The following is a 57,525-nucleotide window of genomic DNA, read 5'->3' as shown; positions in this document are numbered from 1 at the left end:
GCGGTTTTGTGAGCCAAAGTTTGTGCGCATGGGTATCTACTGGCACAAACTTTGGCTCAGATGTGAGCACATAGTCTGTATTTATGTTTAAAATCAAATACGTAGAGTGGCATCGCCTAGGCCGGCGCGAGCCGAAAGGGGACCAAAGTTTGTGCAGCGCGTCCGCGGCCCGCCCGTCCGTCAGTCGTAACTCAAGCCGAGCGCACAACTCGCTTCGGTGGCCTTCCATCCTCCGAGGACCTCGACAAGCAGGCCAGCCGCAGTAACGGCGGCGAGATCCTCTGTCGGGACTATCGGATTTCCCAACCGCTCCGCCGCCCTGTCGGCAAAAAGGCGAAGAGCTCTCTTTGCACTATCGGTTAGCTGGTGAGTAATCATGCGTCAAATCCTCATCCAGACGGTTGAATAGATGGCTGTCACAGCGACGCGGATCTACTTCGGGCGCGTTGTTCGCCGTCCGTCCAACCACGCCACAGCCTCGCGCACCTCTTGCTCGACACGCGGCGGGATTTCAGAGCGCGGAGAACCCGTGTCCGGACAGACTCCCGTTACTTCGCGACTAATGCAGCCGTTACGCATGATGCGTGCGCGCCAGCTCACACCATCTGGGATATCAGTGATGGAAACAAGGCAATCCGCACCATCAAACGTGACTCGGAACTGCGACATGACGACGTCCCCTTTTGCGTGCCAACATTCCACGTCGGCGGAGAGCTTCGCGCGGAGGCGTAGGCCAGTCAAGGCGTCACCGAAGGGCTCACACAAACCTGAGATAGCTGGGGGAATGGCCATCTCTCGAAACGTACAGCCCGCCGGTCGAGGTCTTTGTGGAAGGGTTGCCGACGGAGCAGGATTGCCGGCGAAACGCCGGGATGACTGCATGTCAGTCACCATTGTGTTTTGGCTATAGGGTTGCCTCCCGGACCGAGTGACCAGTGAGGAGTTAGTGGCGTCAGCTCCCGGCTTAGAGGAGACATTCCTGCACCACTGCAGCAAAGTCCGATGCATGGAAGCTTCACGCCGGCTTGGGCATCGTGGGCCATAACGATTAGGCATCGGCGAAGACGTGGGAAGATGGATGCGGTGGCGCATTTGCACCGGTTATCTGCGTGCTGACGGTGCCCAACTCCACCAATGATCGCGGGACCAGTGAACTTATGCGGCATGGTGCGTTTGGGCATGGCCTGGGGCAGATGTTCAAGCAACGAAATCCGCCTGCGCTCCTTTCCAGCGTCGCGGGTGGTCCGGTTCTGGCTGCGACCGAAGTATGGTTCGACGGCCCCGGCTACGAAAAAGCTCGCGCGGATGATCTCCACGCGAGCCTTTCTAATAGAAAGCAAACCGGAGGCTATGCCAGGACTATCCTTCCCCAAGCCCCACGTTCACTTCAACGCGGCGGTTCTTAGCTTGGTTTGCAGGGGTGTCGTTGGGCACGAGTGGGTTGTTGGGCCCGTACCAGAACAGCACCATTCTGCTATCGCCGATGCTGTGCTTTTCCTTCAGGTAGCGCGCGACCATCTCGGCGCGGCCGCGAGACAGGCCCTCGTTGTGATCCCTGGTCCCAACATTGTCGGTATACCCGGCGATCACGACGTATGACTTGGGCCTGTCGTTCATGAACTGCGCCAGCTTATCCAGCTCAGCCTTGTCCTTGGCCGCAAGCTCGGTTTCATTAAAGGCGAAATTGATGTTGTCGACCTTGGCACCGACGATCTTGGTATCGGTGGTCGTGACGACATGTTCGGTAGCCTTCACATCGAACAGTGCTCCGCTCATGAAGTTGGGCTGGTTGAAGAAGCTGGCCAGCGGGATGACCCGCGAGCAGGCGTTGAGGCTGGCGACATCCTGCGTGAGAGTGGCTTCCCTTGACGGCCTAGCGCTGCTTATCACGTAGAAGCAGACGTCGTATTCCTTGGCCAGCCTCCTGGCGGTGTCGGCGGGGTTATCGCCGGTGTAGTCACCATCCCAGAATACAAACACTGCGGTTCTGCCCTTTAATGGCTTGAGGACACCCTCGAGTTTCTTCAGGCCTGTGTTGAGGGGCGTGATGCCACGGCCGCGATCCGGAATTTTGTTCAACGCCGCATCAACCTTCTCGCGGTTGTACAGCTGCACGGGATAAAGCTCCTGCCAGTCGGTATAGATGTAGATGCCCATCTCGTAGCCAAGATCAGGAAGGTAGGCATTCCTGCTCTTGAGCTCGTTTTTCATGACCTGGACCACCGGCTTGTCCGTATCGCCGAAGTCGCTGTTAGTTGATGACGATGTGTCGAGCAAGAAAATCGCGTTGTCGGCAACCTTAACCAGTTGGTTCGTCTTGACCACGTTATTGATGATGTCCTGCTTGGTGATGATTTCGACGGCCCCTAGGGGCCACACCATGACGCTGATTACAAGCCCCATTATCAGGCCATTCCAGATTCTCGATTGGTGCTTCATGTCCGCTCCCAACATGCGGGCCCACGCCCGCTTAGCCCCGAATCTTGAGCGTAAGCTCCTTGTCCTGATGTGAAGCCGGGACCTTGGCGTGCGCGAAAATCTCGATGCGATCCGGTGCGTACGCATTCGAAGCCGCGGCGGTGTCAGCAGAAATACGCAGGCGACGCTAGGTAGATTTCCAAACGTACGCTTCGTTCCTTGAGTGGCGTGTTCGGCCCCTGCACTTACGAAGGCTGCTATACATCAACTCGTATTTCGCGGTGCCGCGCCCACCAATCTGGCGAGGCGAGAGATTCAGAGGGCAAGGTGGCCACGAATTGCTGGAGGCCTCGCACATTGGAATCTTGGATTGCGGACTTCGATCAGGTTGAAATAGGCTCCGGCAAGGCTGAACACCTCGTCGCCGCTCAACAGAGGACAAACACCACGAAGGAGCGCTAGATCATTAGGTAGTCTTAAAACAACTTCTGCGGGACAAACCGGGGCCGCTACTGCTAAGCGCAATCGGCAGCGGATCGAAAGGGCCCCCCGGCACCTTCGTGGTCACCGGTTGAAGTCACGGGCGATAGCGGACCTTCACTGCTTTGGCGAGAGTAAGGGTGCAATGCGACTCTGCACCAAGGCATGGATGAACGCGCTATCGAGGACTTCAACGTGCGAGGCCTCTAGTAGTTCGCCGCCAATTTCCCCCTGAAATTTCCCGTCTCGCCATAGCACTGCGCGCCATACTGCAGAAGTTTTGGTTGTGGTGTACGAGCCTTCGTAGGTGTAGGGGCCGAACACGCCACGTAGAATCGTCATTGGTGACCTCTTCAGACTGAGCTGAGGGATTGATTCTTCGTCAACGGCGTGACCTGTCACGCTATCTCAAACTAACAACCACCCTGATCCTCCGCCGTGGCAAATGACGTGTCTATACGTCAATCAGTCCGTCTTTCGGTGTAGGTGCGCACACGACTTACACTCCCGGCGACCTGTCGTCGCCGCTCGCACGGCGTCCGCGAGCTGCTTAGGTTAACGTGCTATGGGTATCGACGATTGCCGCTTCGGATCCACTGCCGACACTACCGATAGTACAAACCTCCTCCTGGGAAGTCAGCGCAGCTTCCGATCAGTTTCTGGAGTCCCTGGTGCTGACCGATAAATAGACACCGTACTTTTACCCAAGCCAGCGACCACAGATCGTGGTTTGATAATGGGACAGACGATGACGCCCCAAACGCACTTCACCCCAGCGAGAGCGTCGTCCGATGGGGAACGGGCGGTGCAGAGGCGCCGCCCTGTTCTTTAGCCCTCTTGCGACCGAAAGGTTATGTGAGGAGCCGCATGATGGCGTTGGAGCAAACTGGTCAGAATGGCGGACTTGTCAGACAGGCATTAATGTAGGCGGCGCCGGATTTCGCTCGCAATTTCATTGTGGCTAACTACGTATTTACCCTTAAGCAATTGCTGGATATATAGTGTTGTATTGCGCATTCACGCTCGTTGAACGTGAATAGTTCTATTTACGCAGAACGACATCAACGCAAAGATTTATGGCGTGACGGTGCTTGGGGATATTGCGTTTTCGGTCGTTATCTCGAGCGAATCGCGGCGCCTGTCCTTGCCGTTGGGACTCCTTGATCCGGAAAGGCCCACATCATGTTTGGCAGGACCGCCATGACTTCTAACGTCGTGCAACGAGTCGCGCTGGTGGCGATGATGGTGCCGAGCGTCTTCCTCATCCCCAACCACCGCCCAGAAGTCAAGGGTAGCTTCTGATTAGGAAACGCCGGTTGTGCCGGCAGAGGCGGCATTCTTTCTTTGGACCGATACCACATGTCCCTGCTTTCCTGTGGATATGGGCTTGAGGTCGATCCAAAAGAGCAATCCAACTTCATGCTTAAACACGCACGCGAGTGGACAACCTAGCGAGCATGGTCCGAGTTCAGCGTTGAAGTCGCAGTCCCGCAGGGATAGCTAAAACTCCGTCGAAGCAGGTGTCAACTCATGTACCTCAAGTCAATGTACGAGAGGGCCCTGTCCCGCGGGGCGCTCGATGTCTTGATCCGCGCTGGGCTGATCGCTGTGCTCCTGATCTTTTGCTTTGAGATCTTCAGCCCCTTCCTCCATCTCATGCTCTGGTCGCTGATCCTTGCCATCACCCTCTATCCGCTGCAGCGCAGGCTGAGGACTCGACTAGGCAATCGTGATGGCCGCACCGCGACTCTGATCATCTTTGTGGCGATCGTCATCCTGATGGTGCCGGTCTATTTATTAGGGACGTCGATGACCGAGTCGGTCGAAAAGGCGCTTGATGTGGTCAAGGAAGGCAAGGTCCGGGTCCCCTCGCCGTCCGAGTCAGTGGCTAGCTGGCCGCTAATTGGGAAGCGGCTGTATGGCTTTTGGCTACAAGCCGCCACCGACTTGACTGGCTTGGCACAGAAGCTTGCGCCGCAGCTCAAGGAGTTCAGCCTTGGTTTGTTGGGCAAGCTTGCGAATGCCGGCTTGGGCTTTCTGATGTTCATTGCTGCACTGATCATCGCGGGCATACTCATGGCTTACGGTGAAGGCGGACATCGCAGCGCTGTGAAAATAGCCTCACGTATCTTTAGCCCGGGGCGCGGGCCGCAGATCACCCGCTTGTGCACCGCAACCATTCGGGCGGTGGCACAGGGTGTGATCGGCATTGCCTTCATTCAAATGCTGCTGGTCGGCGTTGGCTTTGTGCTCATCGGTCTTCCTGGCGCCGGCCTCCTGGCCCTCGCTGTCCTATTGCTAGGCATCATGCAGCTCCCGGCCACCCTGATCACAGTACCGGCCATCGCTTACGTGTTCGCGACTGAAGGTGCCAGCGTGGGTACCATCATCTTCGCGGTCTATGTGTTCGTCGCCGGCTTGGCCGACAACGTGCTCAAGCCCCTGTTGCTTGGTCGCGGTGTGGATGTGCCGATGCCGGTCGTGCTGATTGGTGCGCTGGGCGGCATGGTCACGGGCGGCATCATCGGCCTGTTTATCGGTCCCGTGGCGCTTGCCGTTGGTTACCAGTTGTTCTGGCAGTGGGTAGAGGATCAGCCGCAGGGTGACGAATCAGAGGTGCCGAAGCAGGTCTGACCCAGCCGGGCATGCCTCGTACCATCGTCTGTCACTGTCGTCACACGGAGGATGTCGCCTGTGTTGCTCAATCTTCTGGTCGGCCTACCGGTAATGTTGATTTGCCTGCTGCTGCAGGCATTCTTCCTCAACATAAGCCTGCGTAAGTATGCCCGGTTCAAGCATGCCCATCGGGATCACCAAGCGGCAAGCGTCAATGTATTGCTGCTTTACACGGTCTTGCTGTTGCTGACGCTTGCCTATTTCACTCAGATGAGCATCTGGGCTGGGCTGTTCATGCTACTTGGCGAATTCGCTGATTTCCCCACTGCGCTGTACCACTCGGGAGTCAACTACGTCACGTTGGGTTATGGCGATATCGTCATGACCAAGGGCTGGCGCCTGCTCGGCCCAATTGAGGCGGCCAACGGCATCCTGATGTTTGGCTTATCCACGGCCGTGATGACCGCTGCGGTGCTCGATATCATTAAGAAAAGCACGGCTGCTTCCGATCCATAGCGGAGCTGAGAAAAGAGGGCTGATGGAGTTGCAAGAATGAGCGAACAAGGGATCATCTTCTTCATCTTTCTCGTGCTGTTCATCGGCATGCTTCAGGGGCTCAAGTCCGGCAGCGTAGTTCTTCTGGTGCACACCTATAGGAGGTCAGAAGACCCCGGGTTTTATTGGGTGGGCATTGCGGTGGCGGGCGCGAGCTCCGTAGCGCTACTCACAGTGTTGATTTTTGGCTAGTTCTGCTTGCGTCGTGTATGCACGCTGTTACTAGTAGGGGATGTGTCTGGTTCCGACCCAGGATGGACCTGCGCGTTATGGCTTTTTGTACGCAATCCAGGATGTGTAGAGGGCGAACCAGGACCTCGCCATAGGGGCACGTACGAGCGCGCGAATGTCAGTCCAACCAACGGATGGAACGAGTGACAGGCCGATAACGTCTGCCTGCAGATCGAGAAATAGACTAACGATCAATCTTCTTGAGGCGCTCCTGCAATATCCGTCCGGCGAGCTCCCGGCGAGCGTCACCATTGACCAAGTCGAAGAGGGCCCCAATCGGCAGCTCGCGCCGTGTTGGAGAATAAAAGGGAGTAGCTCACCTTTTGTCTCGGTGGCGCGAGGTCCGTGGAAACGGGCCCCCATATACAAAATCTGAAGGCGGACGATAGCATCACTGTTACGGGCGAGCGCACTAGCCTTGATTCTGAGAAAGAGGAGCGCACAGCCCTCTCCTTTTTGCCGCAGTGGCTGAAGCGGTTGGAGCTGGGGGCTCACGATGTTCGCGTACGGTGGTTGATAGAACGCGCGGGGATCTGTCCATCATTGTTAGCTGAGCGACCAGACTGTGACATGACGACTTTCCTCTAGTGCGTGACCATCTGCCTTCTCCGGTGAAATTCGCGGGAGAGGAGTAGGCCAGTTAAGATGTCACAGAGCGGCTGCCACGATACTTGCGATGTCTTTTGCCATGCTTACGGCAATGGCTTGGCTGGCCACCAATTCCGTATCGCCGAAACGTATAGGGTCGTCCCAGGGAGAGCGTGGCAGTCTGTAGATGATCCACGCACCTACCCAGCCGTCGCCATCCGGCATCAACATCTGATCGGCATAGATCCGTACCAAGTAATTGCGCACGGTAAATTCCTGGGCCGAGGCGTTGGACATGCGTGAGCGTCCGTCCTGTTGAATGCCAAATGTTTGCGCTGCGCTTCAGGAGCAGCCTGCAACGATGGCGAAGTCAGCTTCACGATGGCCTTGTCCGTTTCAGACGACTCGGTCATATCGGTATCGCCGTAGGGGATTATTCTCTGCGAGGTCTCGCAGGTCTTCCATCAGCTGGTTGCGTTGGGCTTCGAGCCGTCAGCGCTCCTCACCGTTCTCCTTGAGGCAATGGGCGCAGGGGATAGAAATGAAACGCAACGGAGCATGCTGAATAGCCGGTCCAATACTCGCCACAGGCAAGCGTGGTCTTTTGCACTCGCTGGTCATGCCGCCATTTTGAACGGGGCGGTAAGGTCTCCAGTCGATAGGCTAAGAGGCGTCGGTGCATGAAGATGGCTCCTGCATGGCCCTAGATCACGCAGCGCCGCCAACGGCCCGCTCATGCCGGCAGGCCCGGCGCCCATAGCCGCGACATCCAAGGCTCTTTCAGCCATTTGCCGGAATCCCCTAGCGATCAGAAACGCCACGTGTAGCTGAAGCTTGGGCCGCTTAGCTGTACTTTGCGCAGGAATTTCTCATCGGCACTTTCGTGATACTCGACGTCGCGGTAGCTAAGCGCCAGGTCGCCCCAGTGGAAGGCGTAGCCCACGCCGACGTTCAACTGATACGTATTGTCCGAATCGCCCGCGCCTACGTCGACGTAGTAAGGGAAATACCAGCCACTGTTGTCGAAGGGGGTCCAACGACCACGTATGCCGACGATGGCATCGGTCACGTGGGTTTGATTGTCGAGGTGGCCGCTGTTCTGGATGTCCAGCCGATTGCCGTTACCAGTCGCACTGAAATTCCAGTCGAGGTTGCCTTTCAACCACAGATAGCGCCCACCGAACAGCAGATCAGCATAGCCCTGATCACCGTGAGCCAAAGTGTAGAGGCCGGCAAAATTCACCATGCCGCCCTTGATGCCCCAGCGCGTGTCGAGGTTGGCGTTGCCACCGATGCGCTCGTTGCCGATGGATGTGAAACGTCCCTTCTCATCGCTAAACTTCACCCAGTCGATGTCACCGTACATGCCCCAGTCTCCTTTTCGGAGTTCGCCCTCGAGCATGAACGCGCCGCTGAGCGTGCTGAACAGGTCGTTGTCCGATTTGGTACTAACGCTGGGGCCGTTGTTGGGTAGCTGGAAGCGGGTCTCGCCAGACACGCCAGGCAGCCATCCATACGGCGTAATACTGCCGTGCCAGTTCCCGTCCCATGGATCGGGAGTATCGGCGTGTGCCGGCCATGCGAGCAGGGTCGCCGTGATGATTAGCCCGAGTGCGGGAACATGGCGTGCGATGCGGGAAACCAGGGGGCTGATCATAATCCACCTGCGATGGGTGATATTCCCTGACATAGTGAAGCGATTCCTCTGTCACGCCCACTGCATTAATACGTAGGGAGGTCTTAGTAAATCTACGGGACGAGGAGCTACAAATGGCGGCTAAGAGACGTACTGCGGTGATCGTGTTCGTTGTAGTTCTGGTTGCCCCGGCATTGGCTTACTACTTCGCCTGGCGGATGGAGATGCCTCGTTGGTAGCTAACCATGATCGCTTGCGTCGGAGGGCATACAGCTGGCTATCTTCGACGTCGAATATCAAGGCGGCGAGCCAGTGGCGACGTCGAGCTCGATCAAAATATCCGCTCCCGACCCGAAGGTGAACTAAAGACGACGACTAGTACGCCTCGATTCTGCGCCATATTCACAGTCGCTCTCCGTATGTTTTCCATTTAAGCTGCGACGAATGTGGTTATGTGCAGAAAGCGGGCATGAGTGGCACCTAAAATCCTACCGACCACAGTCAACTTTAATATCGCTAAGTTCTGGACCTATCAGTGTCGGAAAAGTGCTTGGACATCATCAGGAATCTGGCCTGCAGCCGCACAAACGCATCCGTGATGTCGGGATCAAAGTCGATAGATCGCCTACCCACAATGAACGCCACAACCTGGTCATGCGGCATGGGGGCTTTGTAGCTGCGCCGCGTGACAAGCGCGTCGTAGACATCGGCAACGGCCATGATGCGAGCTGACAGAGGGATGTCGTCACCCATCCTACCCTCGGGATAGCCGTGACCATCCCATCGTTCGTGATGGCTATAGGTAAGCTCCTTGACCACGCCGAGAAACGGCACGCTGATGCCCAGTTGATCCTCCGCCTTTTGAATGGCGTCACGTCCCAGTGTGGTGTGAGTCTTCATGAGTTCACGCTCGTCCGAGGCGAGCGGACCGGCTTTGAGGAGAACAGCATCGGGTATCCCAATCTTGCCGATGTCGTGCAGTGGGGCCGCGTTGAAGAGAAGTTCACGCTCTTCCAGGCCTAGATCGTTCGCGAACTTTGGGTCAGACGCTAAATCGTCCACTAACGCCATCACATAGTGTTGAGTGCGTCGGGCGTGCTCTTCCGTTTCAAAATCTCGAATCTCCGCGAGAGAGGCCAGGGCGAGAAAAGCGACCTCCTTGAGGAGATTGATCTCTTTTGAATGTCGGTCGACTTCTTCCTCAAGGAAGACCCTTCTGTCTTTGATAAAGGCCGCAGCGGATTTGAGGCGGAGTTGGTGAGCGATGCGAATCAGAAGGGAAGCCGGCTCGATTGGCTTGAAAAAGTAATCATTGATGTCCAGCGCAGCGGTCAAAGGCGCGATTGCCGTTCCTGCTTGTTCGTGTAAGACAATGATCGGAATGTCGCGTGTTTCCGAACGACCCTTCAGCTGTCGGCAGAACTGGGTGGCCGCTTCTTCCGAAGGATTCTCATCAATCAGAATCAGATCCGGTAGATCGCGAGATCCTAAATACATCCACGCCTCTCGTGCCGTGCTTGCAGACACCACCACGTACAGCGGGGTCAGTACCGCGGCCAATGCAGATCGCTCTTGATGTGAGTCGATCACGATGAGCACAGATGGCCGATAGATGGCCTCGGGGATATCCATGAGGACGCTCCAGACTACCTCGTCGAAGTGTATGCCTTGGCGCACTCCCTTTGAATCCCAAGAGGGCGTGCGATGGTTACGCGAAGCCGATATCGCCGGTAGGTCAAGCCGGGAGAGATTTTCGAAGTGAAGAATTACGGCATGACGCTGCGTAGTTCTACGAGCTTCTTATGGCTCCCTGATGAGTTCCATGAGATTAGCTAACGTCTGCATTCGACTCGGAGTGAACCTATCGCAGTCGAGCTAGAGGGTCATTGCGTCAATGATCGTGTAAGCAGTTCGAAAGGCTTCAGGTGCAATGCCGTTTTGCATGAACGCGATGCGGCATTTGGCATGAGCTTAACGAGAGACCAGCTATCCGAGCGGTTTGATCAGCTCGATGCCGAGCTAATCAAGATGAAAGCGGAAGGGCGGCCCGAAGAGGCCTTGTCACGTCGCATGGATTCATCCTGACGTCGACAGCGACTGCCAAAGTGATGGGCTTTTCGAGTACCGACGCCCTGCGCTTTGCGCGCACGGGTGGACGCCTTCCGATCCAGATGTTTCTGGTAGAAGGGCGACGGGGCTGGTTCGCGGCAGCAGAAGACGTGGCCAAATGGCTTGATGAAACGACGGCTGCTAACCGAATTCGGAAAACCAAAACTGAAGCCAAGCCAAAGCCAAAGACGACCAAACAAAGAGCCACCGCTGGTTAAGCGGTGGCTTTGTCATATCTGGACTGAGAGACGTAGGCGTCTCAGGAGGGCTAAAGACACAACGCCATATAACAAGCCGGGAAAATAGAAAGGGCCACAAAAGCTGGCGGCTCTTGTAGCCCTTCAAAGTGCAGACATTGACTCCGTCGGCACCTCTACGATCCTGCGCTCCCCATCAAATGTCAATAGGCCGTTGTGAGGCCTACTAGCAAGCTGCGTCTCAGGGCGGTGCCTTCGGGCCCGCCATGGAGAGGTGCGGCCTGGAGAGATCGCATGGCAAACACAGCACCAAAACTTGAACTTCCTGCCGTTGATCAAGATCGACTGGGCGGGCTAAGCGAGGCCAGACGGAAACAAATCTACGCCAACGGCGGATACACAAAGCATCAGATCGCCCTTTACGAAACGATGATCGCGGCAAGCGGCCAGCGTGACGTCGGCAAAGGGGCTTTGAATAATCTTGTGACCCGTTTCGTATCGCTCAAAAACAACGGCGCGGTGCGGGTATTGGAAAGTCACACGTGCGAGCGGATGTTCGCGTACCTCTGCGAACTGGATCCCACTGTAGAAGGTTACTACGTGCAGGTTCCGTGCCGCGGCATTGTCCGCATGTTGGCGGGCGACAGGAAGCACGTGTCCCATGCCACGCTCGACTTCCTGGTGCTTCGTACCAACGGTGTCGAACTCGTCGAATGCAAACCTGACCGACCGCCTGTGGAATTGGATGTCGCGCCGGGAGTTTGGCCCAATTGAGCTCAAGCTAGGAAGGCCGCGCGCGCCTTACGAGCTCAACGATAAGTGCAGCAAGCTGCGCGCCAAACTTCGCGGACGGGACGCCCCCCCGGCATTGAAGGGCGCCTTCGAGGCATTGGATAAGCTCCTTGGAGTCAATGCCGCTGCCATCGAATGGCGCTATTTGAATTCAGGGGTCCATGACGCTGAGATTAGCCATGAATTTGACCGCTCAGTCGTTCGGACGATAGTGGAGGCCTTGACGCAGTTGGACCAATCACTTGCGGAGCTTCAACCGCGGCGAGATTGAAATCGTTGGGGCTCTGTGCGGTCGTTGGAATAACCACGGTGACACTATCCGGATGGCGAATCGCGAGACCTGACCCTCTTGGGCATTGGTTAGACGCGTAGGCGGGGGGAGTGCGGATGGCACCCAAACTACGGCTGCACTGGCGTAAGAGTTTCATAGGACCCGCCAGCAGCTTTCTTCTAGCAAAAGCCGTCAAAATCATAGGCGCTAAGGCATGAGTCATGCAGATCCTTACGAGGTTTTCCTCCAGACTTGGAGGCCAAGCGAGCTCTTGAAGTTCGCAACCCTGGATTCGAACGTGCAGGACGTGTATTTCAAAAGTCAGGTTTTGGCAGATATGAGCGGAAGCTCTAAGGTCACTGGCGCAACGAATCCTGATGGCCCCAAGTTCATTACGCCGGAGGAACAGGAAGCTAGACACTTCCATTTCTTTCGCGACGGACAACAAGCTTGGTCCGATGAATTTGTCGAGCGCTTGATAGACAGCGGAATCGGCAGGGATCGCGTAGAACAATTCTTCCATCTATTAGCGAACGTATGGGTGGATGGAAAAGGGCGTCGCCAGAATGAATCGGGCATGTTGGCCATCAAGTCAGCAATTCAGGCTCACGATCGCAGGTATCACCGCGATTACGCTGGAAAGTTCGTAATCAACAAAGTCAAGAACGTACTTCCCATGTTCGAGCCCCACGAGATGCGAGCGATCTTTAGGACGAATGAGAACATGCTTGCGAACATGGCGCATGCTTACCTAACTGATTTGCAGGGTGATCGCGAGGGTTCGATCAACAATTTGACTGTCCGCCGAGGTGCGCGCATGTCTGTCACGGAGCTCGTTCGACGCGAGCTCAATTATCTAAGTTCGTACTCGCTGGCGATCACCCCTGCGGAGCAGTTTTCTCAGAACCTGTCATCAGGTGCCGGCGATGACGTAGCAGCGTGCGTGTTTAGTGCGAGGCTGCCAGCGATCCAACAACGGACGGTGGCTTTTGCACCCTTTATTCGTGGAATGTCTATCGAGCAGCTCGAGGTTGTGGTCGCGCCTCCCATTAGGCCCACGCCTCTGCGAGACGATGGAAGGTGGGCCATATTTAGTCATTACTCGTTTGATTAGAGCGTCGGCAAGTTGAATTTGGTTCCATGACGGTGACAGGAGTAATTCATTTAGGTACGGAACCATTGAGACGAATAACCAAGGTTGGGCGTCAGATACAGCCGTTGTTGGCCCAGCAGCGGACAAGGCATCGCTGCGATAGGATGTCTAAGGAAGTGCGCAAGCGTGCCGTTAAGGTCAACAGGGACTAGCCAGGGAGGCCAGCCGGGTGCCCACACAAAAAGATGATGGCCGCTACGAACTCGACCCTGAGGATGGGCTGCGCCGGGCCATCGTCGGGGATTGGGCGCCCGAGAAACATTTGCGCCTTCAAAAGTACGTGGACATCACCCGTGCGGTCAGGCGGAAATTTGGCGGCAACGCCACCTACATTGACCTCTACTGCGGCTCTGGCCGCGCCCGCTTGCGCAAAACAGGCGAAGTGGTGGAAGGAAGTGCGTTGGTGGCCGCTACCGAGGCCATGCGGGGCCGGAACCCCTATCGCGAGGTCATCATCGGTGACCTCGACCCGGTCAACGTCGAGGCTTGCGAAGCCCGTTTAAACCGTCTTAGGGTTGACAACGTTCGCGCCTACGCGGGAACCGCGGAGGACGTGGCTACCAGAATCCTTCCCACCCTTCACCCCACTGGCTTCAACCTGGCCTTCCTGGACCCGTTCAACCTCGAATCGCTTCCTTTCCAGGTGATCCAGACCCTGTCGCAGGCCAAGAGCATGGACCTCCTCATCCACGTCAGCATCATGGACTTGCAGCGGAACGTCCGGACCTTGATGGCCTCGGGCAAGCTCAACAGCTTTGCGCCTGGCTGGGACAAGAAGATCAACAGTGCGGCCACCAATCCCAAGCTGGTCATGGCGGTGTTTGAATACTGGCGAAGCCTGTTGTCGCAGCTCGGCTATCTGGTCAGCGACAACATCGAGCGTGTGACGGGAAACCGAAATCAGCCCCTCTATTGGTTGGTGCTGGCCTCGAAGCACGACTTGGCGGACAAGCTTTGGGGCGAGGTCAGCCAAGTGGAACCCCAGGGCCGGCTGGTGCTCTGACCGGTGGAGGCTGTCCCGCCGCTGGGGACTATGTTAGAAATGTCCGGTTTAGGCCGGGTCGGCCGGATCGTCGCGGTTGGCGAGATCCGCCGCGAGCAGGATGGCCCACAACGGGTGGACCATGACGACAACATCACGCATCGAATGGACTGAGCAGACCTGGAACCCCGTCGTCGGGTGCACGAAGGTGTCCGCGGGCTGCAAACACTGCTACGCGGAAGTGATGGCCCAGCGGCTCAAAGCCATGGGCACGCCTGGCTACGAAAAAGGGTTCGCCCTCCGGTTGATCCCTGAGCGGCTCAACGATCCCGTGCGGCGCAAGAAGCCCACCGTCTATTTCGTGAACTCCATGTCGGACCTGTTCCACGAGCGGGTACCGGTGGACTACATCGACAAGGTCTTCGAGGTCATCACACAGACCCCGCACCACCACTATCAAATCCTGACCAAGCGCGCGGAACGCATGGCCAGTTACTTCACGTCACGCCCTGTCCCCGTGAACGTCTGGCTGGGCGTGTCCGTGGAGAACAAGCGCCACGGGGTGCCCAGAATCGACTTCCTGCGCAAGGTGCCCGCCAAGATTCGGTTCCTTTCCGTTGAACCCCTTCTGGAAGACGTGGGCGCCCTTGACCTGAAAGGCATTCACTGGGTGATCGTGGGAGGGGAGTCGGGACCCAAGGCCCGCCCCATGAAGCCCGAATGGGCCGATGCTGTCCGCATCCAATGCCAAAAGCAGAAAGTGGCCTTTTTCTTCAAGCAATGGGGTGGCTGGGGCGCCGACGGGAAAAAGCGCGCCAAGTCGAAGAATGGCCGTTTGCTAAATGGCCGCACCTGGGATCAAATGCCCGCCGGTGTCCAAATCTAGGCAGGTGCAATGCCACGCAAGCCCTTTGAATGGCCAGCGGATGGGTCTGGGGCAATTCTTCAACAACACAGCGTCGCTAAGCTGGAAGTGCTGCGGGAGTATCTCCTTGCCTACTTTAAGACGCTAGCCACCGCTCCTGGACAGGAAGAGATTCGCGTAACGCTCGTGGACGGATTTGCGGGCGGCGGTGTTTATCGTCACGCGGATACGCAAGAGCGGATTCTGGGTTCTCCGCTGGTGTTCCTGAAAGCGGCCGAGCAGGCACAGGCCATCATCAATGCCGAACGCCAAAAGCCCCTGCATTTCAATATCACTTACATCTTCGTCGAGAAGAATAAAAACGCGATCAAGTCATTGATGATCACGTTGAAGAACGAAGGCTATGAGTCTCGCGTGGGTGGGGACATCCACGTCATTAATAGCATGTTTGAACAGCAGCTCGATGCCATCATCAAGACCGTCAAAGAGCTCACTCCCCGTGTAGGGCGAGCTCTGATCTCTCTGGATCAGTATGGCTACAAAGATGTGCCGGCCCCCCTAATCAAGCGACTGCTGCAAGAACTGCCCCGTGCGGAGATCGTGCTGACGTTTGCGGTCGACGCCTTCATTAACTTTGCCAGCGATAACCTGGCCACCCAGGCAACCCTGGATCACCTCGGCATTCCCGATGTCCTCAAAGGGCGCACCTTGCAGGAGATCAAGGCAAACGAAAGCCATTTCCGGCTCTACATCCAGAGTTGCCTCTACCACGGGCTCACTGAGGCCTGCGGTGCCGGCTACTACACCCTGTTTTTCATTCGGACTGACGGCCACGGCGATTACTGGTTGGTGCACTTGTCACAGCACCCAAAGGCCCGTGATGTCATGACTCAGGTGCATTGGACCAAGAACAACCACTTTATCCACTATGGTGGTGCTGGTCTCGATATGTTCCGCGTCATCGGTTACGACGCCGGCAGCGATGCGCGATACACAGGGCAGAGTTCACTGGCTTTCGGCTTCGACGACCCCGCCAATGAGAGAAGCATTGCCTTACTGACGGAGCAGTTGGTTCGACTCGTCCACGCACGTGATACCGTCCGGTTTGGTGAAATGTATTCGACCACCTGCAATTCCACGCCGGCGGACAGTCAGCGCTATCGAAAAGCGCTCGAAAACCTGGTGACCCACAAAGAGATCACCATCACCAGTGTCAAAGGTAGCCAACGCAGAAAGGCAACGACCATTGAGGATGACGACATCATCCAGATGGCTGCACAACGGACACTCTCCCTGTAACGCTGCCAGTCCTTTCTCTCTTCACTGACAGACCCATTTACTTCGCGCCGCCATGCTCACCATCACCCATCCCGAACGAATGGCCGAAGGCGTAATCCTCGTGGCGATGTACCCGTCGGGACCATAGGTGGGAACGGAAAAGAAGCCAACCTTGTCATCGTCCAAAGAGGCCTTCGAGAGCGTGATCTGCGACGGGGCCAGTTCGGCGGCCTTCCCGTGTGGCACGATCTTGGGCCAGTAGACGGCATAATCCTTTGGCCGAGCTTGGTGTTTCAAGAGGTTTGCGGCTCGTTTTTGCTTCGATACCACCCCGGAATGAGCTCGCAACACAATGATTGAAAGGGCTTTCTGGCAAGAATCCGAACGGCATAGTTTGTTCAAGGGCCGAACGCCATAGTTTGTGCAACCCACACAAACTATGCGCTTAGGAACATTCGACAACCCCATAGATCGGCCCCCGCCCCATGCGGCGTTGCACCAAGCCGGCGCATTGTCCATGATGGTGCAATGAACGATACAGCAGCGCGAGGGTGGGCGGAGCCGTTGGCGACCGGGATGGCGCTGGCGGACGAGCGGCTGCGCCTGTTGTGGGTGAATCCGGCCTTGGCGGAATTGCTCGATATCGGTCCGCGCAGTGCCGTGGGGCAGTCGCTGGTGGTGTTGTTGCATCGACCGGAGTGGATGGCGCTGGCCGAGCGCGCCCTGCAGGAGCCATCGCCGCACCAATTGCGTGGCATCGACATACCGTCGGCGCGCGGCGAGATGGCGCGGGTCGATGTGTCGATGCAGCGGCTTGCCAGTGGCGAGCTGTTGCTCGAAGTGCATGCGCTGGCGCCGCCGGCTCCCTCGGGCACGCCGCTTTCGGCTACGTTGCGCGGGTTCGCCCATGAGGTGAAGAATCCCCTGGCCGGTTTGCGCGGTGCGGCGCAGTTGCTGCAGCGGCGCGTCGAGGACGACCAGCTGCGCAGCCTTGCCGGCCTGGTGATTGCCGAAGCCGATCGGCTGGCCGCCCTGGCCAATCGCCTGTTGCACCATGACGGCGCCGCAGCGCAATTGGGTGACGTCAACATCCACGTGCAACTGGAGCGACTCGGCGACCTGCTGATGGCCGAACCCGCGCCACCGACCGTACGCCACGACTACGACCCGAGCCTGCCTGACATCTACGGCGACGCCGACCGTCTGCTGCAGCTGCTGCTCAACCTGGCGCGCAACGCCGTCGAAGCAGGCGCGAAAACCCTGGTGTTCCGCACCCGTGCCGAACCATCGGTACGGCTGGGCGAACGCATGGCGCGCATGGCGCTGCGCGTGGACGTGGTCGATGACGGCCCGGGCGTACCCGAACATCTGCGCGATACCTTGTTCGAACCGCTGGTATCCGGTCGCGCCGATGGCAGTGGACTGGGACTGGCGCTGGCGCGGGAGATTGCGCGCGAGCACGGTGGCGAGCTGCGCCATGTGGATCGCGCAGGCGAAACCACGTTCTCCCTTTATCTGCCCATGGGGCACGCGCATGACTGAATCAGCCCACGAGATCTGGATTGCCGACGATGATCGCGGCGTGCGCTTCGTGCTCGCCGAAGCGCTGCGCGACGCCGGCCTCGACGTGCGCGAGTTCGGCGACGCCGAGGCGGTACGCGACGCACTGCGCTCCTCGTCGCCCGCCTTGTTGCTCACTGACGTACGCATGCCGGGCGAGGGTGGACTTGCCCTCATCGCCGCGCTGAAGGCACAAGGCCTGGGCCCGGTGATCGTGATGAGCGCTTTTACCGATGTGGCGACCACGGCGGCGGCTTATCGCGCCGGCGCGGTGGACTATCTCGCCAAGCCGTTCGATCTCGATCAGGCGGTGGCCGCCGTGCAGCGCGCGCTGGCCGATCTGCCGACTGCGACGACGACGCCTGAAGCGGCCCCTGCGCCAACCCACGCCTTGCTGGGCGATAGCCCGGCCATGCGCGAAGTGTTTCGCCTGATCGGTCGCGTGGCGGCAAGCGATCTCAACGTGCTGATCACCGGCGAAACCGGTACCGGCAAGGAGCTGGTGGCGCGTGCCCTGCATGACGAAAGCGCGCGCCGCGGCAAACCCTTCGTGGCGCTCAACACGGCGGCGATTCCCAGCGAACTGCTGGAAAGCGAATTGTTCGGCCACGAGGCGGGTGCCTTCACCGGGGCCACGCGCCGCCATGCCGGACGCTTCGAACAGGCCGAAGGCGGCACGCTGTTTCTCGATGAGATCGGCGATATGCCGCTGGCCTTGCAGACGCGCCTGCTGCGCGTGCTGGCGGGCGGCGAGTTCTATCGCGTGGGCGGTCGTGAACTGATCCGCGGCAATGTGCGCATCATCGCCGCCACCCACCAGGACCTGGATGCGCGCGTCGCCGCCGGCCAGTTCCGTGCCGATCTCAAGCATCGCCTCGATGTGGTGCGCATCGAACTGCCGCCGCTGCGCCAGCGACGCTCGGATATCCCGCTGCTGGCACGGCACTTCCTTGCCAGTGCCGCGCAGGAACTGCATCTCGCGCCCAAGCGGTTTTCCAAGGCGGCACTCAAGGTCGTGGGGCAGCGCGACTTCTCGGGCAATGTGCGCGAGCTGGAAAACCTGTGCCGTCGACTGGCGGTGATTGCGCCGGGCAACGAGATTCTTCCCGCGGACCTGGGCGCGGGTGCCGCGAACAGTCCGGCTGGCGGCTGGACCGACGCCTTGCGCGAATGGGTGACGCAGGCCCTGGCCGATGGCGAGCTCGACATCCACACACGTGCCCGGGCAGCGCTCGACCAGACCCTGCTGCAAGTCGCGCTCGAAGCGCACGAAGGCCATCGCCAGCATGCGGCCGCCGCGCTGGGCGTTGGCCGCAACACCTTGACCCGCAAGCTCGGCGCGTCACGAACGCGCGGGCCTGCCAAGCCTTGAGAGATCCCGCATGAGCATCGAGATACGCATCGCCCACCGCGACGATATTGCGCATATTGCGCAATGGAACACCGCCATGGCGTGGGAAACCGAGCAGAAGTCACTGGCGCCCGAGGTGATCGAGCGTGGCGTGACGGCGGTGTTCGACGAACCGCGACGCGGCTTCTATCTGGTGGCCGAACGTGCGGGCGAGCCGGTGGGATGCCTGCTGGTGACCTACGAATGGAGCGACTGGCGTGCGGGAGACTTCTGGTGGATCCAGAGCGTCTACGTGGTGGAGTCGGCGCGTCGGGAAGGCGTGTTTCGCAGCCTGTACGACGATGCGAAGCAGCGCGCGGGTCAGGCTGGAGCCGTTGGCTTGCGTTTGTATGTGGAGACGGAGAATGAGCGGGCGCAGCGCACGTATGCTGGGCTCGGCATGGAGCGGTGTCATTACTTCATGTACGAAGCGGAATTCTGAGGCGTTGGTCGCGCACAGGGTGCGCTCCTACAAGGGGCGCGGTATGGCTCAGGCGGGCAGCAGCTGCTGACTGAACTGTTCGGGCGGTATCGCGGTGCCGAACAGGAAGCCCTGCAGCAGTGAGCAGCCGGCGCGGCGAAGGTGTTCCGCTTGCGCCGCAGTCTCCACGCCTTCGGCCACCACGCTCATGTCCAGGCCGCGAGCCATGGTGATGATGGCGTCGGTGATGGCAGCGTTGTCCGCATCGGTGGCGATATCGCGCACGAAGGTGCGGTCGATCTTCAGCGCGTCGATCGGGAAATACTTCAGGTAGGACAGGCTGCAATAGCCGGTGCCGAAATCGTCCAGCGCGAGGCTGACGCCCAGGTCCTTGATGCCTTGCATCAGCGCCCGGCTCTGGTCGCCCGCGGACATCACCATGCGCTCGGTGAGTTCCAGCTCGATCAGCGATGGCGGCAGCTGCGCTTCTTCCAGCGCACTCTTGAGCGTGGCATGGAAACCCGGGTGCTGGAACTGCGGCGCAGCCACGTTCACCGCCACCACGATGGGCCTGCCGGCGCGATACCACGCACCGGCCTGTCGACAAGCCTGGCGGATGACCCACTCGCCGATGGGTACGATCAGGCCGCTTTCTTCGGCCACCGGAATGAACTGGTCCGGCATGTAGACGTCGCGGCCTTCCACCTGCCAGCGCAAAAGCGCTTCGGCGCCGACGATGACGCCGGTGCGCGCATCGACCTTGGGCTGGTAGTGCAGATGCAGGTCGCCACGTTTGAGCGCCTTGCGCAGATCCTGCTCGATGCGCAGGCGCGCCGCCGGCAGTTCGCTCATCTGCGAGGTGAAGAAGCGGTAGTCGTTGCGACCCTTCATCTTCACTTCGTACATGGCGATGTCGGCGTTGCGCAGCATCGCTTCGGCATCGAGGGCATCGTCGGGATAAACGCTGATGCCCACGCTATAGGTGATGTTGAACTCGCCCATCTTGCTGGCCGGTGAGGCCTGCCACAGCCGCATCAGTTTCTCGCACAGCTGGCTGGCACCCGAACGCCCGTCAACGTGCGAAAGCAGCACCACGAATTCGTCGCCGCCGATGCGGCTGACGGTGTCTTCGTTGCGCAGGTGATGGCGAAGGTGTGCCGCAAACTCACGCAGCAGATCGTCGCCGGCGCTGTGGCCCAACGCGTCGTTGATCAGCTTGAAGTGATCGATGTCGATGTGCAGCAGCGCGGCTTCGTCGTGACGGCGCACCGCGGCGGCCAGCACCTGCTCCAGGCGCGACTGCAGCAGGCTGCGGTTGGGCAGGCCGGTGAGCGTGTCGTGCTGCGCCAGGTGCGCCATCTTCAGCGCCAGCGCGCGCGTCTCGCTCACGTCGTGGAACACCAGCACGCCGCCGATGACGCTGCCGGCATGGTCGTGGATCGATGCGGCGGAATCTTCGATCGGCGTTTCGAAACCGTTGCGATGCAGCAGCACCGCATTGCCTTTCAGTTCCACGATGGCATCGCGCGTGATGGCATCGAGCAGCGGGCTGTGCAACGGTTCGCGCGTGCGGCTGTCGATCAGGCGGAACACCTCGCTCATCGGCTTGCCGACCGCTTCGGCCTGGCTCCATCCGGTCATCGCCTCGGCGATCGGGTTGAGCGAGGTCACGCAATGCCGCAGATCCGTGGTGATCACCGCGTCCCCGATCGAGCGCAAGGTCACTTCGGCCAGCTCGCGTTCGCGGAACAGGGCTTCCTCATAAGACTTGCGCTGGCTGATGTCGAGGATTTGCGCGACGGCGTGATACGGCTCGCCATTGATTGCACGCACCAGCGAAACGCTGAGCAGCACGTACACCACATGACCATCGCGGTGGATGTAGCGCTTCTCCAATTGATACGTCTCGCGCCGGCCCTCCCGTAGTGAGCGCGACAGCTCGCGCGAGGCGGGCAGGTCGTCGACGTGGGTGAGATCGGGCAGGGCGCGCGTCAGCAGTTCCTGTTCGCTATAGCCCAGCATGTCGCACAGTGCTGCGTTGACGCGGAGCATCTGGCCTTCGGTGGTGACCAGCGCCATGCCGATCGGCGCATGCTGGAACGCGCCGAAGAAACGCTGCTCGCTTTCGCGCAGCTGCAATTCCAGCGCATGGCGCGCGGTGATGTCGGTAAACACGGTGAACACGCCGCGCACCTGGCCGTCGTCATCCACGTCCGGCTGGAAATTGCCGTGCACATAGCAGCGCGCGGCGCCGGCAAACAGTTCGCCTTCGTAGACGGCGGGCTCGCCGGCCAGGGCTTGCTCAAGGCAGGCGCCGGCGCGTTCCAGATTCCACATGCCGATGACTTCGTCGACCGTGCGACCCATCATGCGTGCGGGGTCGATGCCCAGCCAGGTGCGATGGGTGGCGTTGACGAAGCGAAAACGCCGGTCGCGATCCACATAGGTGATCAAGGCGGGCGCGCCGTCCAGCACGTGGGCGGGCCAATGCGCCTCGCCTCCTGCTGGGACGAACTCGTGATCGGTTTCGCGCATCTTCGGTTCGGCCCGCTGGCGCACCCCCCGCGCCTTGTCAGCGCATCATGCGCCAACTGAAGCCGGCTGTGCAGGGTCCTTGCTCAACTCCAACGAGCAAGCATTCAGTGCAAGGCCTGGGCGGGCGCACCAAGCTGGCCATCGGCATCGAGCAGGATGCAGCCCAGCGCATGTAAATCGGCAGGCACACCATGGCGTTGCGCCAGCTCGGTCACCAGCGGACCCAGGGCCTTGGGATGCAGCGGATAGCCATGCGCGAGCACGCGGGCACGGCCGCCGTCGCCACGCTGCGCAAGCGTCACCGCCACCACGCCCAGGCCAGGTGCTTCGTGCGCATACAGCGCCGGCGCGTCGTAACCGGCATCAGCGTTGCCGAAGGTTTCGAGCAAGTAGCCCGAGCCGGGCTCGCCATCAGCAAACACCAGCGGCACGTGATGCGCATCGAGCAGTGCGGCGTATTGGCGCAGTTCGAATACCGCACCGGCGACATCGTGGGCGCGCTGATGGAGATCGTTCGGTTGACTGCGCAACCAGTCGGCAGGCGATTGCACTTCGACCTTGCCCTGGTGATAGCGCAGTGCCAGGCCACGCGCGCTGAGCGTGCTCTCATCGCGATAGGGCGTGAGCAGGGCGGCCTCGAGCAGGCTCCATAGCGGCGCGAGGTTGACGTGTTCGTATTGCACGCAGGTGAGCGCGAGCAGGTCGTTGCGGCTCAGGTAGCGCGCGTGTTCCAGCCGCACGCCAAACGTGCGCATCAGCCAGTCCGCCGTACGGGCGCCGGCTTCGCCGCGGCCCACCAGCTCCACTTCGAGCTTTTCCGAGAGGCTCTCGGCCAGCGCTTCGGGCGCCAGCAGCGAGATCGGCAGCAGGCGCATCGGGCCATCGGCAAAGGCGGCTTCGGGTTCCAGCGGCTGGGCAGGCATGTGGCCCTCGTGGGTGCCGAAGGCCACCACGTTCTCCAGATGGCCGCGCGGCACGCGCCGGGCCAGCTCGTCCAGCGTGGTCCACACCGGGAAACCCGGGCGCAGCAGTTCCACCGCGTCGAACAGGGCCCCGGCCAGGGCGAGGCGGGCCTCGTCCACCTGGGGCACCAGCGTGTGCAGGTCGGCGGCGACCAGCGCGGCCAGTTCGGCGGCCTCATCGCGGCTCAGCGTACGGTGCGAGGGCGTGTCACCGGCGGAAAGCTCCAACGCGAGGACCACGGGGAGGGCGACGAGTGTTTGTGCTTCCACGGTTGACGAACCCGAACAGCAAAGAACTGGATTCTAGCATTTGAGGCATTTTGGACTTTCTTGGCATGCCGGGGCGGGTTAGCCTTGACGACTCGGCTCTTCGGACTGCTCCAGCCATGGAAAACACGCTCAAGCGCGTCGGTGTGATCGGCGGTGTACGTATCCCGTTCTGCCGCAACAACACCGCCTACGCCGATGTCGGCAACTTCGGCATGTCGGTGAAAGTGCTTGGGTCCCTGGTGGAACGCTACGGCCTGCACGGCGTGGAGCTGGGCGAAGTGGCCATGGGCGCGGTGATCAAGCACGCCTCCGAGTGGAACCTGGCGCGCGAAGCGGTGCTGTCCTCGGGACTGGCGCCCACCACGCCGGGTATCACCACCGCCCGCGCCTGCGGCACCTCGCTGGACAACGCCATCATCATTGCCAACAAGATCGCCACCGGGCAGATCGAAGCGGGCATTGCGGGCGGCTCGGATACCACCAGCGACGTACCCATCGTGCTGGGCGAGCGCCTGCGCAAGCGTCTGCTGGCGGTCAACCGTGCCAAGACCTGGCAGGAGAAGCTGCGCACCGCCACGCAGGGTTTTTCGCTGAAGGAACTCAAGCCGGCGTTCCCCGGCGTGGCCGAGCCGCGCACCGGCATGTCGATGGGCGACCACTGCGAGAAGATGGCCAAGGAGTGGCATATCGCGCGTCAGGCGCAGGATCAACTCGCGCTGGACAGCCACCGCAAGCTCGCCGCGGCTTATGACGCCGGCTTCTTCGAGGATCTGGTGGTGCCGTTCCGCGGCCTGAAGCGCGACGGTTTCCTGCGTCCCGACAGCACGTTGGAGAAACTCGGCTCACTCAAGCCGGCATTCGACAAGAGCTCCGGCCATGGCACGCTCACCGCAGGCAATTCCACCGGTCTGTCCGATGGCGCTGCCGCCGTGCTGTTGGGCACCGAGGAATGGGCGAGCAAGCGCGGCCTGACCGTGCAGGCCTGGTTCCGCGATGCGGAAGTGGCTGCGGTCGATTTCGTGCATGGCGAAGGCCTGCTGATGGCGCCGACCGTCGCGGTGCCGCGCATGCTGGCGCGCCATGGACTCAGCCTGCAGGATTTCGACTTCTACGAAATCCACGAGGCATTCGCTGCCCAGGTGTTGTGCACGCTGCGTGCATGGGAAAGCGCCGAGTACTGCAAGCACCGTCTCGGCCTCGACCAGCCCCTGGGTGCGATCGATCCGGCCAAGCTCAACGTCAATGGTTCCAGCCTCGCCGCCGGTCACCCGTTCGCGGCCACCGGTGCGCGCGTCGTCGCCACGCTGGCCAAGCTGCTTGAGCAGAAAGGTTCGGGGCGTGGCCTGATTTCCATCTGCACCGCCGGCGGCATGGGCGTCACCGCCATCCTCGAACGCTGAGCGATCCGCTCGGCCCGCTCATCGCGATGTTTCGACTGCGCACCACCGTCTGCCTGAGCCTGCTCGCGCTGGCGATCGGCGTGGCGGGCACGGCATGGCTCAGCACGTTCACCGGCGACTGGCAAGGCCCGGCAGGCGCAGCGTCCGCCAGCAGCGACAAAGTCCGCCGGATCCTGCGCCGTCATACACGCGCACCGGCCGCACGCGAACCTGCAGCTCCGACCACGACTGCACGTACACGCATCGTGGCTGCAGCAGCGCGGACCACCGACGAGCTGCCCACGCTCACGCCCATCGACATGCCGTCACTGGCGACGCCATGGCTGCAGCGCGCTGTCTTCGCCAGCGGGCGCGTGGTGTTGAAGCTCAGCATCGATGGCGAAGGCCGCGTGGGTCAGGCAGCGGTAGCCGAATCCAGCGGCAACGCAGGCCTCGACGACCGCGCATTGCGTACCGCAACGCGCTGGCGCTTCGCCGTCCCCGGCGACCACCCCAACGGTCTGATGGGCCAATTGGTCATGCGCTTCGACGACACCCCGACAGCCGCACCCTTGTAGGAGCGCACTTGTGCGCGACCGCGGCATTGATGGGTACCTCGCCCTGGGGCTGTCGCGCACAAGTGCGCTCCTGCAAAAACAGGTTCCGGGTTACAACACGCCCTGCACGCTGTTTTCGGGCGTGTATCGATCAGCTCCAGGCAACGCCGCCTCCTGTGGGAGCGCACCCTGTGCGCGACTGCGGCCTCGATGTTCGCCGCACCGTGGGGCTGTCGCGCACAGGGTGCTCTTACAACGAGAGATTCCGGGTTACGGCACGCTCTGCACGCTTTCGCGAGAGTATCGATCAGCTCCAGGCAACACCGTCTCCTGTGGGAGCGCACCCTGTGCGCGACTGCGGCATCGATGATTGCCTCGTGGTTGGGTTGTCGCGCACAGGGTGCGCTCCCACAGATGAGGTCTCGCGCTACAGCACGCCCTGCACGCCCGCACCAAACGCCGTAATCAACCGCGTATAGATCAGCTTCGGCGACACATCGACATCGGGGAAATCGCCCACCGGCGTATAGCAGCTGAGAAAGGCCGGATCGCTGGGCCGCATCGGTATGCAACCGGCCTTGAGGTCATAGCTGGTGGCGTAGCGATACGGCCACAGGTCGAAGATCGGCAGGCTGGCGGAGAAATCGCCGATCGCCATGCTCAGGCTGCTCTGCTCTCGCTTTGCGATCACCCATGCATTCTCCGGCTGCGTGTCGCGCAGGATGCTGTCGCGCAACTCGCTGGCGAAACGGGCGTCGTAGACGATCACGCCTGCCTCGGTGTTGTAGTGATCCGAGCGGGGATCGAAATTGTGCGAGCCGACCATGGCGAAATCGTCATCGACTACCAGCGACTTGGCATGCAGGCCGAAGCGGCGGCCGGTCGTGGTCAGCGGGGCCGGGCGGTTGCGGCGCGCGGTGCTGCGACTGCCGAGCAGGCCGCGCTCCGTGCCGACCCGGTGGCGCGCCTGCGTGCCGCCTTGGGCAAGCGGGGGGGGACCTTCATCGGCCGCGGCATCGGCGTTGTCCTCGGCCGGACCGGCCGCATGCGGCTTCATCTCGTAGATCTCGAAACCGTAATCCTTGAGATAACGCTTGCGGTGCTTGTACGAGAGCGCATACACCGCGAACGCATCGGTCGAGGCAAGGGAGTTGGTCGACACCACGATGCGCGGTGGCGAGTCGCCCTGGTGCAGCCGTTCGAAAATCGCCTTGGCCCGGTCGCTCATCACCAGGTACGGCGTCTGCAGCACTACTTCGTGCTGCGCGGAGCCCACCATGCGCATGAGGTGCGTGGTGAATTCGTGGGCGCTGCGCTTGCCGGGCTCGTCGGTCTTGGCCGGGAGATCGCTGAAATAATCGACGCGGCCGGTGCGCAAGGTGTCGGACACCAGCACGTCGTCGATCCAGTCGGTGTCGCCTGCTTCCTCCACCACGCGTGCCACGCGCTGCGGATGCGCATAGCGCGGTTCCGGCAAGGGGCCGGGATGGAAGTCGTCGAGCAGATAGTGGTTGACGTCGCGCAGGTGGGTCAGCGGCGTGGAGCGCTTGTGGTTCCAGAACGTCGCAAAGCTCGAGGCCATCTCTCGTGCGGCCGGTCCGCCCACCATCACGTCACGATCGACGTAGTCGAAGTCGTTGTCCCAGTCGAAATAGCGGTCCTGGTAGTTGCGACCGCCGGTGATGCCGATCGTGTCATCCACCAGCAGCAGCTTGTTGTGCATGCGCTGGTTGAACGTCATGAAGCAGCACACGATGCTCGCGCTGAATTCCACCACCGAGGTCTGCGCCTCATGGAAGGTCGGGTTGTACAGGCGCACCTGGAGGTTCTCGTGCACCGTGGCCAGCCGTTCCAGCAGCACGGGGTCGCCGAAGGAGAACAGCTGGTCGGCAAGGATGCGCACCTTCACGCCGCGTCGCGCCGCCTTGATCAGTTCGTCCAGCACCAGCTGGCCGGCATCGTCCTGGTCCCAGATGTAGGTCTGCACATCGATGCTGTGCTGGGCGGCGCGGATCAGGTTGAGGCGCGCGACCATCGCCGCCTCGCTGTCGTTGAGCAGGGTGACCACGTGCACCGGCTCGTCGGGCGTCGAATCGCTGATCGCCTGATGCGCGGCATCGAGCAGCGGCGAGGCGATGGCGCAGTGGTCGGGATGGCCGCAATTGAGCTGGCGCTCCACGCCCGCGGCGACGGCGTCGTCGGCGCGTCGGATGCGCGAGGGCGAGACGCTGCATCCCGACAGGATCAGGATCGCTACAAGCACAAAGGAGACGGCGATCCAGCGTTGGCGCATGCCGCGATGATACGGGAGACCGCGGCGCACTCAGTCAGTGTTGGCTGAACGCGCGGCGTAATCCAGACTAATCATCATGCCCAGTTGCACCTGGTCCGAAATGGCCGTGCGATGGTTGCTCATGCCGAAATCGCTGCGCTGGATGGTGCCGCGCACCGAGATCACGCATTGCTGCGGCAAGTCGAGCGGGCAGTGCGAGGGCAGTACTTCGAAATGCGCCGGCTTGGTGACGCCGCGCATGGTCAGCTCGCCGTCCAGGTCGCCGCCTTTCTCCAGCATGGCGAGCGAAATCGGTTCGGACACGAAATGGATCGAAGGAAAACGCGACGCATCGAAAAACTCCGGCGCCAACACCCAGCGGCGGATGCGGTCAGAGTTCATGTGGATGCTCTCCACCGTGATATGGGCGTCGACGACGGCGGTGTCGTGCAGGCTGCTGAGCGTGACGTCGCCATCGATCTCCTGGAAGCGGCCGTTGAGCTGGGTCAGCCAGAACAGCTTCACGCCGAAGTCGGCATGCGAGCGGGCCGGATCGATGCGGTAATCCGCTGCTTGTGCCGGCAGCAGGGTGAGCAACAACAGCACAAGACAGCAGCTGACGTACGGCAAACTCATGGGGACCAGAAAGCATCCAGGCGGGCGTTGCCGGGTTCAAGTGCGCCATCGAGATGAAGCACGGCCAGGGCCGCGGGCGGCATGCCGCGGAATTCGTCGGAACGGCCTTCGACCAGCAGCGCCACCAGCCGTTCGATGCCGGGATTGTGGCCGACCAGGACCACCGTGCCGGCATCGCCGTGCTGGTCCAGCAGGGCCAGCAGTTCGCCGGGCGTGGCGTCGTAGATGTCGTCGGCAAACTCGGTGACCGGGACGTAGCTGTACGCGGCCAGGGCCAGCGCCGCCGTGGCGCGCGTACGCTCGGAAGGCGAGCACAGCACGCGGTCGGGCTTCACGCCGTGCGACGCCAGCCACTTGCCGGCGGCCTTGGCTTCCTGCTCCCCGCGTCCGCTCAGGCGCCGGCTGTGGTCGTCGCCGCCGGTGGGAGCCGGCTGAGCTTCGGCGTGACGCAACAGGATGAGTTCGTGCATGGTTGGCTCCTGGTAATACGCTGTACTACGCAGTGACAGGGCCACTGCTTCCGTGGGCCCGCGGGTCGCGATGCTCGACGGGCCCAGGCCAACCGCCTGCGCAACGCCGCGCCTCCCACCTCGCCGACTTGCTGGACATCATGCCACCCTCGCTGAGCAGAACAGAGCACCGTTTGGCCGCACCGGATCACGGTTAGACCATTCAGTGCTGGCGCTTGATCCAGCGGAGCAGATGTTTCCAGTCTTCCTGATGGCTACGCACGTTTTCCGACCCGTAATCAAAGATCCCTTTGCCCAGAGCCGTCAGCAGCACATAGGCCTGGCTGTCACGCAACTGCGCCACCAGCGGAAACGGCGCCTGCTCGGACAGCTGCGACATCGCGTCCTGACTGGCGTTGGTCCACGGCTTGAGGCGGTTGCCGACCAGGCCCACCGGCAACTTGCCTCGTTTGACGCGATTGATCTGCTTGAGTTCCTCGAGAAAGCCGAACGTGGCATCGAGGTCAAAGGTTGACGGCAGCACCGGCACCAGCACGATGTCGGCTTTCTCCAGATAGGGCTCCAGGTCTTTTTCCTGCGAGCCCGCCGGCGTATCGATGAGTACGCGCTGCGTATCGGGAGGGAGTTTTTCCATCGAGCGGCGGCCGCCTTCCACGGCCAGAACGCCGGGGACGTTGTCAGGGCGATTGGCTGCCCAGCGGAAACCAGACTTCTGCCGGTCGGCGTCGACGATGGCGGTGTGCTTGCCATCCTGCGCCCAGTGCGAGGCCAATTGCGTGACCAGCGTGCTCTTGCCGCAACCGCCTTTGCTGCTTGCTACCAGTACCGTCAGCATGATGCCGCCCCAGTGTCCAAGCCGGGCCCCAGCCTACACGATGGCCGGGGCGTCGACGCAAGCATGAGTGTCCTTCTGCAGGGCTGGCGTTGCCTGGATCGGCGTGGCGATCAGCCGGCCTTGGTCGGCTCCCATTCGGACGGCGCATCGACGGGCATGTTGTAGTCGTGCAAGGCGGTGAGCACCAGGCTCATCTGGGTGCCGCCCGAGCGGGCCAGCTTGAGCAGATGCTGGGCCACGGCGGTATCGCCCTTGGCACGCACGGAGAGCTGGGAGAAGCTCTGCACCTGCCACACCAGGTTGCGGCGCAGGCGCTTGGCGTCTTCCTGCTGGGACGCATCGTCGGCCAGTACTTCGCGCAGATGCAGGCCAAGGGAACGGGCCAGCGGGCTCGAGCCCCATTCCAAGAGTTTGCCCAGGGTCAGGCAATCCGCCTTGATCTGGGGTTTGTCGGCGTTCTCTTCGCAAAGGCGGGCGGTGGCCTGGAGGGCAGGCTGCGGCTGGCCTTCGGCCAGACCGAATACCAGGGTCAGCTGCACGTCGGCCCCATTGGTGGCCGAAAGTGGTCCCACCACGTTGGTGGGCGGCGGCAGCACGGTCACCGTGCTCGACAACGCCTTCAGCGTCGCCCCGGTGTAGTCGTCGTAAATCTTTGCGGCGGCCGCCTTGGCGAGATCCTGGCGGGCGTCGTCGTTCTTGCCGTCGCGCAGGTCCTGGCCCAGCTTGAGCAGCCACACGGCCGCGTTGTCCGGCGCCTGCTGCACCAGCTTGGCCACGGCGTCGGCGTTGGGACAGTCCGAGGCCTTGGCGTCGCAGTCGCTCAGGCGGGCCCAGCTGATCTCCGGGCCGGCTCCCTGGGCGGCCGCAGCCCGGTCGATCAGGGTGTGGTAGCTGTTGAAATCCGGCTGGTCCGACAGGGGCCGGGCCAGCAAGGCGGCGCCCATCAGCGGGATCGGATCGGCCTGCGGGGCGGTCACGCTGACCAGATCCTTCTGGTATTGCAGCAGCGCCTGGCGGCGGGCGGGCGAGGTGGCATCCGTGGCAGCGGGCGGCGTTTTTGCGGGGGCCTTGGCCGCCAAAGCCGGGTCACAGGCCGCGGCCAGCAGCAGGGCAAATGTGAAGAAGCGCCGTCCAAGCATCGAGTAGTCCTTACACTGAGCCAACAATCAGGATAACGTCCAAGGATTAAGCTCGCCTGATCCGCTGGACGCGACGGGCGGGAGAATGCGTCCCAGCTTGTTAGCATGGCCGCTTCGCGACGCCCCGGGGTGATACGTCATCCTGCGCAGCACAGGAGAAAACCACGTGAACGACATTTCCTTTTTGGCCGACGGCCGTGCGGCGCCCTGGTTCGTGGGCTGGGGCACGCTGGCGTTGATCAACGCAGGCCTCGCCCAGGGCAAGAACCGCAGCGGCCTGCTGTGGTTTCTGCTGTCGCTGGTGCTCGGGCCGCTGGCCACGCTGGTGCTGGTGTTGATGCCCAAGGCGCGCCAGACGCTGTTCTAAGCGGGTCCAGAAACGAAAAAACCCGGTGCGTTGCCGCACCGGGTTCGGGGAACCGGCAAAACTTACTCGCCCAGTGCTTCGCGCATGAATTCCGGCTGGGCCAGCGCCGCCTTGTGGATATCGGCGTTGTAGTAGCGGGTCGGGAAGTTCTTGCTCAGTGCGCCGCGCTCGCGGAAGCCGGCCAGATCGCCACCCTTGCGGACCATGGTGCAGCTCCACCAGCCGGTGGGGTAGCACGGCTGCGGGAACGGCAGCGTCTTCACCGCGCTGAAGCCGGCGGTACGCATGGCCGAGCGCATCGACTTGATCAGCTCCAGGTGCGCAATCGGCGATTCGGACTGCTGCACCAGGATGCCGCCGTGGCGCAGGGCCTTGTAGCAGCTGCTGTAGAAGGCCGCGTTGAACAGGCCTTCGGCCGGGCCGACCGGGTCGGTGGAGTCCACGATGATCAGGTCGAGCGATTCGGGCTCGGCTTCGGCCATGTACTTGATGCCGTCGATGAACAGCAGCTCGGCGCGCGGATCGTTGTTGGAGTCGCACAGTTCCGGGAAATACTGCTCGGCCAGGCGCGTCACGCGCTCGTCGATTTCCACCTGCACCGCGTGCTCCACTTCCTCGTGCTTGAGCACTTCACGCAGCGTGCCGCAGTCGCCGCCGCCGATGATCACCACGCGCTTGGCGCGCGCATGGGTGAACAGGGCCGGGTGCGTCATCATTTCGTGATAGAGGAAATTGTCGCGGCTGGTCAGCATCACGCAGCCGTCGATCACCATCAGGTTGCCCCAGTCGGTGGTCTGGTAGATCTCGATGGTCTGGAACGGCGTTTTCTCGGCGTGCAGCAGCTTCTCCACGCGGTAGCCGATGGAGGAGCCGGAGGCCTGGTGGGCTTCGGTGAACCAGCTGGGATGCTGCGACATGGGGATGTTCCTGACGAAAAGATGGGTTCAAAGAATCCGTAATTGTAGCCGAACGGGGTCTCTGGGGTGCCCGCAGATGCCCGGATCTTCGGCACATTGTCACAAGAGGCCGTTACAATAGCCGTCCGTACCGCCGCGCTTAGCCGCCCGCGGTACGCCAGGTCAGCCGCGGCCCCGCGGCGTGCGAGGCTTCCGGCCCGGCTGACTTTGTTTCGTCAAGGCTCGCCGCTGCGACGACATGTCCAGGGTGTTACACCCGTAAAACAAGGAGCCCTCCATGTCGAAGCACTGGAACATCGACGCTGCCCGTCATACCTACGCCGTTCCGCACTGGGGCGATGGCTATGTCGACGTCAACGAAGCCGGCCATATCGTGATGCGTCCCAAGGGCGCCACCGGCCCGGCGCTGTCGCTGCCGGTCATCGTCGATCGCGCCCGCGCCGAAGGCCTGCGCCTGCCGCTGCTCGTACGTTTTCCCGACATCCTCGCCGATCGTTTGAAGCGTTTGCAGGACGCCTTCGCCAAAGCCATCGGCGAATGGAACTACACAGGCGGCTATACGGCCGTCTATCCGATCAAGGTGAACCAGCAGCGCGGCGTCGCCGGCGAGCTGGTGGCCGCCGGCGAACACGGCTTTGGTCTGGAAGCCGGCTCCAAGCCCGAGCTGATGGCCGTGCTGGCGATGGCGCGCCCGGGCAGCATCGTGATCTGCAATGGCTACAAGGATCGCGAATACATCCGTCTCGCGCTGATCGGCCTCAAGCTCGGCCTGCGCGTGCACATCGTGATCGAAAAACTTTCCGAACTTGATCACGTGTTCACCGAAGCCAAGGCGCTCAACGTCGAGCCGCTGCTCGGCGTGCGCGTGCGACTGGCCTCCATCGGTGCCGGCAAGTGGCAGAACACCGGCGGCGACAAGGGCAAGTTCGGCCTGTCGCCCAGCCAGGTGCTGACCCTGGTGGAGCGCCTGGACCAGGCCCAGCTCAAGCACACGCTGAAGCTTCAGCACTTCCACATGGGCTCGCAGATTTCCAATGTGCGCGACATCGCCAATGGCATGCGCGAAGCCACGCGTTACTTCGTGGAATTGAAGCGCATGGGCGTGCCACTCGACATCGTCGACGTCGGTGGCGGCCTGGGCGTGGATTACGAAGGCTCGCGTTCGCGCAGCCACAACTCGATCAACTACTCGATCGAGCAGTACGCCTCCACCATCGTGCAGTCGCTGGCCGAAGCAGTGGCGGAAGAAAACCTGCCCGCGCCGCACATCATCACCGAGGCCGGCCGCGCCATGACCGCGCACCACGCCGTGATGGTGGTCAACGTGACCGAAGTGGAGCCGGTGCCCGAGGGCAATATCCCCGACGCGCACGACCACGAACCGGCCGTGCTGCGCCGCTTGCGCGAAACCTGGGCCGAGCTCGACACGCGCCCGGCGCTGGAGCTGTTCCATGAAGCCCAACATCATCTTGCCGAAGGCCAGGCCTTGTACTCGCTGGGTCAGTTGAACCTCGAACACCGCGCGCATCTGGACGATATGTACTACGCCATCGCCAATGCCGTGCGCACGCGCCTGCTGCCGGCCGAGCGCTCGCATCGACAGGCCATGGACGAACTCGACGAGAAACTGGTCGACAAGTACTTCGCCAATTTCTCGGTGTTCGAATCGGTGCCGGACATCTGGGCCATCGACCAGATCTTCCCGATCGCGCCCATCGCGCGACTGGACGAAGAGCCCACGCGTCGCGGCGTGATCGTCGATCTCACCTGCGACTCCGACGGCCGCATCGATGACTATGTCGACGCCGAAGGTGTGGACGTGAGCCTGCCGTTGCATGCCCTGAAAGAAGACGAAAGCTATCGCCTCGGCATCTTCATGGTCGGTGCCTATCAGGAGACGCTGGGCGACATCCACAACCTGTTCGGCGACACCGACGCGGTGAATGTGCGCGTCGACGGCGATTCGTATGTTTTCGCGCACAAGCGCCGAGGCGACACCACCGACCTGATGCTCGACTACGTCGGTTACGACCTGGAAGCCCTGCGTCGCAGCTACCGCGAACGTATCGCGGCGGCGGGTGTCGAAGGTGCCGCAGCGGAGCAGTTGTTTGTCACATTGAATGAAGGTCTCACCGGCTATACCTATCTGTCGGAAGGTGTGCGTTGAGGCGATAGGACCCGCTCGTCATTCCGGCCTACGCCGGAATGACGGAATAAAAGACACGCGGTCCATTCGTCTTATGGATGCACACCCCAGGCTGTGACAGCCTGACAACCGTTTCTGCTTTCCCCGTTCCCCATCGACAGGAGTGGTTATGGCAAGTCTCGACGGCAAGGTGGCACTCATCACTGGCGCGGCCAGTGGGCTGGGCAAGGCCATTGCAGAGCTTTACGCGAAGAACGGTGCGGCGGTCGCCATCGCCGACATCAACCAGCAAGCGGCCGACGCAGCGGCCAACGAGATCAATGCGGCAGGCGGCAAGGCCATCGGCATCGCGATGGACGTGACCAACGAAGACGCCGTCAACGCCGGCACCGACAAGGTGGTCGCGCAGTTTGGTCACCTGGATATCCTCATTTCCAACGCCGGCGTGCAGATCATCAATCCGATCGAGCAGTTCGCCTTCGCCGACTGGAAAAAGATGCTTGCCATCCATCTCGATGGCGGCTTCCTCACCACCAAGGCCGCGCTCAAGCACATGTACAAGGACGACCGCGGCGGCACCGTCATCTACATGGGCTCGGTGCATTCGCACGAAGCCTCCAAGCTCAAGTCCGCCTACGTCACCGCCAAGCACGGCCTGCTGGGTCTGGCGCGCACGCTGGCGAAGGAAGGCGCCGCGCACAACGTGCGCTCGCACGTGATCTGCCCCGGCTTCGTACGCACCCCGCTGGTGGAAAAGCAGATTCCCGAGCAGGCGAAAGAGCTCGGCATCAGCGAAGACGAAGTGATCAAAAACGTGATGCTCAAGGACACCGTCGACGGCGTCTTCACCACCGTGGAAGACATCGCGCAGACCGCGCTGTATCTGGCCAGCTTCCCGTCGGCCGCGCTTACGGGACAATCGATCGTGGTCAGCCACGGCTGGTACATGCAGTAATCGCGGTGATCCGCCCGGTTGTGCCGGGCGGTCGCCATCGGAGTGGGTCGATACCGCGCCACGCGCAGCAATGAGCAGCGCGTGGCCGTCTGTCCGGAGCCTTGCATGAAGATCGCCGACGTAAAAGCCAATGCTTTCGCCATGCCCTTGACCAGTCCCGCGTTTCCCGTGGGCCCCTATCGTTTCGTCAATCGCGAATTCCTGGTCATCACCTATCGCACCGACCTCGATGCCTTGCGCGCGGTGGTGCCCGAGCCGCTCGAAGTCACCGAGCCGCTGGTCAAATACGAATTCATCCGCATGCCCGATTCCACCGGCTTCGGCGACTACACCGAATCAGGCCAGGTGATCCCCGTCAGCTTCCAGGGTCAACATGGCGGCTACGTGCATTCGATGTACTTGAACGATCATCCACCCATTGCCGGCGGGCGCGAGCTATGGGGCTTTCCGAAAAAGCTGGCCAGCCCGCAGCTGGACACCGAGATCGACACCCTGGTCGGCACGCTCGATTACGGCAAGGTGCGCGTGGCCAAGGCCACCATGGGCTTCAAGCACCGCGAAGCCGATCATCAGGCGGTGCTGGCTTCGTTGGCGGCCCCCAACTACCTGCTCAAGATCATTCCGCACGTGGACGGCACGCCGCGCATCTGCGAGCTGGTCCGCTACTTCACCACCAACGTGACGCTCAAGGGCGCATGGACCGGGCCAGGCTCGCTGGAGCTACATCCGCATGCGCTGGCGCCGGTGGCCGACCTGCCGGTGTTGAAGGTGGAGTCGGCCCTGCATTTCATCACGGACCTGACGCTCGACCTGGGCACCGTGGTACACGATTATCTGGCCGAGTGAGTCGAGGCTGATCCGTATGGACGTCCGAAAGAAATCCGCGAGCGACAAGACCGCCGCACTCAACCTGCTGCAAGAGCACCACCAGAAGTACCAGACGATCGCGCTGGTGCTGCAGGGTGGTGGCGCGCTGGGCGCCTATCAGGCCGGTGTCTACGAGGCCCTGGACCAGGCCGGCTTACATCCGAACTGGGTGGCCGGCATTTCCATCGGCGCGTTGAACGCGGCAATCATCGCCGGCAACGCACCGGAGCATCGTGTGGCGCGGCTGCGCGAGTTCTGGGAAAGCATCACCCGGCCGCAGCTGTTCCCTGCCTGGTTCACGCCGCCGATGGACCCAGCTGCATGGGAGCTTCCGTGGCAGAACGGCCTGAGTGGCCTGGCCGCACTGCGCGCATTGACGGAGGGACAGCCCGGCTTCTTCACGCCGCGCCCGTTTCCCTTGATGCCGTGGCGAGCCTCGCCTGCCTCGGCGAGCTGGTACGACACGGCGCCGTTGAAGTCCACGCTCGAACGCCTCGTCGATTTCGACCGCATCAATCACAAGACATCGATGCGCGTCTCGGTGGGCGCCGTCAACATACGAACCGGCAATTTTGCGTATTTCGACAACACCGAAGGCAACCTGCGCGTCGAGCACTTCATGGCATCCGGTGCGCTGCCGCCCGGGTTCCCGGCCATCGAAGTCGATGGCGAGTTCTACTGGGATGGCGGCATGGTCTCCAACACGCCGCTCTACAAGGTCCTGTCCGATCCGGCCTGTCGCGATTCGCTGGTTTTCCAGGTGGATCTGTGGAGCGCCCGCGGCGAGCTGCCGCGCGATCTTGCCGAAGTCACCACGCGTTCGAAGGACATCCAGTATTCCAGCCGCACGCGACTGATCACCGAATACATGGCGCAGCGGCAGCGCCAACAACGCATACTTCATGACCTGATGAAGCTGGTGCCGGAAGAGCAGCGCAACCATCTCGCCTACAAACAGGCCGAGGTCCACGCCAGTGGTGCGCTGATCAACCTGTTCCACCTGATCTACCGAAACAAGCCGTACGAAGGGCATTACAAGGATTACGAGTTCAGCGTCGACAGCATGAGGCTGCATTGGACCAGCGGCATGGACGACATGTTGTGCACGCTCGACGAACCGGAGTGGTTCGAACGACCGACGCCCGAACACCCCTTCATCACCCACGACGTACACTGCGAAGATTGAAAACCCAGGAACACTCATGAGTCTCAAGGCAGCATTCATCGGACTCGGCGCCATGGGCACGCCGATGGCCGGTCATCTCAAAGCCCACGGCCTGCTGCACGCCGTCGCCAGCCGCACGCAGGCCAATGCCGATGCCGTGGCCAAGGACCTTGGCGTGCTCGCGCCGTCGCTGGCGGAGATCGCCGCGCAGTGCGACGTGATCGCGCTATGCGTCACCGCCGATGCCGACGTACTCTCCACCGTCGACGCACTCCTGCCGCATCTGAAGAAGGGCGCCATCGTGGTGGATCACTCCACCGTGGCGCCCGATACCGCCAAGCAGGCCGCTGCCAAGCTGGCCGCCGTCGGCGCGCAATTCCTCGACGCACCGGTATCGGGCGGCGTGGAAGGAGCGAAGAACGGCAAGCTTTCCGTGATGGTCGGCGGCGATGCCGATGTGCTTGAACGCGCTCGCCCGGTACTCGAAGCGTATGCCCTGCGCGTCACCCATTTGGGCGACGTCGGCGCCGGTCAGGCCACCAAGGCCGTCAACCAGGTGCTGGTGGCAGGCATCGCCCAGGGCGTCTGCGAAGGACTCGCCCTCGCCGAGGCACTCGGTCTCGATCCCGAACGTCTGCTGCCCACGCTGGGCGCGGGCGCAGCCGGCAACTGGTTCCTCGAAAAGCGGGGCGCCACCATGCTGCGCAACGAGTTCAGCGTCGGCTTTAAGCTCGGCCTGCTGCACAAGGATCTGGGCATCGTCCGCGGCATCGCTGAAAAAGCCGGCACCAACCGCAGCGTGATCGAACGCTCGCTCGCCGACTACGCCGAGCTGATGGCGCAGGGCCACGGCGATGACGATATTTCCGGTTTGATCAGGCTCAAGCGCAAGGGCTGATCAGGGCGACTGTGGGAGCGCACCCTGTGCGCGACGGCGCTGCGTTGTATCGAGACCGTCGCGCACAGGGTGCGCTCCCACAAACATGCGCACATAAAAAAAGCCGCGCAGTGCGCGGCTTTTTTTGTGGCTGCGTTGCAAGACCGGCCTTATCTGCCTTCCTTCAGCGCAATCGCGTTGATCCCCGCCGAGGTCAGACGCTGCTTGGCCGATTCCAGCTCGGTGGCCGAATGGAACGGGCCCAGGCGCACGCGGTTATAGGTCTGGCCGTTGACGTTCACCGGCGACACGTTGGCGACGAAGCCCTGCATGGCTAGCTTGGCCTTCAGCGTTTCGGCATCGGAGGGGCTGGGGAAGGCGCCGACCTGCAGCAGGTATCCGCTGGCAGCAGGTGCAGCCGCAGCAGCAGTCGGTGCCGGCGCCGGCGCATGCACCGCCGATTCGGGCGCAGGCGTGATGGCTTCAGCCACGGCGGCCGGACCCGGCGCCGGCTTCTGCGCGGCGGCCTGAGCCTGCTGCTGCGCGGCTGCCTGTTGGGCGGCTTGCTGCTTCTGCTGCTGCTCAGCCTTGGCCTGCGCGCTGATCACCGCGTCGGGAATGCGCACTTCCTTCTCCGACAGCACCGAATAGAAGTCGTATTGCGGCTTCTTCGCGGCGGGCGCGGCATCGGTGGCCGAAGTGGATTCCGTGCCGGCCGCGCCGGCATCGCTGCCGCGCTGCGCCGTGGCCTGCGCGTTGGGTTGCGGGCCGTCGCCGGCGCGCGGCGCCATCGGCAGGTGGCCGCGCATGGCGAACATGAGCACGGCACCGATCAGGATGCCGATCACCGCCCAACCCCAGCCCGGCATGCCACCGCTGTTATTGCGGACGGCCTGTCGACCTTTGCCCTTGCGTGCTGCCATTTACATCTTCTCCGGGGCACTGAGTCCCAGCAAATCCAAACCGTTGCGTATGACCTGGCGCGTGGCGAGCACCAGCGTGATGCGCGCATTGCGCAGCTCGGCGTCGTCCACGATCCATTTGTGCTCGTGATAGTAACTGTGAAGCGAGCCGGCGAGCTCGCGCAGGTATTGCGCGATCAGGTGCGGTTCCAGATTGGCCGCCGCCGCCTCCACCACTTCGGCGTAGCGCGACAGCTCGGTGAACAGCGCCTGCTCGTGCTCGGTGTCCAGACGCGACAGCTGGGCAACGCCGGCCTTGGTGTCCACCGGCGGCAGACCGCGCTCGGCCAGCTCCTCCAGCACGCGGCAGACGCGGGCGTGGGCGTACTGGATGTAATAGACCGGATTGTCGTTGCTCTGCGAGCGGGCCAGGTCGATGTCGAACACCAGTTGCGAATCGGCCTTGCGCGCGATCAGGAAGTAGCGGGTCGCGTCGCGGCCGGCTTCTTCGATAAGGTCGCGCAGGGTGAGGTAGCTGCCGGCGCGCTTGGAGAGTTTCACCTCTTCGCCGCCGCGCATCACCGTCACCATCTGGTACAGCACGTAGTTCGGATAACCCTTGGGAATGCCGGTGTCCAGCGCCTGCAGGCCTGCCTTCACGCGCGCCAGCGAGCCGTGGTGATCGGAACCCAGCACGGTCACCGCGTTCACATAGCCGCGCTGCCACTTGGTCATGTGGTAGGCCACGTCCGGCACGAAATAGGTATAGGTGCCGTCGGACTTGCGCATCACGCGGTCCTTGTCGTCACCGTAGTCGGTGGAGCGCAACCACAGCGCGCCGCCGTCCTCGTAGGTATGGCCGTGGGCGACCAGCTCGCGCACGGTCTCCTCGACCTTGCCGTCGTTGTAGAGCGAGGACTCGAGGTAGTAGACGTCAAAGCCGACGCCGAAGGCGGCCAGGTCCAGGTTCTGCTCGCGACGCAGGTAGGCCACGGCAAAGTGACGGATCGCTTCCAGATCGTCCGGGTTCTTGGCACCGGTGACGGCATGGCCTTCCACTTCGACGGTGTCGCCGTTGAGGTAGGACTTCGCCACGTCGGCGATGTAGTCGCCGCGGTAACCGTCTTCCGGCCAGCCGGCGTCGTCTGGCGTCAGGCCGCGCACGCGCGCCTGGGTCGACACGGCCAGGTTGTGGATCTGCACGCCGGCATCGTTGTAGTAGAACTCGCGCTTTACCTTCCAGCCGGTGGCGTCGAGCACGCGCGCGATGCAGTCGCCCAGCACCGCGTTGCGGCCGTGCCCCACGTGCAGCGGGCCGGTCGGGTTGGCGGAGACGAATTCCACACCCGCCGTCACGCCCTTGCCGGTGCTGCTGCGGCCGTAGGCATTGCCCTCGGCGAGCACCTGGCCCACTTCGGCGTGGTAAGCGCCCGGTGCGAGGAAGAAGTTGATGAAGCCCGGGCCGGCAATCTCGACCTTGCCCACCAGCCCATTGGCCGGCAGCGCTGCCACCAGCTTCTCGGCCAGCTCGCGCGGTTTGGCGCGGGCAGGCTTGGCCAGCAGCATCGCCGCGTTGGCGGCAAAGTCACCATGATCGCGGCTGCGCGTACGCTCGATCACGAAGTGGGGCACTTCGAGGTCGGCGGGCAGGGTGGCCTCATTCTGCAGGGTACGAATGGCCTGCAGCAGCAGTTCGCGCAGCTGTTCTTTCACGGTAAGTGTCTGACGGCGATGGAACCCCTAATCCTATCAGACCAGGGCCGGTCGAGCCGGCCCCGGTGTCGCGCGCCGGCGTGCTGCGATGCAGTGGCGAAGTCTGTGGATAACTCTGTGGGGAATGTCTGTCCCCGCAAGAGGCATCGCAGGGTTTTCCCGACGGAAATGTCACCGTCACAAAAAATAGCAATCTAAATCATGCAGTTGCGATGCACTTCTGCGGGACTCAAGAGAATGTGAACGGAAAGTGCCGTCTCAGGCCGAATGTGCATAAGTCGCAGGACCAATCGTTCTTGCCAGCCTTATGCATTTGTCTCGATCCACGTAACGACCCTGTCATGCGGCAGCGCCACACTATCTCTCGTCCCTTAGGCACCTCCCCGCCGACGGGGGCAGGAGCACGCCGTTACTCTCCTTTCTCCCCACAAGACGGCCATACGGCGCGGATCTCCCCCCGCGCCGTTGTTTTTTTTGGGCGACAGGAAAATTCTGATCTAAGTCAGCGTGCTATCAACGCAGCTAGATCAACCCCAGCATCGCCATCGACACCGGCTCGCCGCTGCCGATCACCAGATGGTCGAGCACCCGCACGCCGACCAGCTCGAGGGCGTCCCGCAGTTGCCGCGTGATGGTGCGGTCGGCGGCGCTTGGTTCGGCTACGCCGCTGGGATGGTTGTGGGCAAGGATGACCGCCGACGCGTTGTGGCGCAGGCAGGCGCGCACCACTTCGCGTGGATGCACATTCGCGCTGTCGATGGTGCCGCGGAAGAGTTCTTCGAAGGCCAGCACCCGGTGGCGATTGTCCAGGAACAGGCAGCCGAACACCTCGTAGGGCAGGTGCCGCAGCTTGGCGCTGAGGTAGCTGCCGCTTTCACGCGGGTTGCCCAGCGGCCGGCGATCGGTGAGTTGCTCCGCCAGCGTGCGCCGAGCCAGTTCGAGTGCCGCGACCAGACGGGCGCGTTTGGCCGGGCCGATGCCGCGCAGGCGCATGGTGTCACCCGGATCGGTGAGCAGGGCTGCCAGGCCTCCGCTGACCACCAGCAGTTCACGGGCCAGCGCGATGGCATCTTTGCCGACTACGCCACTGCCCAGCAGTACGGCGATCAGCTCGGCGTCGGAGAGGGCGCCGCAGCCGCGCGCCAGCAGTTTTTCTCGTGGGCGCTCGCCCTCGGGCCATTGATGGATGCTCATCGGAACAGCCTGCCGTCCGATGAAGGGCGCGCCCATCGGCGCGCGGCGAAGCGCATGTGGGTATGCGTGCCGACGATGAGTCAGTTTGTCGGCGGAAACCGGGCCGCGAACTCGCCGCTCAGCCAGTCGATGAAGACCCGCACGCGCGGTGAGAGCTGACGGTTCTGCGGATACAGCACGTAGACCGGCGAGGGCGTGGGTGGGTATCGCGGCAGCACTTCCACCAGCGTGCCGCAGGCGAGGTCGTCCTGGACGCGATAGCAGGGGACCTGGATGAGGCCCAGGCCAAGTCGGGCAGTGGCCACGTACATTTCCGCGCCCGCCACGCTTACCGCATGGGGCAACAGGCGTTCGCGCACACCGCCGTCCACGCAGAATTCCAGCGGCAGCGTGCTGCCGGAAACGGATGACACGAAAGCCACCATCTGGTGCCCGTCCAGATCGTCGGGCGATGTCGGCATGCCGTGCCGTTCCAGATAGGCGGGGCTCGCGTAGGTGCCTTCCACCAGGGTGGCGATCTGGCGGCCGATCATGCTGCTGTCGGTGGGCTTGCCTACGCGCAGGACGCAATCGACGCCCTCGCGGACCAGATCGACGTAGCGGTCGCCCTCGCCGATACGCAACTGGATGTCCGGATAACGCTCGAGAAACCCGGGCAGCCCCGGCAGCATGAAATGACGGGCCAGCACGCTGTGCACGTCCACCCGCAACAGGCCGCTGGGGCGTGCCCCGGTGAAGGCGGCCTCGGCTTCCTCGATCTCGGCCAGGATGCTCAGGCAACGCTGGTAATAGGCCTCGCCGTCCAGCGTGGCCCGCACCTGTCGGGTAGTGCGTTCGAGCAGCCGCACGCCCAGCCGGGCTTCCAGGCGCTTGACCACCTCGGTGACGGTGGAGCGCGGCAGCTCCAGGTCCTGCGCGGCCAAGGTGAAGCTGCGGCGCTCCACGATGCGGGCGAAGAGGCGCATGGCGTCGACCTTGTCCACTGTTCGACTTATCCGAATGATGATGACGGATTGAAGCAGATTATCCGGCCAAAGGAAAAGTCCATCCTTTGCTTGCGCCGACAACGGGTCGGCTCTTTCCGAGGATATTCCCCATGTCTGCACAGGTTTCCAAAGTCGCCATCGTCACCGGCGCTTCGCGTGGTATCGGCGCGGCGGTGGCCGAGCGTCTGGCCCGCGATGGCTTCACGGTGGTCATCAACTACGCCGGCGACGCCGCTTCCGCCGAGGCGCTGGCCCGCAAGATCGAAAGCGCTGGCGGCCATGCGCTGACCGCCCAGGCCGATGTGGCCGACCCGGTGGCGGTGCGCCGGATGTTCGACGCGGCCGAAACCGCGTTCGGTGGCGTGGATGTGCTGGTCAACAACGCCGGCATCATGCAGCTGGCGCCGCTGAGCGATACCGACGATGCGCTGTTCGACCGCACCATCGCGATCAACCTCAAGGGCAGCTTCAACACGCTGCGCGAGGCGGGCAAGCGCCTGCGCCAGGGTGGCCGCATCGTCAACTTCTCCACCAGCGTGGTGGGCCTCAATTTCCCCAATTACGGCGTCTACGTGGCCACCAAGGCCGCGGTGGAAGCGATGACGCACGTGCTGTCCAAAGAGCTGCGCGGCCGGGCCATCACCGTCAATGCGGTGGCGCCGGGCCCGACGGCCACTGACTTGTTCCTCAAGGGCAAGACGCAGGACCAGATCGACCAGCTCGCCAAGGCTGCGCCGCTCGAGCGCCTGGGCACGCCCGATGACATCGCCAGCGTCGTGTCCTTCCTCGCCGGCCCCGACGGCAGCTGGGTCAACGGCCAGGTGCTGCGCGCCAACGGCGGCCTCGTCTGATTCCACTTACCCGCATCGCCACGCGATGCCTTTTTGGGAGAACGCATCATGAAGTACGTCATTGTCATCACCGGCGCTTCGAGCGGCTTCGGCCTGATGAGCGCCCGCGCGCTGGCCCACGCCGGCCACATCGTCTACGCCGGCATGCGCGAAACGGCTGGTCGCAACGCGGATCGCGTGGCCGATATGCAGCGCTATGCACAGGAACAGGGCGTGGACCTGCGCGCCATCGAAATGGACGTGGCCTCGCAATCGTCGGTCGATGCCTCGATTGCGCAGATCGTGGCCGAGCACCAGCGGCTGGACGTGGTGATCCACAATGCCGGGCACATGTCCTACGGTCCGGCCGAAGCCTTCCTGCCGGAACAGTTCGCCCAGCTCTACGACACCAATGTGCTGAGCACGCAGCGCGTCAACCGCGCCGCCCTGCCGCAGTTGCGCAAGCAAGGCCGGGGGCTGGTGGTGTGGGTGTCCTCCAGCAGCGTACGCGGCGGCACGCCACCGTATCTGGCGCCCTACTTCGCCGCGAAGGCGGGCATGGATTCGTTGGCGGTGAGCTATGCCGGCGAGCTGGCGCGCTGGGGCATCGAGACCTCCATCGTGGTACCTGGCGCCTTTACCAAGGGCACCAACCATTTCGCCCATGCCGGCGCGCCGGCGGATGAGGCGGTTGCCAAGATCTACGCCGAAGGCCCCACCGGCGATTTCAGCGAAGTGGCTTTCAAGGGACTCGCCTCGCTGGAACCGGCTGATGCCGACCCGGAGGCCGTCGCACGGGCCATCGTCGAGGTGGTGGACAAGCCCTTCGGCAAGCGTCCGTTCCGCGTGCATATCGATCCCTCCGAGGACGGTGCCGAGATCGTCAACGGCGTGGCCGATCGCGTCCGCGCGGAGCTGCTGCGCCGCATCGGTCTGGATGACATCCTTCATCCGCGCGTGACGGCTTGAGCACAGGGCGGGCGGTGATCAGCCGCCCGCTTCACTTTTACCGAGCAGGACGAATGATTCCGGTAAGCTACCGCCCCAAACGGTAGTCAGGCCCAATCACATGAGTCTTGCCCAACGCCGCATCCTGCTGGGCGTGTCCGGCGGCATCGCTGCCTATAAATCCTGCGAACTGGTCCGTCGCCTGGGCGACCTCGACGCCGAGGTCCGCGTGGTGATGACCGAAAACGCGGCGCACTTCGTCAGTGCCACCACCTTCCAGGCGCTGTCCGGCCAGCCGGTGCGCACCAGCCTGTGGGACGCCGAAGCCGAAGCGGCGATGGGTCACATCGAGCTGGCCCGCTGGGCCGAGCGCATCATCATCGCACCGGCGAGCGCCGACCTGATTGCGCGTCTTGCCCACGGCATGGCGAACGACCTGCTGACCACCGTCTGCCTGGCCAGCGCTGCGCCGCTGTATGTGGCGCCCGCCATGAACCAGCAGATGTGGGCGCATCCGGCGGTGCAGGCCAATGTGGACATCCTCCGCCAGCGTGGCGTGCATATCCTTGGCCCTGCATCGGGCGACCAGGCCTGCGGTGATATCGGCTCGGGCCGCATGCTGGAACCGTTGGAGCTGCGCGAGGCGATCGTCGGCTCCTTCGGCGCGCAAGTCCTGCGTGGGCTCAAGGTCGTCGTGAGTGCCGGGCCCACCTATGAAGACATCGATCCGGTGCGTTTCATCGGCAACCGCAGTTCCGGCCGCATGGGTTTCGCCGTCGCCGAAGCGGCCGCGCAGGCCGGCGCGGAGGTCACTCTGGTGGCCGGCCCGGTGAGCATGGCGACGCCACCGGGGATGACGCGCCGTATCGATGTGCGCAGCGCCGAGCAGATGCGCGATGCGGTGGTGGCTGCCTGCGCCGATGCGAATATCTACATCGCCGCCGCCGCGGTGGGTGACTACCGACCGGCCACCGTTGCCGATCACAAGCTTAAAAAGCACGACGGCGCGCCCCTGGAACTGCGTCTGGCCGAGAACCCGGACATCCTCGCCACGCTGGCTGCGCAAACCGTGCGCCCCTTCTTGGTCGGATTTGCCGCGGAAACGCATGATGTGGAGCGATACGCGCAAGACAAACTCAAGCGCAAAGGATTAGACATGATTGCCGCCAACCAGGTGGGCGGTGGCCTCGGATTCGAAGCCGCCGACAACGCCCTCACGCTTTACGGTCCTGATGGGGCCATCGAACTGCCGCGTGCCTCCAAGACGGAACTGGCGCGACAGCTGGTGGCCAAGGTGGCCGAGCGTTACCGGGCGGTGCGCCAGTGACGGTTGGCAATGCAGTCGACGTCGAGCTGAAGATCCTCGATCCGCGCCTGGGCGATGTCATCCCCCTGCCGCAGGCTGCCACCATCGGCAGCGCCGGCATGGATCTGCGCGCAGCCATCGAGGCGCCGTTGACCCTGCAACCGGGCGACAGCGTGCTGGTGCCCAGCGGCATGGCCATCCATATTGGTGATCCGGGCTGGTGCGCGCTGATCGTGCCGCGCTCGGGTCTGGGCCATAAACACGGTTTGGTGATGGGCAACCTGGTGGGCGTGATCGATGCCGATTACCAGGGCCCCTTGATGATTTCATGCTGGAACCGCGGCACGCAGCCCTACACCATCGAAGTAGGCGATCGCATCGCCCAGCTGTTGCTGGTGCCGGTGGCGCAGGCACGGCTGAAGGTGGTGCAGGCGTTTGCGCCGTCGCAGCGGGGCGAGGGTGGGTTCGGTTCGACCGGGGTCAACTGAGTGCAAAGTGGTGCGGGCGCTCGCGCTCGCATGGGAAGCGACCAGATAGCCTGTGCGGGGACAGGACATGGCCAACATCTTCAACGTCGGTAGCCGAAGTTTTGCCGGATCCATCGACGGACGCCGGCTGCTGCCATTCGCCGCGGGCACCTTGCTGGTGCTCGGTGGCTTGTTCTGCCTCTGGCAGACCTGGCAGATCTTCGACGAAGGCAACGTGGTCGAGCGCGTGCACGCCGCCCAGAAGCAGGCAGCGGACGCCCTGGCGGCGGACATTGCCAGCGAGCGGGGCCGCGTGGAAGCGGCGGTCCATTCGCTGGACCCGGCCATCATCGTGTCCGATCCGGCCCAGGCCGCCACCGAACTGCGCCATCTCCTTCCCCAGGCGCTGGCGGTGGATGTCTACAGCGGCAGCCTCGACGAGGTGCTGCATGCGAACTATCGCGTATTCGGCTACGGCAAGGCGGCCCAGCTGATGGCGGCGCAAACCGCCGATGGCAAGCCTTTGGCCCAGTCCGTGCCCGATGCCCACGGCACGCGCGTGCTTGCGCTGGTGATACCGGTGGGGCCGGCCGCACACCCGCAGGCGTGGGCCTGGGTGGCGTTGCCGTTCGCTCCGCTGCAGGAGCGCTTTGAATCCATCCCCACCGCAGGTGGACGCCTGGAACTGCGTCAGGGCGACGATCGCGGTGACCTGCGTCTGCTCGCTACCGGCAATGGCTCGGCCGAGCGCGAAGCGAACGGCAGAGCGATCGAAGGCAGCACCTTCAGCGTGCTGGCGGCCCTGCCATCGGCTTATATCGTATTGCCGCGCGTCTGGCCGCTGACGGCCCTGCTCGGACTGCTGGGCCTGGGCGCGGGCATCTATCTGATCTGGATGCGCGATCGACTGGGCGTCCGCCGCGTCCGCAACGATGCGGCGGAACCGGTGCTGTCGGAACTGCTTGAAGCCGAGCAGGCGGCGGAAGCGCCTGTGGCGCCCGCCCGCATCGCAGCGCCCAAGCCTGCTGCGCCCGCGCCGGTGACTGTCGACCCGGTGATCTTCCGTGCGTACGACGTGCGCGGCGTGGTCGGCAAGTCGCTGACCAAGGAAGTGGCCCGCCTGCTCGGCCAGGCCATCGGCACGGTCATGCACGAGAAGGGCCTGCCGGAGATCGTGGTGGGGCGCGATGGTCGCCTGTCGGGTCCGGAGCTGGCGAGCGCCTTGTGCGACGGCTTGCGCGAAGCGGGCATCGACGTCATCGAGCTGGGCGCCGTTCCGACCCCGGTCGTTTACTACGCCGCCTACCGCTTCAATACGGGTTGTGGCGTGGCCGTGACCGGCAGCCATAACCCGCCCGACTACAACGGCTTCAAGATTGTGGTGGGCGGCGAGACCTTGTCCGAGGGCGCCATCCAGGATCTCTACCAGCGCATCGTCGGCAACCAGCTGGAGCGCGGCGGCAAGGGCAATCTGCGCCATGTCGATGTGATCCCCGACTACATCGACCGCATCACCTCCGACGTGCAGGCCGAGCGTCGCCTCAAGGTGGTGATCGACAGCGGCAACGGCATTGCCGGTGCGGTGGCGCCGCAGGTGCTGGAGGGCATCGGCTGCGAAGTCATTCCGCTCTACTGCGATGTCGATGGCACGTTCCCCAATCATCATCCCGACCCGTCCGACCCGCACAATCTGGAAGACCTGATCTTCGCGGTGAAGCAGACCGGCGCGGATCTCGGCATCGCATTTGATGGCGACGGCGACCGTCTTGGCGTGGTCACCAGGGATGGCGAGATCATCTTCCCCGACCGCACGCTGATGCTGTTTGCGCGCGACGTGCTGTCCCGCCAGCCCGGCGCCACGGTCATCTACGACGTGAAGTGCACCGGCCATCTCAAGGGCGTGATCCTGGATGCCGGCGGCAGCCCCATGATGTGGCGCAGCGGCCACTCGCTGATCAAGGCCAAGATGCGCGATACGGGTGCGGAGCTGGCCGGCGAAATGAGCGGCCACTTCTTCTTCAAGGAGCGCTGGTACGGCTTTGACGACGGCATTTATGCCGGCGCGCGCCTGATGGAAATCCTTGCCGGCGATCTGGAAGAGCGCACGCCGGAGGAACTGTTCGCCACCTGTCCCAAAGGCGTGTCGACGCCTGAGCTCAAGGTGGAGATGGACGAGGGCGCCCACTATCGCTTCATCGAAGCGTTCCGCCAGCAGGCGACGTTTGGCGACGCGACCCTCACCACCATCGACGGTGTGCGCGCGGACTGGTCCGACGGCTGGGGTCTGGTGCGCGCGTCCAATACCACGCCAACTCTCGTACTGCGTTTCGATGCAGACAACGAGGCCGCACTCGCACGCATCAAGAAAATATTCCGCGCGCAGCTGCTGGCGGTCGATCCCTCACTCAAGCTGCCGTTCTAAATGAAAAGCCCCGGCATGGCCGGGGCTCTCTCGCAAGCCGAAGTGGGCGTTACAGGCCCTTGGCCTCGGCAGCCTTCAGTTCGCGGTAGTGCACGAGATCCTGCGCGTTCTTCTGAACCTGGGCATCGCGGGTCTTCTGCTCACGCTCCAGCGCATCGCGCTGATGCGCCACCACGTCGCGTTGCTTGGTAATGCCCTCGCTCAGGAAGGGAGGGACCGGTTGCTTGGCTCGCTCCAGGTCGCCGGCACGAGTCAGCAGATCGGTCAGCGCCTTTTCCTGGCTGCGCAGATTGGACCGCGTGGTCGCGATCTGCTGGTCCATGCTGTCCAGATATTGCTGCTGCGAAGCCTTGTATTCCGCTTCCGAAGGATAGGCCGCGAGCATCTGCGCGTCGTTGCGCTTGCGCTCTGCGGCGGCGCGATCCACCACGGCCTGCTCTTCGGCAGCCTTTTGGGCGGCGGCGCGCTCCTCCGGGGTGAGCTGGCGGTCGACGTGCTGCACGACGATGCCGCGATCATTCACCAGCTCGTAGCCGAACTTCATGGCATCGGAGGTGAGGCTGTCGCTGTAGTGCGGCAGCCCGGCCGCATCCTTCCATCGATACCGATAGGTGGGCGCCTTGGTTTGTGCATAGACGACGGTGGTCAGCGCGAGCAACGCGATGACGAAAACTGTTTTACGCATGGAATTCCCCCTTGTAGGCGGAAGTATAGCGGGCGACATCGTGACACCATGACGTTCGCACGATGCCGCTGCATGCGGTGTGACCGGCTTCGCCAACCACCCGCCATTCAGGCATTTACGCCGTAGCGCTCGCGATAAGACACCAGGCGGGCGTGCTCCGCCGCCAGGTCCGGGCGGCCGCCCGCATAGGCCAGCACGTCGCCGAGACTGGTGATGGCAATCACCGGGATGCCGTAGTCAGCCGTGACTTCCTGCGCGGCGGAGAGCTCGCCCTGCCCGCGCTCCTGGCGGTCGAGTGCGATCAGCACGCCCGCCGGCGTGGCGCCCTGCGCCCGGATCAGCGCCAAGGATTCGCGCACGGCGGTGCCAGCGGTCATCACGTCGTCCACGATCAGCACGCGTCCCTTCAGCGGTGCGCCGACCAGCACGCCGCCTTCGCCGTGATCCTTGGCTTCCTTGCGGTTGTACGCCCAGGGCAGGTCGCGAGCATGCTGGTCGGCCAGGGCGATCGCCGTGGCGGCGGCCAGCGCAATGCCCTTGTAGGCCGGACCAAACAGCATGTCCACTTCGATGCCGGAATTCACCACGGCGGCGGCGTAGGCGCGGCCCAGCTGGGCCAGCGCCGCGCCCGAATCGATGCGGCCCATATTGAAGAAATACGGACTCTGGCGGCCGGACTTCAGGGTGAAGTCGCCGAAACGCAGCACGTCGCGCTGCAGGGTGAGTTCGATGAATTCGCGCTGGTAGTCGTGCACGGCAGCTTTCTCTCGTTCGGATTTGGTCAGAGGGGCAGGGCGCCCAGCATCACGTGCTGCGGCCCGGAACGCCCGCCATGGTACAGCCCGCCGGTCTCCCGGAAGCCGGCGCGCCGATACAGTGCAAGCGCGGACGTGTTGCGAACGTTGACGGTGAGCACGACGTTGCGCGCACCCGGATGGCGCTGCGCGAGATCGCGCATCACGACGGCAAGCGCGAGCGTGCCCAGGCCCTGGCCCTGCCAGCGGGCGTCGATGAAGAACGAGCGCAGGCCAAGGGTGGGCTCATCGAAATCCATGTCCGCGATGCTGCGGGGCTTGTTCTCGATGCGATAGAAGCCGATCGGCTCGTCGTTGCGCAGGATGGCCATGGCCTCGCTGTCTTCGCACAGCATCGCGTCGGCCAGCGACACCGCCACAGGGCCGACGAAATCGCGCTGCGGCTCGTGCACCTGAAGCAGCAACAACGACGGGTAACGCGTGGCGTCAGCAGGCACGACGCGGATATCGGGGCGATCGGACATGGTTGCTATGATGGCGCATCCCTCGCGAGCCCGGGCACCTTGTATGCGCATCATCAGTCTCAACGCCAACGGCATCCGTTCCGCCGGTACCAAGGGCGTGTTCGAATGGTTACGCCAGCAAAAGGCCGACGTGGTCTGCCTGCAGGAGACCAAGGCGCAGGAAGACCAGCTTTCCGATGCCATGTTCCGTCCCGATGGCCATCATTGCTTCTATCGCGACGCCAGCAGCAAGAAGGGCTATAGCGGCGTGGCCATCTACGCCAAGCGCGAGCCCGATGCGGTGCTCACCGAGCTGGGCTGGGATGCCTTCGACAACGAGGGGCGCTACATCGAAGCCCGCTTCGGCAACCTGAGCGTGGTGTCGCTGTACGTGCCGTCGGGTTCGTCGGGCGATGAGCGCCAGCAGTTCAAATTCAAGGCGATGGAATGGATCGCACCGATCTTCGACAAGTGGATGAAGAGCGGCCGCGACTACGTGCTGTGCGGCGACTGGAACATCGTGCGCAGCGAGCTGGATATCAAGAACTGGAAGTCCAACCAGAAGAATTCCGGCTGCCTGCCCGAAGAGCGCGCATGGCTCAACGACCTGGTCGAAAAGCACGGGTGGGTCGACAGCTATCGCACCCTGCATCCCAAGGGCGAGGACTATACGTGGTGGTCCAACCGCGGCAACGCGCGGGCCAACAATGTGGGATGGCGCATCGACTACCAGCTGGTCACGCCTGGCCTGCGCGATCGCCTGAAGCGCTGCTCGGTCTACCGTGATTCCTGGTTCTCGGACCACGCGCCGTATACCGTCGACTATGCCGACTGAGGCGGCGCCGCCCAAAAAGCAGAAGCTCGCGGTATGGCATGCGTTTACCCAGCCCGCTGCCTGGACGATGTTCCTGCTGGGCTTCTCCTCGGGCCTGCCATTCTTGCTGGTGTCCTACACCGTCGCCATCTGGCTGCGAAAGCATGGCATCGTGCTGAAGGAAATCACCATGATCGCGAGCGCGGGGATGTTCTACGCGCTCAAGTTCCTGTGGGCGCCATTGCTGGACCACGTCAGACTGCCTGGCGCCTTGGGACGGCTGGGTCAGCGGCGCAGCTGGCTGTTGCTGGCCCAGTTCGCCGTGATGGGCGGTCTGCTGGCGATGGCCAGGTTGACGCCGTCGCAATTGCCCCTGTTCGTGGCGGCGACCTTGGTCGTCGCGTTCTTCGGTGCCACGCAGGACATCGCGGTCGACGCCTATCGCATCGAGATCGCACCAACGGCCACCCAGGGTGCGTTGGTGGCTACCTATTCGCTGGGCTACCGCATTGCGCTCATCATCACCGGCGCCGGCGCGCTGATTCTGGCCGACCATCTGGATTGGCCAGTGATCTATGTCGTTTTCGCCCTGGCCATGCTGATCCCCATCTTGGCCACGCTGTTCGCGCGCGAACCCGATGTGGTTCGGACTACGCCGCCCAGCTGGGGTGCAGCGATGCAGCTAAGCGTGATCGATCCATTCGCGGATTTCTTCCGACGCTATGGATGGGCATTGGCGAGCGTCACCTTGCTCTTCATCCTGCTGTTCAAGATTCCTGAGCAGGCGACCGTGGGCGGCGTGATGGGCCCGTTCTATCTGGACATGGGGTTCACCCAGACGCAGATCGGCACGATCACCAAGCTGTGGGGCGTATGGATCGGCATCGTAGGTGTCTTCGTCGGCGGCGCGGCCGTGGCCCGCTGGGGCGCGTGGCGCAGCCTGGGGGTGTCGATGGTGTTGGCCGGAGCCAGCAACCTGGGCTATCTGTGGCTGATCGCACACCCCGGCAATCTGGCGGTGCTGACGGTGGTGATTTCGGTGGAGAACTTTACCCTCGGCGTGCTGGGTCCGCCGATCGTCGCCTATCTTTCCTCGCTGGTGAGCCGTGAACACACGGCGACCCAATATGCCTTGCTCAGCTCCATGGTCAATCTGCCGGGCAAGGTGCTGGGCTTCTTCGCCGGCGGCATCGCCATGACCACGGGCTATGGCGGTTATTTTGTCCTGACCGTGATCTCCATCGTTCCTGCCACGCTGCTGTTCACTTATCTGTGGCCTCGCTACAGCAAGGACCGCCCCGGCGATCCGGCGCCCGCTCCAAAAGAAGGCAGCGTGTGAATCAGCCAAGCGGTCGATAGTCTCGCCCTTGACCCTGTGACAAGATCAAGTCACAGGGGGCTTGTGACTGTCGGAGGAAGCGTCCGTGCCGGACCTCGTCATACGCCATATCGACAACCTTATGGCCGAGCGCATCAAGACGCTCGCCAAGGAAAGGCAGTGGTCGATCAATGACGTGGTGCTGCACGCACTGCGCCATGGCCTTGGCATGGCCTCATCCAATGTGTTCGCCGAAACCATGCTCGATCCCGGCGACCTGACCACCTTGGGCGGTCAGTGGGATGCCAAGGAAAAGGCCGCCTTCCAGGAGGCCGTGCAAGCCCTTTCCCGCGCTCCAACGGCTGCGTTGGCGCAGGCACACGGCGTGTTGGGCGACGAGAGCTTCTGATCAGCGCGGTGCGGAATAGACCGCACCGAGCACGCGCGGTCCCCGTGCCCCGGTGACCGCGGGCAGATTGCCCGGCAAGCCCAGCAGGCGTTGACGCGCGAGCCACGCAAACGCCGTGGCTTCCAGATAATCCGGATCCACGCCATGCGCGGCGGTGCTGGCCAGCGTGCGCGTACCCAGCAGTTGTCCCAGCCGCTCCATCAGTACGGCGTTGTGCACGCCGCCACCGCAGGCCAGCACATCGATAGCGGATGGCGCATGGCGTTCGATCGCCTCGGCGATGCTGCGTGCCGAGAGCTCCAGCAGCGTGGCCTGCACATCGGCAGGCGACAGCGCCGCCATGCCGGCGTGCTGTTCCAGCCAGGCGAGATGGAAGTGTTCGCGTCCCGTGCTCTTGGGCGGCGGCAGCGCGAAATAGGGATCGGCCATCAGCGCACTGAGCAAGGCCTCGTCCATGCGACCCGCGCCCGCGAAGGCGCCATTGGCGTCGTACGCCGCGCCACGATGGCGCAGATGCCAGGCATCCATCAGGCCATTGGCCGGGCCCGTATCGAACCCGAACACCTTGCCGGCCGGATCGAGCACCGTGATGTTGGCAATGCCGCCCAGATTGAGCACCACGCGCACACCGTCCGCACGACCCAGCAGCATGGCGTGGACCGCGGGAAGCAGCGGCGCGCCCTGGCCACCGGCGGCCACGTCGGCGCGGCGGAAATCAGCCACCACATCGATGCCGCAGCGTTCGGCGATCACCGAGGGATCGCCCGCCTGCAGCGTGAAAGGAAATTCGCCGGTGGGGCGATGCCGCAAGGTCTGCCCATGCGAACCGATGGCCCGAACGCGCGGCGCATGCGCCGGATTGCGGTCCAACAGCTGCTGGGCAGCTTCGGCGAAACATTGGCCGATCGCGACATCGAGACGCCCATAGGCATCCAGGTCCAATCGTGTTTCGTCCTGCGCCACGGCCAGCAGGCGCGTGCGCAACTCATCCGGCCACCGGTGGGCCAGTGCATCGACCAGCTGCGGCCTGTCGTTGTCGAAACTCACCAGCGCGGCATCGATGCCATCGGCGCTGGTGCCCGAGATCAGGCCAAGGTAAAGCGCCGTCGCGTCATCCACGGGATCAGTCGTCGTTGCGCTTGGTGCCGCTGGCCTTGGCCAGCTTCATGTTGGCGTCCAGCGTCTTCAGGCGGGCCAGCTGCGGCTGCACCACCTGCGACTTGAACTTGGCCAGCTGTGCGCCAGGCAGCGGTTCGGGCTTGGGCAGCGTCACCTTCTGCGGATCGCGCTGCACGTTGTTGACGCGGAATTCGTAATGCAGATGCGGGCCGGTGGCCAGGCCGGTCATGCCCACATAGCCGATCACTTCGCCCTGGCCCACATGCTGGCCCACCTTTTCATTGGCGAACTTGGACATGTGGCCGTAGGCGGTGCTGATCGAGCCGTTGTGCTGCACGATCACGAAATTGCCGTAGCCGTTCATCCAGCCCTTGAACTTGATCACGCCGTCGCCCGCCGCATGGATCGGCGTGCCAGTGGGTGCGGCGTAATCCACGCCCTGGTGGGCGCGCATCAGGCCAAGGATGGGATGCATGCGTGCCGCGCTGAACTGCGAGGAGATGCGGGTGAAGTCCACCGGAATGCGCAGGAACGACTTCTGGATCGGGCGGCCGTCCTCACTGAACCAGCCGTAGCTGCCGTCTTCTTTCTTGAAGCGGTAGGCGGTGTAGCGCTCACCCTGATTGACGAACTCCGCCGCCACGATGTCGCCTTCGTGCAGATAGGCGCCGTCGCGGTACACGTCGTCGTAGATCACCGTGAAGCTGTCGCCTTCGCGCAGGTCCTGCACGAAGTCGATGTCGTATTTGAACAGCTCGGCCAGCTTGAGCACCATCTGGTTGCTCATGCCTGCCTTGGAGCCGGCGGCAAACAGCGAGCTGTCGATGCTGCCATGGGCGACGTGTTCGCGATGTTCCACTTCGCGCGCTTCCGCCGTAACGGTGGCCTTGTCGGCCTCAAAGCGCATGGTGGTGCGGTTGGATTCGTCCTTGTCGAAGCGGATGCCCTTGAGGCTGCCGTCGCTGTCGAGCAGAAAATCGAATTCCTGGCCGGGGCTGATGTGGTGCAACGCCTTGGCATCGCCCGACTGGTCCACCACATGCTGTACGTCGGTGAGGCTCAGGCCCTGGCTCTGGAACAGGTCCGACAAGGTCTGGCCGGGCTGGACCTGCACGATGTGCCAATCTTCCACGGTCGCGGCCTGGGCGGCCACCGGGACCGCCTTGGGCAGTTCCAGCGGCAGCACGGCGTGCGCGGTCGAAATCGTGTCCGGGCGCATGGCGCTGGCCCAGGCGGGAATCAGGAAGCCGGAAACGGCGGTAATAAGGAGGGCGGTGCCGGCAAGAATCCAGCGCTCGCGATGCCAGCGGATAGGCTCGGCCTCACCGTGACAACCAAAGGACCAATGGGCACACCGCTCGTAAAAATGAGAGTGACGCTGCTGCGCCTTTCGACGCATAGCCTGTTTGCGCGCAGCGCGCGCGTTTTCGTTTCTCTCACCCATGCCCGGTGTTCCCCAGGTACTACATTTCTAATTGCCGCGTACCATAGCGGCCCTGTGTAAAGGGCGTCAACGCCTTTTCCATCAATGGGTTGCGATAACTTTTCGGTTAACGCACACTTAACGGAACCGGCCGGGAAGCTATGCTTTACGGTGCCGCCCAGACAACGAAAATTTGAGGAATACATGAACGAGCTTGAGCAGGCGCTGGCCACCATCGCGCGCGGCGCCGACGAAATCATCAAGCAGGAAGAGCTGGTCGCCCGCCTGAAGCTCGGTCGCCCCCTGCGCATCAAGGCCGGCTTCGATCCGACCGCGCCGGACCTGCACCTGGGCCACACCGTGCTGCTCAACAAGATGCGCCAGTTCCAGGACCTGGGACATCAGGTGATTTTCCTGATCGGCGACTTCACCGGCATGATCGGCGACCCGACCGGCAAAAACGTCACGCGCAAGCCGCTTTCCCGCGAGGACGTGCTGGCCAACGCCCAGACCTACGCCGACCAGGTCTATAAGGTGCTGGACAAGGAGCGCACCGAACTGCGCTTCAATTCGGAGTGGTTCGGCCAGATGACCGCAGCCGACATGATCAAGCTGGCCGCCCAGCACACCGTGGCGCGCATGCTCGAGCGCGACGATTTCTCCAAGCGCTTCGCCGGCCAGCAGCCCATCGCCATCCACGAATTCCTCTATCCGCTGGTGCAGGGCTATGACTCAGTCGCACTTAAATGCGACGTCGAGCTCGGCGGCACCGATCAGAAGTTCAACCTCTTGATGGGCCGCGCGCTGCAGGAGCATCACGGCCAGCCGCCGCAGATCGTGCTCACCATGCCGCTGCTGGAGGGCCTGGACGGCGTCAACAAGATGTCCAAGTCGCTGGGCAACTACATCGGCATCAATGAGCCGGCCATCGACATGGTCACCAAGACCCTGAAGATCGGCGATGAGCTGATGTGGCGCTGGTTCGAGTTGCTTAGCTTCGACACCTCGCTGGATGACCTCAAGCGCATGAAGCTCGAGGTGGAATCCGGTGTGCTTAACCCCCGTGACGCGAAGCTGCAATTGGCGCGCGAATTGGCCACGCGATTCCACGGCGCTGCTGCCGCCGAACAGGCGATCGCCGGATGGCACGCCGTCGTGCGCGGCGAAGGCGATACGAGCCTGCTGCCGCTCACTGAAATTGCAGTGTCCGCGGAAGGCTTGCGTTTGCCTGCTCTACTGACCGCGGCAGGCCTCACGCCAAGCAACGGCGAAGCGAATCGCAAACTCAAGGAACGCGCCGTGCGCATCGACGCGGAAGTCGTCGAAGATGCGCAACGCGTGTTTTTGCCGGGTTTTGAAGGGGTTTTGCAGATCGGCAAGCGCAACTTCGCGCGCGTGTTGTTGACGCTCGCATGAGTTGATCGCGATGACGCAACGTCATCGCGATGCATCCATCAACAGAGTTTCGCGTGAGAACAACGTCTTACGCGAAACATCAAAAATAATTTCAAAAATTGCTTGTCAAAGGTGGGGTGCCTGCCTATTATTCGCCTCCCCGCCGCTGGCAGCGTCTTCCAACGGCAACAACGACAGCAAAAATTCTTCGCTGAAGGTGTTGACGGACAGGGAAAACGATGTAAGATGAGCGGCTCACTCGGAACGAAATGTTCCAACGCAGAAACGGCAACGTACTGCAAGTGATTGAGATCTTTGACAGTGTGCGCAGGTGACTTGTGTGGGCGTCTTGCGACGGACGATTGAATGTCCAATATATGCAAGCGTCTAACCTAAGAGTCAATTCAAAAGCTTGACGTTTATGGTTAGGAACAACGCTTCAGAA

At 62.6% G+C, this 57,525-nt stretch carries 49 protein-coding genes; 28 read left to right on the top strand and 21 right to left on the bottom strand.

Going from position 1 to position 57,525, the window contains the following annotated elements:
• Positions 1-1,359 precede the first annotated feature (1,359 nt).
• Positions 1,360-2,439, bottom strand: a complete 1,080-nt coding sequence (locus AB4Y82_RS04910) for an OmpA family protein (protein ID WP_441601744.1) — start codon at positions 2,437-2,439, stop codon at positions 1,360-1,362.
• Between the two features lie 1,989 nt (positions 2,440-4,428).
• Here AB4Y82_RS04910 and AB4Y82_RS04905 point away from each other — a divergent pair.
• From AB4Y82_RS04905 to AB4Y82_RS04895, 3 genes are read left to right on the top strand one after another with little or no spacing between them, the layout of a single operon-like run.
• Positions 4,429-5,532 (top strand): AI-2E family transporter, encoded by a 1,104-nt coding sequence (locus AB4Y82_RS04905; protein WP_441601743.1) that lies wholly within the window; start codon positions 4,429-4,431, stop codon positions 5,530-5,532.
• A gap of 60 nt (positions 5,533-5,592) precedes the next feature.
• Entirely contained in the window at positions 5,593-6,030 is a 438-nt protein-coding gene (locus tag AB4Y82_RS04900) for an ion channel (protein ID WP_441601742.1), read from the top strand.
• Between the two features lie 36 nt (positions 6,031-6,066).
• Entirely contained in the window at positions 6,067-6,261 is a 195-nt protein-coding gene (locus AB4Y82_RS04895; protein ID WP_441601741.1) for a hypothetical protein, read from the top strand.
• Between the two features lie 687 nt (positions 6,262-6,948).
• Here the strand turns inward: AB4Y82_RS04895 and AB4Y82_RS04890 are convergent.
• From AB4Y82_RS04890 to AB4Y82_RS04880, 3 genes are all read right to left on the bottom strand, one after another.
• Positions 6,949-7,185 carry a hypothetical protein gene (locus tag AB4Y82_RS04890; protein ID WP_441601740.1) on the bottom strand — a complete coding sequence of 79 codons (237 nt, stop codon included), beginning with the start codon at positions 7,183-7,185 and terminating at the stop codon, positions 6,949-6,951.
• 511 nt (positions 7,186-7,696) lie between these two features.
• Complete coding sequence (locus tag AB4Y82_RS04885; RefSeq protein WP_441601739.1) at positions 7,697-8,545, bottom strand: hypothetical protein; 849 nt, start codon at positions 8,543-8,545, stop codon at positions 7,697-7,699.
• A gap of 495 nt (positions 8,546-9,040) precedes the next feature.
• Positions 9,041-10,156 carry an HD domain-containing phosphohydrolase gene (locus AB4Y82_RS04880; RefSeq protein ID WP_441611140.1) on the bottom strand — a complete coding sequence of 372 codons (1,116 nt, stop codon included), beginning with the start codon at positions 10,154-10,156 and terminating at the stop codon, positions 9,041-9,043.
• A gap of 968 nt (positions 10,157-11,124) precedes the next feature.
• Between AB4Y82_RS04880 and AB4Y82_RS04875 the strand changes: the two genes are divergently transcribed.
• The 8 genes from AB4Y82_RS04875 (at position 11,125) to AB4Y82_RS04840 (ending at position 19,563) form a co-directional block, all read left to right on the top strand.
• A complete protein-coding gene (locus AB4Y82_RS04875; protein ID WP_441611139.1) occupies positions 11,125-11,604 on the top strand; it encodes a hypothetical protein in 480 nt (159 codons plus the stop codon).
• 503 nt (positions 11,605-12,107) lie between these two features.
• The gene (locus AB4Y82_RS04870; RefSeq protein WP_441611138.1) at positions 12,108-13,007 is read left to right on the top strand and encodes a hypothetical protein; all 900 of its coding nucleotides are present in this window, start codon (positions 12,108-12,110) and stop codon (positions 13,005-13,007) included.
• Between the two features lie 208 nt (positions 13,008-13,215).
• Positions 13,216-14,049 carry a three-Cys-motif partner protein TcmP gene (gene tcmP / locus AB4Y82_RS04865; protein ID WP_441611137.1) on the top strand — a complete coding sequence of 278 codons (834 nt, stop codon included), beginning with the start codon at positions 13,216-13,218 and terminating at the stop codon, positions 14,047-14,049.
• A 121-nt stretch (positions 14,050-14,170) separates the two neighbouring features.
• On the top strand, positions 14,171-14,914 hold the full coding sequence (locus tag AB4Y82_RS04860) for a DUF5131 family protein (protein WP_441611136.1): 744 nt from the start codon (positions 14,171-14,173) through the stop codon (positions 14,912-14,914).
• Positions 14,915-14,923: 9 nt separating this feature from the next.
• Positions 14,924-16,192 (top strand): three-Cys-motif partner protein TcmP, encoded by a 1,269-nt coding sequence (locus AB4Y82_RS04855; protein WP_441611135.1) that lies wholly within the window; start codon positions 14,924-14,926, stop codon positions 16,190-16,192.
• Between the two features lie 507 nt (positions 16,193-16,699).
• Complete coding sequence (locus AB4Y82_RS04850; protein ID WP_441601714.1) at positions 16,700-17,713, top strand: two-component system sensor histidine kinase NtrB; 1,014 nt, start codon at positions 16,700-16,702, stop codon at positions 17,711-17,713.
• On the top strand, positions 17,706-19,103 hold the full coding sequence (ntrC, locus tag AB4Y82_RS04845; RefSeq protein WP_441601713.1) for a nitrogen regulation protein NR(I): 1,398 nt from the start codon (positions 17,706-17,708) through the stop codon (positions 19,101-19,103). Before AB4Y82_RS04850 ends, ntrC begins: the two co-directional genes overlap by 8 nt.
• 10 nt (positions 19,104-19,113) lie before the next feature.
• Positions 19,114-19,563: a GNAT family N-acetyltransferase gene (locus tag AB4Y82_RS04840; protein ID WP_441601712.1), complete on the top strand. Its 450-nt coding sequence runs from the start codon at positions 19,114-19,116 to the stop codon at positions 19,561-19,563.
• 48 nt (positions 19,564-19,611) lie between these two features.
• Here AB4Y82_RS04840 and AB4Y82_RS04835 read toward each other — a convergent pair whose 3' ends face one another.
• Both AB4Y82_RS04835 and AB4Y82_RS04830 read right to left on the bottom strand, forming a co-directional pair.
• The gene (locus AB4Y82_RS04835; RefSeq protein WP_441601711.1) at positions 19,612-22,077 is read right to left on the bottom strand and encodes a sensor domain-containing protein; all 2,466 of its coding nucleotides are present in this window, start codon (positions 22,075-22,077) and stop codon (positions 19,612-19,614) included.
• Between the two features lie 104 nt (positions 22,078-22,181).
• Positions 22,182-23,309, bottom strand: a complete 1,128-nt coding sequence (locus AB4Y82_RS04830) for a hypothetical protein (protein ID WP_441611134.1) — start codon at positions 23,307-23,309, stop codon at positions 22,182-22,184.
• 116 nt (positions 23,310-23,425) lie between these two features.
• Between AB4Y82_RS04830 and AB4Y82_RS04825 the strand changes: the two genes are divergently transcribed.
• Positions 23,426-24,709 carry an acetyl-CoA C-acetyltransferase gene (locus AB4Y82_RS04825; protein ID WP_441601709.1) on the top strand — a complete coding sequence of 428 codons (1,284 nt, stop codon included), beginning with the start codon at positions 23,426-23,428 and terminating at the stop codon, positions 24,707-24,709.
• Between the two features lie 26 nt (positions 24,710-24,735).
• Positions 24,736-25,266: an energy transducer TonB gene (locus tag AB4Y82_RS04820; RefSeq protein WP_441601708.1), complete on the top strand. Its 531-nt coding sequence runs from the start codon at positions 24,736-24,738 to the stop codon at positions 25,264-25,266.
• A gap of 406 nt (positions 25,267-25,672) precedes the next feature.
• Here the strand turns inward: AB4Y82_RS04820 and AB4Y82_RS04815 are convergent, their stop codons facing one another.
• The 5 genes from AB4Y82_RS04815 to AB4Y82_RS04795 all read right to left on the bottom strand — a co-directional run bounded on the left by AB4Y82_RS04815 (position 25,673) and on the right by AB4Y82_RS04795 (position 30,597).
• Positions 25,673-27,538: a phospholipase D-like domain-containing protein gene (locus AB4Y82_RS04815; RefSeq protein WP_441601707.1), complete on the bottom strand. Its 1,866-nt coding sequence runs from the start codon at positions 27,536-27,538 to the stop codon at positions 25,673-25,675.
• Positions 27,539-27,568: 30 nt separating this feature from the next.
• Positions 27,569-28,153 carry a YceI family protein gene (locus AB4Y82_RS04810; RefSeq protein ID WP_441601706.1) on the bottom strand — a complete coding sequence of 195 codons (585 nt, stop codon included), beginning with the start codon at positions 28,151-28,153 and terminating at the stop codon, positions 27,569-27,571.
• On the bottom strand, positions 28,150-28,623 hold the full coding sequence (locus AB4Y82_RS04805) for a SixA phosphatase family protein (RefSeq protein WP_441601705.1): 474 nt from the start codon (positions 28,621-28,623) through the stop codon (positions 28,150-28,152). Before AB4Y82_RS04805 ends, AB4Y82_RS04810 begins: the two co-directional genes overlap by 4 nt.
• A gap of 202 nt (positions 28,624-28,825) precedes the next feature.
• Positions 28,826-29,458, bottom strand: a complete 633-nt coding sequence (locus tag AB4Y82_RS04800; RefSeq protein WP_046971972.1) for a ParA family protein — start codon at positions 29,456-29,458, stop codon at positions 28,826-28,828.
• Positions 29,459-29,568: 110 nt separating this feature from the next.
• Positions 29,569-30,597, bottom strand: a complete 1,029-nt coding sequence (locus tag AB4Y82_RS04795) for a hypothetical protein (RefSeq protein WP_441601704.1) — start codon at positions 30,595-30,597, stop codon at positions 29,569-29,571.
• Between the two features lie 166 nt (positions 30,598-30,763).
• Between AB4Y82_RS04795 and AB4Y82_RS04790 the strand changes: the two genes are divergently transcribed.
• Positions 30,764-30,964, top strand: a complete 201-nt coding sequence (locus AB4Y82_RS04790) for a hypothetical protein (RefSeq protein ID WP_046971974.1) — start codon at positions 30,764-30,766, stop codon at positions 30,962-30,964.
• Between the two features lie 62 nt (positions 30,965-31,026).
• Here the strand turns inward: AB4Y82_RS04790 and speE are convergent, their stop codons facing one another.
• Positions 31,027-31,881 carry a polyamine aminopropyltransferase gene (speE, locus tag AB4Y82_RS04785; protein ID WP_121883865.1) on the bottom strand — a complete coding sequence of 285 codons (855 nt, stop codon included), beginning with the start codon at positions 31,879-31,881 and terminating at the stop codon, positions 31,027-31,029.
• A gap of 277 nt (positions 31,882-32,158) precedes the next feature.
• Here speE and speA point away from each other — a divergent pair, with 277 nt between their 5' ends.
• The 5 genes from speA to AB4Y82_RS04760 all read left to right on the top strand — a co-directional run bounded on the left by speA (position 32,159) and on the right by AB4Y82_RS04760 (position 37,912).
• Positions 32,159-34,048, top strand: a complete 1,890-nt coding sequence (gene speA, locus AB4Y82_RS04780) for a biosynthetic arginine decarboxylase (protein ID WP_441601703.1) — start codon at positions 32,159-32,161, stop codon at positions 34,046-34,048.
• Between the two features lie 148 nt (positions 34,049-34,196).
• Positions 34,197-34,982, top strand: coding sequence for a 3-hydroxybutyrate dehydrogenase (locus tag AB4Y82_RS04775; protein ID WP_046971977.1), 786 nt, complete (start codon positions 34,197-34,199; stop codon positions 34,980-34,982).
• A 105-nt stretch (positions 34,983-35,087) separates the two neighbouring features.
• A complete protein-coding gene (locus AB4Y82_RS04770; protein WP_046971978.1) occupies positions 35,088-35,828 on the top strand; it encodes an acetoacetate decarboxylase in 741 nt (246 codons plus the stop codon).
• A gap of 16 nt (positions 35,829-35,844) precedes the next feature.
• On the top strand, positions 35,845-37,035 hold the full coding sequence (locus AB4Y82_RS04765) for a DUF3734 domain-containing protein (protein ID WP_441601702.1): 1,191 nt from the start codon (positions 35,845-35,847) through the stop codon (positions 37,033-37,035).
• A 16-nt stretch (positions 37,036-37,051) separates the two neighbouring features.
• Complete coding sequence (locus tag AB4Y82_RS04760) at positions 37,052-37,912, top strand: NAD(P)-dependent oxidoreductase (protein ID WP_441601701.1); 861 nt, start codon at positions 37,052-37,054, stop codon at positions 37,910-37,912.
• 149 nt (positions 37,913-38,061) lie between these two features.
• On the opposite strand, the gene AB4Y82_RS04755 is transcribed toward AB4Y82_RS04760, so the two are convergent.
• The 4 genes from AB4Y82_RS04755 to AB4Y82_RS04740 all read right to left on the bottom strand — a co-directional run bounded on the left by AB4Y82_RS04755 (position 38,062) and on the right by AB4Y82_RS04740 (position 42,683).
• A complete protein-coding gene (locus AB4Y82_RS04755) occupies positions 38,062-38,814 on the bottom strand; it encodes an SPOR domain-containing protein (RefSeq protein ID WP_441601700.1) in 753 nt (250 codons plus the stop codon).
• On the bottom strand, positions 38,815-40,506 hold the full coding sequence (gene argS, locus AB4Y82_RS04750) for an arginine--tRNA ligase (RefSeq protein ID WP_441601699.1): 1,692 nt from the start codon (positions 40,504-40,506) through the stop codon (positions 38,815-38,817).
• A gap of 522 nt (positions 40,507-41,028) precedes the next feature.
• Positions 41,029-41,700, bottom strand: a complete 672-nt coding sequence (gene radC, locus AB4Y82_RS04745) for a RadC family protein (protein ID WP_441601698.1) — start codon at positions 41,698-41,700, stop codon at positions 41,029-41,031.
• Between the two features lie 80 nt (positions 41,701-41,780).
• Positions 41,781-42,683, bottom strand: a complete 903-nt coding sequence (locus AB4Y82_RS04740; protein ID WP_441601697.1) for a LysR family transcriptional regulator — start codon at positions 42,681-42,683, stop codon at positions 41,781-41,783.
• Between the two features lie 113 nt (positions 42,684-42,796).
• Here AB4Y82_RS04740 and AB4Y82_RS04735 point away from each other — a divergent pair, with 113 nt between their 5' ends.
• The 5 genes from AB4Y82_RS04735 to AB4Y82_RS04715 all read left to right on the top strand — a co-directional run bounded on the left by AB4Y82_RS04735 (position 42,797) and on the right by AB4Y82_RS04715 (position 48,659).
• The gene (locus AB4Y82_RS04735) at positions 42,797-43,537 is read left to right on the top strand and encodes an SDR family oxidoreductase (RefSeq protein WP_441601696.1); all 741 of its coding nucleotides are present in this window, start codon (positions 42,797-42,799) and stop codon (positions 43,535-43,537) included.
• 48 nt (positions 43,538-43,585) lie between these two features.
• Entirely contained in the window at positions 43,586-44,485 is a 900-nt protein-coding gene (locus AB4Y82_RS04730; protein ID WP_441601695.1) for an SDR family oxidoreductase, read from the top strand.
• Positions 44,486-44,585: 100 nt separating this feature from the next.
• The gene (coaBC, locus tag AB4Y82_RS04725) at positions 44,586-45,791 is read left to right on the top strand and encodes a bifunctional phosphopantothenoylcysteine decarboxylase/phosphopantothenate--cysteine ligase CoaBC (protein WP_441601694.1); all 1,206 of its coding nucleotides are present in this window, start codon (positions 44,586-44,588) and stop codon (positions 45,789-45,791) included.
• Complete coding sequence (gene dut, locus AB4Y82_RS04720) at positions 45,788-46,258, top strand: dUTP diphosphatase (protein ID WP_441601693.1); 471 nt, start codon at positions 45,788-45,790, stop codon at positions 46,256-46,258. The genes coaBC and dut overlap by 4 nt, the downstream gene beginning before the upstream one ends.
• Before the next feature lie 67 nt (positions 46,259-46,325).
• Positions 46,326-48,659, top strand: coding sequence for a phosphomannomutase/phosphoglucomutase (locus tag AB4Y82_RS04715; RefSeq protein ID WP_441601692.1), 2,334 nt, complete (start codon positions 46,326-46,328; stop codon positions 48,657-48,659).
• A gap of 49 nt (positions 48,660-48,708) precedes the next feature.
• Here the strand turns inward: AB4Y82_RS04715 and AB4Y82_RS04710 are convergent, their stop codons facing one another.
• From AB4Y82_RS04710 to AB4Y82_RS04700, 3 genes are all read right to left on the bottom strand, one after another.
• Complete coding sequence (locus AB4Y82_RS04710; protein ID WP_441601691.1) at positions 48,709-49,344, bottom strand: DUF4124 domain-containing protein; 636 nt, start codon at positions 49,342-49,344, stop codon at positions 48,709-48,711.
• Between the two features lie 107 nt (positions 49,345-49,451).
• Positions 49,452-50,099: an orotate phosphoribosyltransferase gene (gene pyrE, locus AB4Y82_RS04705; protein ID WP_441601690.1), complete on the bottom strand. Its 648-nt coding sequence runs from the start codon at positions 50,097-50,099 to the stop codon at positions 49,452-49,454.
• A gap of 26 nt (positions 50,100-50,125) precedes the next feature.
• Positions 50,126-50,623, bottom strand: a complete 498-nt coding sequence (locus AB4Y82_RS04700; RefSeq protein WP_441601689.1) for a GNAT family N-acetyltransferase — start codon at positions 50,621-50,623, stop codon at positions 50,126-50,128.
• A gap of 43 nt (positions 50,624-50,666) precedes the next feature.
• Here AB4Y82_RS04700 and AB4Y82_RS04695 point away from each other — a divergent pair, with 43 nt between their 5' ends.
• The 3 genes from AB4Y82_RS04695 to AB4Y82_RS04685 all read left to right on the top strand — a co-directional run bounded on the left by AB4Y82_RS04695 (position 50,667) and on the right by AB4Y82_RS04685 (position 53,143).
• Positions 50,667-51,437 carry an exodeoxyribonuclease III gene (locus AB4Y82_RS04695; RefSeq protein WP_441601688.1) on the top strand — a complete coding sequence of 257 codons (771 nt, stop codon included), beginning with the start codon at positions 50,667-50,669 and terminating at the stop codon, positions 51,435-51,437.
• Entirely contained in the window at positions 51,427-52,755 is a 1,329-nt protein-coding gene (locus AB4Y82_RS04690; RefSeq protein ID WP_441601687.1) for an AmpG family muropeptide MFS transporter, read from the top strand. The genes AB4Y82_RS04695 and AB4Y82_RS04690 overlap by 11 nt, the downstream gene beginning before the upstream one ends.
• Positions 52,756-52,840: 85 nt before the next feature.
• On the top strand, positions 52,841-53,143 hold the full coding sequence (locus AB4Y82_RS04685) for a hypothetical protein (protein WP_441601686.1): 303 nt from the start codon (positions 52,841-52,843) through the stop codon (positions 53,141-53,143).
• On the opposite strand, the gene AB4Y82_RS04680 is transcribed toward AB4Y82_RS04685, so the two are convergent.
• Both AB4Y82_RS04680 and AB4Y82_RS04675 read right to left on the bottom strand, forming a co-directional pair.
• The gene (locus tag AB4Y82_RS04680; RefSeq protein WP_441601685.1) at positions 53,144-54,262 is read right to left on the bottom strand and encodes an anhydro-N-acetylmuramic acid kinase; all 1,119 of its coding nucleotides are present in this window, start codon (positions 54,260-54,262) and stop codon (positions 53,144-53,146) included.
• A 4-nt stretch (positions 54,263-54,266) separates the two neighbouring features.
• Positions 54,267-55,706 (bottom strand): OapA family protein, encoded by a 1,440-nt coding sequence (locus AB4Y82_RS04675; protein ID WP_441601684.1) that lies wholly within the window; start codon positions 55,704-55,706, stop codon positions 54,267-54,269.
• Between the two features lie 183 nt (positions 55,707-55,889).
• Here AB4Y82_RS04675 and tyrS point away from each other — a divergent pair, with 183 nt between their 5' ends.
• A complete protein-coding gene (gene tyrS / locus AB4Y82_RS04670; protein WP_441601683.1) occupies positions 55,890-57,101 on the top strand; it encodes a tyrosine--tRNA ligase in 1,212 nt (403 codons plus the stop codon).
• The last annotated feature ends 424 nt before the right edge of the window (positions 57,102-57,525 follow it).

This window comes from Dyella sp. 2YAF14, from assembly GCF_052114725.1.
GTDB lineage: Bacteria > Pseudomonadota > Gammaproteobacteria > Xanthomonadales > Rhodanobacteraceae > Dyella.
The sequence above is the reverse complement of the archived record's forward strand: the minus strand, read 5'-3'. Positions and strand labels throughout refer to the sequence as shown.

Excerpts from the sequence above, each read along its gene's own strand:
- AB4Y82_RS04910 (WP_441601744.1), bottom strand. The coding sequence starts at position 2,439 with ATGAAGCACCAATCGAGAATCTGGAATGGCCTGATAATGGGGCTTGTA.
- AB4Y82_RS04905 (WP_441601743.1), top strand. The coding sequence starts at position 4,429 with ATGTACCTCAAGTCAATGTACGAGAGGGCCCTGTCCCGCGGGGCGCTC.
- AB4Y82_RS04895 (WP_441601741.1), top strand. The coding sequence starts at position 6,067 with ATGAGCGAACAAGGGATCATCTTCTTCATCTTTCTCGTGCTGTTCATC.
- AB4Y82_RS04890 (WP_441601740.1), bottom strand. The coding sequence starts at position 7,185 with ATGTCCAACGCCTCGGCCCAGGAATTTACCGTGCGCAATTACTTGGTA.
- AB4Y82_RS04885 (WP_441601739.1), bottom strand. The coding sequence starts at position 8,545 with ATGATCAGCCCCCTGGTTTCCCGCATCGCACGCCATGTTCCCGCACTC.
- AB4Y82_RS04880 (WP_441611140.1), bottom strand. The coding sequence starts at position 10,156 with ATGGATATCCCCGAGGCCATCTATCGGCCATCTGTGCTCATCGTGATC.
- AB4Y82_RS04875 (WP_441611139.1), top strand. The coding sequence starts at position 11,125 with ATGGCAAACACAGCACCAAAACTTGAACTTCCTGCCGTTGATCAAGAT.
- AB4Y82_RS04870 (WP_441611138.1), top strand. The coding sequence starts at position 12,108 with ATGAGTCATGCAGATCCTTACGAGGTTTTCCTCCAGACTTGGAGGCCA.
- AB4Y82_RS04860 (WP_441611136.1), top strand. The coding sequence starts at position 14,171 with ATGACGACAACATCACGCATCGAATGGACTGAGCAGACCTGGAACCCC.
- AB4Y82_RS04855 (WP_441611135.1), top strand. The coding sequence starts at position 14,924 with ATGCCACGCAAGCCCTTTGAATGGCCAGCGGATGGGTCTGGGGCAATT.
- AB4Y82_RS04850 (WP_441601714.1), top strand. The coding sequence starts at position 16,700 with ATGAACGATACAGCAGCGCGAGGGTGGGCGGAGCCGTTGGCGACCGGG.
- ntrC (WP_441601713.1), top strand. The coding sequence starts at position 17,706 with ATGACTGAATCAGCCCACGAGATCTGGATTGCCGACGATGATCGCGGC.
- AB4Y82_RS04840 (WP_441601712.1), top strand. The coding sequence starts at position 19,114 with ATGAGCATCGAGATACGCATCGCCCACCGCGACGATATTGCGCATATT.
- AB4Y82_RS04835 (WP_441601711.1), bottom strand. The coding sequence starts at position 22,077 with ATGCGCGAAACCGATCACGAGTTCGTCCCAGCAGGAGGCGAGGCGCAT.
- AB4Y82_RS04825 (WP_441601709.1), top strand. The coding sequence starts at position 23,426 with ATGGAAAACACGCTCAAGCGCGTCGGTGTGATCGGCGGTGTACGTATC.
- AB4Y82_RS04820 (WP_441601708.1), top strand. The coding sequence starts at position 24,736 with ATGTTTCGACTGCGCACCACCGTCTGCCTGAGCCTGCTCGCGCTGGCG.
- AB4Y82_RS04815 (WP_441601707.1), bottom strand. The coding sequence starts at position 27,538 with ATGCGCCAACGCTGGATCGCCGTCTCCTTTGTGCTTGTAGCGATCCTG.
- AB4Y82_RS04810 (WP_441601706.1), bottom strand. The coding sequence starts at position 28,153 with ATGAGTTTGCCGTACGTCAGCTGCTGTCTTGTGCTGTTGTTGCTCACC.
- AB4Y82_RS04805 (WP_441601705.1), bottom strand. The coding sequence starts at position 28,623 with ATGCACGAACTCATCCTGTTGCGTCACGCCGAAGCTCAGCCGGCTCCC.
- AB4Y82_RS04800 (WP_046971972.1), bottom strand. The coding sequence starts at position 29,458 with ATGCTGACGGTACTGGTAGCAAGCAGCAAAGGCGGTTGCGGCAAGAGC.
- AB4Y82_RS04795 (WP_441601704.1), bottom strand. The coding sequence starts at position 30,597 with ATGCTTGGACGGCGCTTCTTCACATTTGCCCTGCTGCTGGCCGCGGCC.
- speE (WP_121883865.1), bottom strand. The coding sequence starts at position 31,881 with ATGTCGCAGCATCCCAGCTGGTTCACCGAAGCCCACCAGGCCTCCGGC.
- speA (WP_441601703.1), top strand. The coding sequence starts at position 32,159 with ATGTCGAAGCACTGGAACATCGACGCTGCCCGTCATACCTACGCCGTT.
- AB4Y82_RS04775 (WP_046971977.1), top strand. The coding sequence starts at position 34,197 with ATGGCAAGTCTCGACGGCAAGGTGGCACTCATCACTGGCGCGGCCAGT.
- AB4Y82_RS04770 (WP_046971978.1), top strand. The coding sequence starts at position 35,088 with ATGAAGATCGCCGACGTAAAAGCCAATGCTTTCGCCATGCCCTTGACC.
- AB4Y82_RS04765 (WP_441601702.1), top strand. The coding sequence starts at position 35,845 with ATGGACGTCCGAAAGAAATCCGCGAGCGACAAGACCGCCGCACTCAAC.
- AB4Y82_RS04760 (WP_441601701.1), top strand. The coding sequence starts at position 37,052 with ATGAGTCTCAAGGCAGCATTCATCGGACTCGGCGCCATGGGCACGCCG.
- AB4Y82_RS04755 (WP_441601700.1), bottom strand. The coding sequence starts at position 38,814 with ATGGCAGCACGCAAGGGCAAAGGTCGACAGGCCGTCCGCAATAACAGC.
- radC (WP_441601698.1), bottom strand. The coding sequence starts at position 41,700 with ATGAGCATCCATCAATGGCCCGAGGGCGAGCGCCCACGAGAAAAACTG.
- AB4Y82_RS04735 (WP_441601696.1), top strand. The coding sequence starts at position 42,797 with ATGTCTGCACAGGTTTCCAAAGTCGCCATCGTCACCGGCGCTTCGCGT.
- AB4Y82_RS04730 (WP_441601695.1), top strand. The coding sequence starts at position 43,586 with ATGAAGTACGTCATTGTCATCACCGGCGCTTCGAGCGGCTTCGGCCTG.
- coaBC (WP_441601694.1), top strand. The coding sequence starts at position 44,586 with ATGAGTCTTGCCCAACGCCGCATCCTGCTGGGCGTGTCCGGCGGCATC.
- AB4Y82_RS04715 (WP_441601692.1), top strand. The coding sequence starts at position 46,326 with ATGGCCAACATCTTCAACGTCGGTAGCCGAAGTTTTGCCGGATCCATC.
- AB4Y82_RS04710 (WP_441601691.1), bottom strand. The coding sequence starts at position 49,344 with ATGCGTAAAACAGTTTTCGTCATCGCGTTGCTCGCGCTGACCACCGTC.
- AB4Y82_RS04700 (WP_441601689.1), bottom strand. The coding sequence starts at position 50,623 with ATGTCCGATCGCCCCGATATCCGCGTCGTGCCTGCTGACGCCACGCGT.
- AB4Y82_RS04695 (WP_441601688.1), top strand. The coding sequence starts at position 50,667 with ATGCGCATCATCAGTCTCAACGCCAACGGCATCCGTTCCGCCGGTACC.
- AB4Y82_RS04690 (WP_441601687.1), top strand. The coding sequence starts at position 51,427 with ATGCCGACTGAGGCGGCGCCGCCCAAAAAGCAGAAGCTCGCGGTATGG.
- AB4Y82_RS04675 (WP_441601684.1), bottom strand. The coding sequence starts at position 55,706 with ATGGGTGAGAGAAACGAAAACGCGCGCGCTGCGCGCAAACAGGCTATG.
- tyrS (WP_441601683.1), top strand. The coding sequence starts at position 55,890 with ATGAACGAGCTTGAGCAGGCGCTGGCCACCATCGCGCGCGGCGCCGAC.